Genomic DNA, 57,671 nt, shown 5'->3' on the forward strand with positions numbered 1-57,671 from the left:
GCCTTGGTGTCCGCGCGGACACCAAGGCCGATCCCGTTTGCCGGTTCGAACCGGCTCTCACCCGTTCAAGACAGGTCAGAGCGGGTTCACGTTGTACATCGGGAAGTACGACCCGATCCGGCCGTTCCCGTAGTCGTCGGCCAGGGCGGGCACCTGGTCGAACTCGTAGATCACGTCCGAGCCCTTCGGCGCCATCCAGCCCTCCGCCTCCTGGAAGTCCCGGATGGCGGGGGAGTCCTGGATCCGCCACACGTGCGTGTTCACCAGGATGTGCCGGCTGATGCACTCGGCGCCCCGCAGGTGCGACAGGCGCATGCCCGCCTTCCAGCCGCACGTGGTGACGATCCCCTCGCGGGCCAGGGAGTTCAGGGTGACGTCGTACAGGGGCTCGCCGATGTTGTCGACGAAGACCGCGACGCCGTGGCCGTCGCTGAGCTCGTTGACGAGGTCGGCGAAGGCCGCGACGGACGTCCGGCGCTGCTGGTGTCGCTCCCGGTCCGTCCGCTGCTCACGGGTGGGCAGCGAGAGGGCGGGGAACTCGCGGCGGTCCACCGGAGTGATGCCGTTCTCCCGCAGGAAGGCGACGCGCTCGTCCGAGCCCGCCGTCATCGCGACCCGGAACCCCTGCCGCTTGGCGAGCATCAGCTCGGCGAAGGCCACGCCGCCGCCCCACCCGAAGACCAGGTGGTTCGACGGGTCGTCGTCGGGGACCTGCGTCCGCCAGCACCCGTACGCCTTGTTCCAGTTGTCCCAGGCGGTGAAGTAGCGCCCGTACGTGGCCCACTGGGGCAGCGAGTACGCGGTGCCGTCGGGGATGGGCAGGAGGATCGACGCGTCCATCTTGGAGCGCTTGGCGAGCAGGCCGATGGTGTTCGGGCAGTCGTAGGCGTAGGCGAGCTCGGCGTAGCCGAAGCGGTCGAGCTTGCCGAACGGAAGCAGCAGACACAGGTCGCCCTCGCGGACCTGGATGTCGGTGCGGCTGCCCGTGTTCACCTGGAGCACGCGTACGACACCCAGGTTGCCGAGGACCACCGAGTCCTCGCCGCGGCTGCTGCACACGTCGATCGGCGACCGCGCGAGGGCGTGGTCGATGTTGGCCTCCCAGGAGCCGAGGATCGGCTCCACGAGGGCCTCACCCTCCTCCAGCGGGCCGAAGGTGAACTGGCCGTGCCGCAGCGCACCGCCAAGGCCGCCGTCGTTGGGGCCGGACACCGCACCGGAGTGCAGGACCCAGGCTTCTGGCGAGTAGATGACAACCTCCTGTGATCGAGTACGTTCCCGAGTCCGCGGGCCGCTTCAGCGCGCCGCTTCAGCGGGTCGCTTCCGCGTGCCGCGCGGTCAGCGGGTGGTGGCGGTCGGCATCCGGTAGTCCACCGAGACGCCGCCCCACGCCTCACCGGCGCCGTAGGCCACGGCCCCGAGCCGGCCCGTGGCGGGCAGGTCACCGGCGTCCAGCTCCTCGGCGAAGGCCAGCGGGATCGTGGCGGACGACGTGTTCCCGGAGTTCTCGATCCGGTTCACGAAGGGCACGCCGAGGTGCTGGGTGAAGTTGCCGACCTGGTCGAGGATGCGGCCGTTGGCCTGGTGGCCGATCAGGACGGTCGGCGCGGGGCCGTTGTCGACGAGGTACTGCGCCGACTCCGACATGCGGCGCACGGCGCGGTCGTACACCTGCATCCCGTCGAGGTGGATGCCGCCGTCGTCGGTCTCCCGCATGAGCGCTTCCTGGGAGCCGTCGCAGCCGGCGGTGTGGCTGAAGCCCTCGAAGTCCGGGCGGTCCTGGAGGAGGACGGCCGCGGAGCCGTCGGCGAAGATGGGCGCCGTCTGCCGGTCCTCGCGGTCCACCAGGCGGGACATGGCCTCCACCGAGACCACGAGCACCGACTCGGCCCGGCCCGCCTCGCAGAGCGAGAGCCCGGTGACGAGCCCGTAGACGAAGCCGCAGCAGGCCGCGTTCATGTCGAAGGCGAGCACCGAAGGGCCGAGGCCGATGAGCTCGGCGACCTTCTGCGCGATGCCCGGGACGCGCTGCTGCACCGAGGTGCTGACGACGACCAGGGCGCCGACCGTTGAGGGGTCGTCCATCCTGGTCACGATCGGCGCGCAGGCCTCCGCCGCCACCTCCGCGAGCGGGGTTTCGTCCGGCAGCCAGGAGCGGGACGCGATGCCGCTGCGGCGCCGGATCCACTCGTCGGTGAGGCCGATCGACTCGAAGTGGTCGTTGTCGATCGTCCGGCCCGGCTTCGCGGTGGCGATGTCGACTATGCCGGCGCTCATCCCTGGCTCGCCAATTTCACGAAATAGGTGCTGAAGTCGTCCAGGAAGGCGAAGGCCGCGGTCTCCCGCAGATCGCCCTTGACCTGGAGCTCGCGCTCGATCTGCTGGTGCAGCTCGACCAGGTCGAGGGAGTCGAGGTCGAGGTCGGCGACCGGCCGGGCGAGGTCATCGGGGCCCAGCGACGGGTCGCGCTCGCGCAGTTTGGCCAGCATGGTGTCCGCGATACGGCTTTCGATGTCGCTCATGTTCCTTCTCCGCTCAAGTGACTGGATCCGTCCACGTGACGGGATCTGTGAAGCCCGGTGCGTGGCGGGCTATTCGGCCGCCAACTGGTACAGCACTTCACCGGACTTGAGGATCGTGCCGGTCGTCGCGGAGTGGGCCGTGACCCGTCCGGCGCGCTCCGCCACGATCTCCGTGCTGGCCTTGTCGGTCTCGACGACCGCGATGACGTCGCCCCGCTCGATCCGGTCGCCGATCCCGGCGACCCACTCGACTAGCAGGGCCTCGCCGAGGCCGTGCCCGAAGCTGGGAACGTGCATGTCCACGGGGGAGTCGCTCACTTCGTCATCACCAGCACCTCGTCCTTGATCTCCTGCACATTGATCAGGTAGTCCTTCTCGAAGTCCGCCGGGGGGTAGGGCCGGCGGTCGGGCGCGAGCCTGCGGACCGGGCCGCGGAGCGCGTCGAAGCCGTGCTCGGCCACCGACGCGGCGATCTCCGCGCCGATGCCGACGTCCTTCGTCCCCTCGTGCACGATCAGCAGCCGCCCGGTGCGGCCGACGGACTCCAGGACCGTGGCCATGTCCAGCGGCGCCACCCAGCGCAGGTCCACCACCTCGACGTCGACGTCGGGGCTGAGCTCCCGCGCCGCTTCGAGCACCTCGTTGGTGATCGCCCCGTACGTGGCGATCGTCAGGTCCGTGCCGCGCCGCACGATCCGGGCCGCGGTCGGCGACCTCGCCGGCTCGGGGGCCCGCTCGGGCGTGCGCCGCTTCCAGTAGAGGCGGATCGGCTCGTACATCACGACGGGCGAGCCGAGCGTCACCGCGTACCGCAGGATCTGGTCGGCGTCCTCGCCCGTGGACGGGCAGGCCACCGAGATCCCCGGGACGCGGGCGAACAGCGCCTCGTTGGACTCGCTGTGGTGCTCGACGCCGCGGACCCCGCCCGCGGTCGGGATGCGCACCACCAGGCTCGGGCTGACCTGCCCGTTCCACCGGTCGCCGATCCGCGCCGCCTGGGTCACCAGCTGGTTCACCGCGGGGTAGGTGAAGCCGTCGAACTGGATCTCGCAGATGGGTACGAGGCCGCTCATCGTCATGCCGACGGCCTGCCCGACGATGGTGGACTCGGCGAGGAGCGAGTCGCGCACCCGGTCCGCGCCGAAGCGCTCCCGCAGGCCGCGGGTGACCCGGAACACGCCGCCCAGGCGGCCGATGTCCTCGCCGAGCAGCAGGACTCGCGGATCCTGCTCCAGCAGGTCGGCGAGCGTCGTGTTGATCGACTCCGCCAGGCGGGCGGACTGCACGGTGCTCATCACGCGTACTCCTTCATCAACCGCTCGCGCAGCTCCCGCACTTCGGCGTCGACGGCCCCGAACCACGCGTCGTCCACCAGGCCGAGCTCGCGCAGCCGGTCCGCGTAGGCGGTCACCGGGTCCGAGGCCTTGGCCCGGTCGAGGTTCTCGCGGGTGCGGTACACCTCGTGGGCGTCGGAGGTCGAGTGGCCGTGGATGCGCTCCACCTGGATCTCGACGAGGTAGGGACCCTGCCCGGCGCGGATGTGGGCGGCGGCACGGGAACAGGCGGAGAAGACGGCCTCCGGGTCCTGGCCGGGGATCCGGACGGACTCGATCCCGAAGCCGCGGGCGCGCTCGGCCAGCGAGGTGCGCATCTGCTCCTCGGACGGCTTGGAGATGGCCCAGCCGTTGTTCTGGCAGACGAACAGCACGGACGCCGACTCGACGGCGGCGAGGTTCATCGCCTCCGACATGTCGCCCTCGCTGCTGGCGCCGTCCCCTATATACACGACGACGAAGTCCTCAAGCCCCTGAAGGCGCTGCCCGAGCGAGTAGCCGACGCCGTGCAGCGTCTGCGCGGCGAGGACCAACGTGTACGGGAAGAAGCGCAGTTGGCGCGGGTCCCAGCCGCAGAACGTGCGGCCCGCCCACTGCGCGACCAGCTCGTCGGGAGCCACGCCGCGCAGCAGGGCGACCGCGTGCTCGCGGTAGCTGGGGAAGACGGTCGGGGCCGGGCCCACGGCGAGCGCGGAGCCCACCTGGGCGGCCTCCTGCCCCTGGCAGGACAGCCAGAGGTCGAGCACGCCCTGCTTCTGGAGCTGCTGGGCCTCCTCGTCGACGCCCCTGACCACCAGCATGTGGCGCAGCAGCGACCGTCGTGTGTCGTCGTCGGGATCTATCGCTGTTTCGTACTCGGATTCTGACCGCAAGACCATGGATCACCAGTCGCAGGTTCGTCGATGAGCTTTCTGTCGTCGTGCCACCCGGAACACCCCAAGGGCCCTCCCGTGATTCGGCTGGGGTGGGGCTCGTCCGACGCATCTCCACTCGGGAGCCCAGGCCCTGACGGGCCACCCGCGCAGGTCCGTCATCGACCGCGCGCGCTCTCGATCGCCTGGGCGGAAGGAGAGTGACTGAACCCGAATTCGAGCAGGCCCCCTGTACGGGCTACTGATCGGCCTACGGGCCGCTGATCGGCCATGTTGGCACACGAACCGAGTGCGGTACAGATTCGGCCGGGCCGCCGCGACGCGGCTGGTCGGGCCGCCCACAACGGCGCTTGTGGCGCCGCCGATTCGTCTCCTACGGTGGCGTCTCAGTCATTCCGGGGTCGCTGTGGATGCCGGGTGTCCTGTCGACAGGACGACGCCGCCCCGCTTTCCGGGAAGCTGCGGATGCCGGTGTCCCGTCGACGGGACGACGCCGGTCAAACAACCCTCGCCCGGTGCGTTTCCGTACCCGGCGCGGCGATTTCCCTCTCGAATCACCCCGTGACAATCAAGGACGGTGGGCAAGTTGAGCACGAACCCTTTCGATGACGCGGACGGCCGTTTCTCCGTCGTGGTCAACGACGAGGAGCAGCACTCCCTGTGGCCGGCGTTCGCCGAGGTGCCCGCGGGCTGGCGCGTCGTCTTCGGCGAGGCGGGCCGGGCCGAGTGCCTGGAGTACGTCGAGAAGAACTGGACCGACCTGCGCCCCAAGAGCCTGCGCGAGGCCATGGCGGCGAGCTGAACGCCGGTCGGGGACGACAGTGATCGCCGCCCGGGTGCTCGGTCGAACGATCGGTGCCGCCCAGGCACCACGCTGATGGGGAGATGAAGGTTGTGACGGGGCGTCCTGTGAGGATCGCGAGGAACGACAAGGCGGCGGCGACGGTCGCCGGCCGTGCGCCGGCGCAGCGCGACGCGGTGCTGTCCTTCGTGGGGAATCAAGCAACGGTTCAGAAGTCGGGGATGATCCTGTCGCAGGACCTGTCGGAGCGCTCCTGGGAGCGCATCGGGTCCAGCCTGCGTGAGCTCACGAACTCCTCGGCATGGTGGCTGGGCGACTGGCTGATCTTCGGGGAGACCACCTACGGGTGGCGGCGGTACCGCGAGGCGGTCGACCGGACCGGCCTCGACTACCAGACCCTGCGCAACTACGCCTGGGTGGCCCGGCGGTTCGAGCACCACCGCAGGCGGGACACCCTCAGCTTCGCGCACCACGCCGAAGTGACCCGGCTCTCGCCGCCGGAGCAGGACTACTGGCTGCGCAAGGCCGAACAGCAGAAGTGGTCGCGCAACGAGCTCCGCAAGGCGGTGCGCGCCAGCCTGGCCGAGCAGAACGGCACCCCCGACACCACCGCCGTCGCCCCGAGCGGCGGCGATGAGAAGCAGGACGTGCCCCAGCTGGCCGAGGCGGTGGCCGCCGACAAGCGCAAGCGGCAGGTCACCACCCTCACCATCGAGCTGTCCGCGGGACAGCTCGCCTCCTACGCGCAGGTGGCCGCCGCGCACGGGCTGCCCGTCGACAAGTGGGTGACCCAGGTGCTCGACGCCGCCGACGACCGGCGCACCGCCGAGAAGCGCACCGCCTAGCGGCGAAGGACCCACCCCGTTCCCCGTGAATGCGTCGGCGGCTCGCCCGACGGACACCTGTCACATCGGAGTCAGTTGATGATCCTTCAGGGAAAGCGGGTCGCTCTGCCCGCGGTACCCGTCGTCCACCAGCAGTTCGAGTCGCATGTGCAGGCGACTCCCGACGCCGTCGCCGTCGTCTGCGCCGGCGAGCGGGTGACGTACGCGGAACTGGACGCGCAGGCCAACCAGTTCGCGCACCTGCTCATCGAGCGCGGCCACGGCCGGGGCGCGAAGGTCGGCGTCTGTCTCGACTACTCGGTCGACCTGCTCGTCGCCATCCTCGGCACGCTGAAGGCGGGCGCGGCCTATGTGCCGCTCGACCCGGCCTACCCGTCGGCGCGCCTGGAGCTGCTCCTCGGCCAGATCCCCGATCTCGCCCTGATCGTGGCCTCCCCGGCGACGGCCGCGATGGTCGAGTCGGCGGACGCCGACGTCATCGACCTGCAGCAGTCGGCCGACCGGCTCGCGGGCCTTCCTGCGACCTCTCCGGACGTCTCCGTCACCGGGGACGACGTGTGCTACGCGGTCTTCACGTCCGGTTCGACCGGCACGCCGAAGCTGACCGCGGTGCGGCACGAGGGCTGGTTCAACCTGATGAACTGGCTGAAGCTCGAGTACGGCATGGACAGCCGGTCGAACAACCTGGTCGTCAGCGCCTTCGGCTTCGACCTCTCCCAGCGCGCCCTGATGACGTCGCTGTTCTGCGGCGCCACCCAACACCTCATGGCCAGCAGGAACTTCGACGCCCTGATGGCCTACCGCATGCTGAAGGAGCACGAGATCCGCGTGGTCCACTGCGCCTCCAGCACGCTGTACCTCCTGGTGGACTGGGAGACCGCGCGCGGCGGTGACGCGCTCACCAAGCTCGACCACATCCTGATCGGCGGCGAGCCGCTGAAGACCGAGCGGATCCTGGACTGGTCGCGGCGCGAGGGCAACACGTGCACCGTCCTGCACCAGTACGGCGTCGCCGAGTGCACGGACGTCGCGACGTCGTTCGACTTCTCCGGCTACCGGCCCGGCGAGCACGAGATCGCCCCGGTCGGCAGGCCGGCCTACAACACCGAGATCCACCTCCTCGACGAGCAGATGCAAGGCGTCGGGGCGGGCGAGTACGGCCAGGTCTGCATCTCCGGCGCCAGTGTCGGCGCGGGCTACCTCAACGGCAGCGGCCCCGAGTCCGAGAAGTTCTCGACGGTCGAGATCGACGGCGAGACGCGCCGCCTGTACCGCACGGGCGACCGCGGCTTCGTCACCGAGGCCGGTGACCTCGTCGTCGTCGGCCGGATGGACTCGCAGGTGAAGGTGCGCGGCATGCGCATCGACCCCGCCGACATCGAGCGCGCGCTCGGCCGCCTCGACGCGGTCCGCGAGGCCGCCGTGGTCATCACGTACACGGACGCCGGCGAGGGCGAACTGGTCGCGTTCGTCGTCCCGGCCGGGGACGGCCTCGACGAGAACGACGTGCGTGCCCGACTGCTCACGACACTGCCGCGCAACATGGTTCCGGCAAAGTTCATCAGCATCCCGCGGATTCCGTTGAGTCCGCACGGAAAGGTGGACCGCGCGGCACTCGTCGACACCTACAAGAACGAGTACGCCGACAGCTCTGCGACGGCATAGTCGACGGACCTTGATGACAACCGAGAGGACTGTGATGATTGCCGACAAGGTGCGCGCCATTTGGTGCCGGGAACTCCAGCGCGATGACATAGCGGTCGACGACGACTTCTTCGCCCTGGGCGGCCAGTCCGTGATCATGGCCAGGATTCAGGGCGCCTTTATCGAGGAGTTGGACGTCGAGGTCCCGGTGGACCAGATGTTCCTCAACCCGACGGTGGCGTCGATTTCCGCCTACATCGAATCCCTGGATTCGGTCACTTCATAGCGCCACGCATGGTGGGGTTCCGTGGTCCGTCCCGCCGGCGGGACAGACCGCGGAGCCGGGCCCGGTGCAGTGCAGTTCGTATTTATTCCGCCAGTTCGGGCGGCTAGCATCATTTGCGTGCTCGGCAGCGAGATGTGCATCCGCTGCTTTCGGCGGCGCGCTCCATCACGAAGCTCGAAGTCTTTCCGGCTGCGGCCGCATTGGGATTCAAAAAACCACCTAGTTAGAGAGGCGCCATGTACGACGTCATTGTCATAGGTGCCCGTTGTGCGGGATCGCCGGCGGCCATGTTGTTCGCTCAGCAGGGATATCGGGTCCTGCTCCTGGAGAAGGCGAAGTTCCCCCAGGACACCCTGTCCTCGCACTACATCCACCAGCCGGGTGTGGCGCTGCTCGGCAAGTGGGGGCTGCTCGACAAGCTCCGCGACACGGGTGTCACGCCGATCAACAAGGAGAGCTACCAGGGCCCCGAGGTCCGGCTCGAAGGCTTCTCCGTCCCGGTCGACGGCTACCGGACGACCTACGCGCCGCGCCGGTTCGTGCTCGACCCGATCCTCGCGTCCGGCGCCGTGGCGGCCGGCGTGGAGTTCCGTGAGGGCTGCGCGGTCAACGACCTGCTGTTCGAGGGCGACCGGGTCGTCGGCGTGCAGTACACGACGCCCGACGGCACCAAGGCGAGCGACCGCGCCCGCCTGGTCGTCGGCGCGGACGGCATGCGCTCGCTCGTGGCCCGCAAGGTCAAGGCGGAGAACGTCGTCGAGCACCCGCGCGCCACCTGCGTCTACTACAGCTACTGGTCCGGCGTGAACGCGGGCTTCGAGCTGTACGAGCGTCCGGGTCGCTGGGTCGCCGCGCTGCCGACCAACGACAACCTCACGCTCGTCATGACGTACTTCCCGCAGGACATGTACAACGAGGTCCGCAAGGCCGTGGAGCCCGCGTACCTCGAAGCCGCCCGCACGACGGCCCCCGATCTGTTCGAGCGGATGCAGGGCGGCGAGCGCGTCGAGCAGATGTACGGCACCGGGCACCAGGAGAACTACTTCCGCAAGGCCTACGGCCCCGGCTGGGTGCTGCTCGGCGACGCGGTGCACCACAAGGACTCCATCACCGCCCGCGGCATCACCGACGCGTTCATCCAGGCGCAGTCGCTCACCGACTACATCGGCGAGGGCCTGCACGACGACGCGAAGCTCAACTCGGCGCTGCGGCGCTACGAGAACGACCTGAGCAACAAGTTCCTCAACCTCTACCAGGGCGTGCTCAACGTGGCCGAGCTCAAGCCCGAGGGGCGTACGGAGATGCTGCAGAAGCTGGTCGGTCACCAGGACCTCATCGACCGGTACTTCTCGACGACGTCGGGCGCACTGTCCCTCGACGACTTCTACAACGCCGAACTCTTGACGGTACTCGATCAGGACTGAGTGGCGGCTCCGCGCGCCCCGGTAGTCCTGCCGATATTGGAGAAACAATGATCCCGTTGTCGTTCGCGCAGCGTCGGCTGTGGTTTGTGGACCAGTTCGAAGGCCCTTCGCCGACCTACAACGGCGCTTTCGCCCTGCGGCTCACCGGTGAACTGAACGTGGGCGCCCTGGAGTCGGCGCTCCGCGATGTCATCGACCGGCACGAGGCCCTCCGCACGGTGATCGTCGAGGACGACGGCGGCGTCCCGTATCAGCAGGTGCTGCCCTCCGGCCAGAAGCCGTTCGAGCTCCCGGTCGCCGAGGTCGCGGAGGAGGCGCTGGCGGCGGCGGTCGACGAGGTCGCAACGCAGACCTTCGACCTGGCCGCCGACGTGCCGGTCCGCGCCAGGCTGCTGCGGTGCGCGCCGCAGGACCACACGCTGGTCATCGTCGCGCACCACATAGCCGTGGACGGCGAGTCCTTCGGACCGCTGTTCCGCGACCTCACCGACGCCTACGCGGTCCGCAGCAAGGGCGAGGCCCCCCAGTGGGAGCCGCTGCCGGTCCAGTACGCGGACTACACGCTGTGGCAGCGGGACGTGCTCGGCGACGAGTCCGACCCCGAGAGCGTGGCGGCCCGGCAGCTGGAGTACTGGCGCGAGGCCCTGGCCGACCTGCCGCAGCCGCTCGCCATCCCGACGGACCGCCCCCGCCCCAAGGCGATGAGCCCCGCGGGCGACCGGGTGCGGTTCTCCATCGACGCCGAACTGCTCCGGTCCGTGGAGAAGCTGGCCACGGAGCAGGACACCACGGTGTCGATGGTCATGCACTCGGCCCTCGCCGTGCTCCTGCACCACCTCGGCTGCGGTGACGACATCCCCATCGGCGCGCCCATCGCGGGCCGCACCGACGAGGAACTGCGCGACCTCATCGGGTTCTTCGTGAACACCTGGGTGCTGCGCGTCGACCTCTCCGGCAACCCCACCTTCCGCGAGCTCCTGGAGCGGGTGCGGGACCGGTCCCTGGCCGCGTACGACAACCAGGACATGCCGTTCGAGCGGCTCGTGGAGCTGCTCAACCCGGACCGGTCCACGGCCTACAACCCGTTCTTCCAGGTGATGCTCTCCTGGCAGCCGCCCGTGCCGGACCTGGAGATCCCCGGGCTCGTCGTCAAGGCGGAGCGCCTGGAGACCAGGACGGCCAAGTTCGACCTGTTCTTCGACCTCATCCCGCAGAGCTCGGGCGGCGCCGAGTGCCGTCTGGAGTACGCCACCAGCCTGTTCGACCACGCCACGGTCGAGGGCATCGCGCAGCGGTTCGTGCGCGTGCTCGGCCGGCTCGCGGGCGAGGCGGGCAGCCCGGTCGGCGGCCTCGACGTGCTCGACGCGGGCGAGCGGGACCTGCTGCTCACCCGGTTCAACGACACCGCGACCGAGGCGCCCGAGCTGACGGTCCCGGAGATCTTCGAGGCCCAGGTCGCCAGGACGCCGGACGCCACGGCGCTCGTGTGCGACGGCCGGACGCTGACCTACCGGGAGCTCGACGACCGGGCGAACGCCGTCGCGTGGGAGCTGCTCCGGCGCGGCGCCGGGCCCGAGGACCTGGTGGTCCTCGCCCTGCCGCGCACCGAGGACCTGGTGGGGGGCCTGCTCGGCATCCTCAAGTCCGGTGCCGGGTACGTGCCGATGGACCCGCAGTACCTCGCCGGGCGCGCCGAGACCGTCCTGTCCGAGGCCCGCCCCCGCTTCGTGGTCACCGACACCGCGACGGCGCGGGACCTGCCGCAGAACGACATGGTGAGCGTCAACCTCGACGAGCGCGCCGCGTGGGACGTGCCCGCGGGAGCGCCGGACAACGCGGCCCGCACCGCGCCGCTTGCCCCGGACAACCTGGCGTACGTGATGTACACCTCCGGCTCCACGGGCAAGCCGAAGGGCGCGGCGATCACCCACCGCAACCTCGTCAACGGCGTGCGGGAGCTGGTGCGCGTCCTCGACGCGCCGACCGGCTGGAAGATGCTGGCCGGCACCTCCGTCAACTTCGACGTCTCCGTCTTCGAGCTCCTCACCACCCTGTCCACCGGCGGCACCGCCGAGGTCGTGCAGAACGCCCTCGCCCTCGCCGAGCGGGACAGCTGGGACGGCCACGTCATCAGCGCGGTCCCCTCGGTGCTCGGTGAGCTGGTGGGCCACCTGGAGAAGACGCCGGACGTGCGCACGGTCGTGCTCGCGGGCGACGTGCTCCCGGCCCAGCTGGTGCGCCAGGTGCGCGAAGCGCTGCCCGGCGCGCAGATCGTGAACTCGTACGGGCAGAGCGAGAGCTTCTACGCCACCACGTACTCCCTCGCGGCGTCCGAGGAGTGGACGGAGAGCGAGGTCGCGCCCATCGGCACCCCGCTGGGCAACATGCGCACCTACGTCCTCGGCCCCGGCCTCGCCCCCGTTCCGCAGGGCGTGATCGGGGAGCTGTACGTGGTCGGGACCTGCCTCGGCCGCGGCTACCACGACCGGCCCGTCCTGACCGCCGAGCGCTATGTGGCGAACCCGTTCGGCCCCGCGGGCGAGCGGATGTACCGCACGGGCGACCTGGCCCGCTGGAACGCGCGCGGCCAGCTCGAAGTGCTCGGCCGGGCCGACGGCCAGGTCAAGGTCCGCGGCTTCCGCATCGAGACCGCCGAGGTCGAGGCGGCCTGCCTGCAGCACCCCGGCATCAGCCAGGCCGTGGTCATCAGCCGTGAGGTGCCGTCGGGCGGGCGCAGGCTCGTCGCGTACGTGGTGCACACCGGTGAGGGCGCGGTCGGCGACGACGGCGCCGGCGGCATCGGCGACGTGGACGTCCTCGCCGGTGCGTCCTCCGCCGAACTGCGCAAGTTCGTCGCGGCCCGCCTGCCCGACTACATGGTGCCGTCGGCCTTCGTGGCCCTCGGCAAGATGCCGCTCGGGCCGACCGGCAAGCTGGACCGCTCGGCGCTGCCCGAGCCGGAGTTCCTCGGCGAGGCCTACCGGGAGCCGCGCACCGAGGCCGAGAAGATCATCACCGCCGCCTACGCCGACGTGCTCGGCGTGGACCGGGTCGGCATCGACGACGACTTCTTCGCGGTGGGCGGCGACAGCCTCCGCTCGATCCAGGTGGTCGCCCGCGCCCGTGCCCTCGGCCTGGACCTCACCACGCGCGAGATCTTCGAGTGCCGCACGGCGGCCCGCCTCGCCGAGGTGGCGTCCGCCCGCAAGGACCGCGTCCCCGCGCTCGCCGAGGACGAGACCGGCGGCGTCGGCCCGATGCCGCTCCAGCCGGTCGCGCGGCACGTGTTCGAGCACGGCGGCGGGACCGACCGCTTCGCCATGTCGATGGTGTTCGAGCTGCCCGCGGGCATCGACGAGAGCGGCCTCGCCGCGACCCTCGACGCGGTGCTCGACCGGCACGACCTCCTGCGCGCCCGCCTCGTGCGCGGCGACGAGCTCTCCCTCGACGTGCGCCCGGCCGGCGCCGTGCAGGCGGCGGACCTGATCCGCCGCGTCGCCTGCGACGACCGGTGGGACGAGCCGTCCGCCCTCGAAGCGGCGAAGGCCGAGCTCGACGACGCGGTCGGGCGGCTCGACCCGGAGGCCGGGATCCTGGCGGACTTCGTCTGGTTCGCCGCGGACTCGGGCGCGGGCAGGCTGCTCGTGGTCCTGCACCACCTGGTGGTGGACGGCGTCTCCTGGCGCATCCTCATGTCGGACCTCGCCGAGGCCTGGCAGCAGGTCAGCTCCGGCAAGCAGCCCGAGCTGCCCGCGGTCGGCACGTCGGCGCGCCGCTGGGCCGCGGCCCTGGAGGACGAGGCGTTCTCCGAGAAGCGCGAAGCGGAGCTCCCGTACTGGCAGAACGTGCTCGAAGGGCCGAACTCCCCGCTGGGCACGCGGGCGTTCGACCCGGCGGTGGACGTTTGGTCCACGGTCGACACCGTGCGCGTCGAGCTGCCCGCCGACGTCACCGACGCGGTCCTGACGAAGCTCCCCGCGGCGTTCAGGGGCACCGGCACCGACGTGCTGCTCGCCGCGCTCGCCCTCGCCGTGAACCGGTGGAGCGGCGCGGACCGCTCGACCCTGGTCCGCCTGGAGGGCCACGGCCGCGAGGAGGACGTCGTCCCCGGCGCCGACCTCTCCCGGACCGTCGGCTGGTTCACCAGCATGTACCCGGCCCGGGTCGACGTGGACGGGGTCGACCTGGCCGACGTCCTCGCGGGCGGCCCCGCCGCCGGCAAGGCGATCAAGCTGGTCAAGGAGCAGCTGCGCGGAGTCCCGGACAAGGGCGTGGGCTACGGCCTGCTGCGCTACCTGAACCCGGAGATCGGCGAGCAGCTCGCCGAGTACGCGGCGCCGCAGATCGGGTTCAACTACCTCGGCCGGATCTCCGACTCCGACGTGCCCGAGCACCTGCGCGCGCAGGGCTGGGGACCGGCGTCCTGGTCCGCCGAGCTGATCCCGGCGCCCGACCCCGACCTGCCCGCGCTCTCCGCCCTGGAGGTCAACTCGGTCGCCACGGACACCGCCGACGGCACCCGGCTGCAGGCCGCGTTCATGTTCCCGACCGGGGCGCTGTCCCGCGAGCGGGCCGCCGAACTGGCCGAGCTGTGGGTCGAGGTCCTGCACGGCATGGCCGCGCACGCCGCGCGCCCCGAGGCCGGCGGGCTCACGCCGTCCGACACCCCGCTGGTGCCGGTGCGGCAGGACGAGATCGAGAACTGGGAGAAGCGCTACGGCCGCCTCGTCGAGGTGTGGCCGCAGGCCCCGGGCCAGTCCGGCATCCAGTTCCAGGCCGCGCTCGCCGACGGCACTTTCGACGTCTACCACATGCAGTTCGTGCTGCACCTGTCCGGGCACGTGGACCCGGAGCGCGTGCGGGCGGCCGGGCAGAAGCTGCTCGACCGGTACCCGAACCTGCGCTCCGCGTTCCTCTCCGGCGACGGCGGCGACCCGGTGCAGGTCGTGCCGGGCCACGTCGACCTGCCCTGGAAGCACGTCGACCTGAGCGGTCGGGGCGCGGCCGAACAGGACGCGGCGCTCGATGAGTTCCTCGCCGCGGACCGGGCCGACCAGCTCGACCCGACCCGGCCGCCGCTGCTCCGCCTCGCCCTGCTCACCTGCGGGCCGCAGGCGGCGAAGCTCATCATCACGGCGCACCACACCCTGTTCGACGGCTGGTCGTCGCCGCTGGTGATCACGGACCTGATCCGCCTGTACGCAGGGACCGAGGAGCTTCCCCCGGTCCGCAGCTACGGCGACTACCTGGCCTGGCTGTCGAAGCAGGACCGGGAGGTGTCGGCCGCCCGCTGGGCCGCCGAGCTCGAAGGGTTCGACCAGCCGACCCTGGTGGCCCCGAACGCCCCCGTCCAGGAGGCGGCGTCCGCCCTCGGACGCGTCGAGGTGCCCCTGTCGATCGACAAGGGGCGTGAACTCGCCCGCCGCGCCGCGGAGCTCGGGGTCACCCTGAACACGCTCCTCCAGGGCGCGTGGGGCATCCTCGTCTCGAAGCTGACCGGACAGCAGGACGTGGTGTTCGGCGCCGCCGTCAACGGCCGCCCGGCGGACGTGCTCGGTTCGGACGAGATGGTCGGCCTGTTCATCAACACGCTGCCGACCCGGGTGTTCAGCCGCCCCGACCGCAGCGTCGGCGAGGTCATCACCGAGCTGCAGAACCGGCAGACCGCCCTGCTCGACCACCACTACTACGGCCTCGCCGACATCCAGCGCGGCGTCGGCCTGCCCGCCCTGTTCGACACGATCGTGGTGTTCGAGAACTACCCGGTCGACCGCGAGGGCATGGTCGACGCGAACCTCGCCGCGGGCTTCCAGATCGACGCCATCCGGCCGTTCGCGGGCTCGCACTACCCGCTCACCCTCAACGCCTCGGACCCCTATCTGCGGCTCTCGCTCGACTACCAGAACAACCTCTACGACCGCGAGGCGGCCGAGGAGATCGCCGCTCGGCTCGTCCGCGTCCTGGAGCAGCTGCTCGTCGACCCGACCGTCCCGGTCAGCGCCGTCGAGGTGCTCGGCGAGGACGAGCGGGACTGGCTGGTCCGCCGGGTCAACGACACGGCGCGGCCGGTGGCCCCGGACACCCTGCCGGGCGCGTTCGAGGCCCAGGTGGCGCGCGACCCGGACCGCGTCGCGCTGATCGGCGAGCAGGAGCGCCTGACGTACGGCGAGTTCAACCGCCGTGCCAACCAGCTGGCGCACTGGCTGATCGAGCAGGGCGCGGGCCCCGAGCAGCTGGTCGCGGTGCGCGTCCCGCGCTCCGTGGACCTGATGGTGGCGCTCTACGCGGTGGTCAAGGCCGGCGCGGCCTACGTGCCGATCGACACCGAGCTGCCCGAGGACCGGGTGCGGCACGTCCTGGAGGGCGCGAAGCCGCTGCTCGTCCTCGACGAGAAGCTGCCGGACGTGTCCGGGTACTCGCAGGAGAACCCGCAGCGGGCGCTCTCGCCGGACCACGCCGCGTACGTGATCTTCACGTCCGGCTCCACCGGCGGCCCCAAGGGCGTGCAGGTGGCGCACCGTTCGATCATGAACCGGCTGAAGTGGGGCCTCGCGCACTTCGAGGTCGGCGTCGAGGACCGGGTCCTGCTCAGCACGTCGGCGAGCTTCGACGTGTCGGTGCCGGAGATCTTCGCGCCCCTGCAGGTCGGCGCGGCCGTGGTGATCGCGCGTCCGGACGGGCGCAGGGACCCGGCGTACCTGGCCGAGCTGATCCGGCGGGAGCGGGTGACCGGCGCGGACTTCGTGCCGTCCCTCCTCGAGGCGTTCGTCTCCGAGCCGTCGGCGAAGGAGTGCGACAGCCTGCGCTGGATCGAGGTCGCGGGCGAGGCGTTCCCCGCGAACCTCGCCAACAAGGTCACCGATCTGCTGCCCCACTGCGGTGTGCACAACCTGTACGGCCCCACCGAGGCGTCCGTGGAGGTCACGGCGTGGCAGCACGTGCCGGGCGCGGACCGGGTGCCGATCGGCGCGCCGGTCTGGAACACCCAGGTGTACGTGCTCGACCCGGCACTGCGTCCGGTCGCGCCGGGCGTCGCCGGTGAGCTGTACCTGGCAGGCACCGGGCTCGCCCGGGGCTACCTGGGCCAGCTCGGCCTGACCGCGAACCGCTTCGTCGCCTGCCCCTTCGGGGAGCCGGGGACCCGGATGTACCGCACCGGCGACCTGGTGCGGTGGAACCGGGACGGCCAGGTCGAGTACATCGGCCGGACCGACTTCCAGGTCAAGATCCGCGGGTTCCGCATCGAGCTCGCCGAGATCGAGTCGGCGCTGACCTCGCACCCGGACGTCGACAGCGCGGTGGTCGTGGTGCGCGAGGACCGCGCCGACGACCAGCGTCTGGTCGCGTACGTGGTGCCGGGCGGCGGCACGGCGGACACGGCGCTCGACCTCACGGCCCTGACGGACCTGGTCCGGGAGAACCTGCCCGAGTACATGGTCCCGTCGGCGATCGTGCCGCTCGCCAAGTTCCCGACGACACCGAGCGGCAAGCTCGACCGCAACGCGCTGCCCGCGCCGGACCACACGGAGGCCGCGACCGGACGAGGTCCGCGCAACCCCACCGAGGAAGTCCTCTGCCGGCTGTTCGCCGAGCTGCTCGGCGTGGCGGAGGTCGGCATCGACGTCGACTTCTTCGACCACGGCGGGCACTCGCTGCTCGCCACCCGCCTCACCGGCCGCATACGCAGCGAGCTCAACGTCGACGTGAAGGTCACGACGGTGTTCCGCAGTCCGACCGTCGCCCAGCTGGCGGAGCGGATCGAGAAGCTGTCCACGTCGAAGCGCCCCCAGCTGCGACAGATGAACGTGCAGGAGTAGCTCCGATGATTCCGTTGTCCTTTGCTCAGCGTCGGATGTGGTTCCTCCACCGTCTGGAGGGCCCGTCCGCGACCTACAACATCCCGTTCGTGCTGCGGCTCGAAGGGGCGCTGGACACGGCGGCCCTGGCCGCCGCCGTGACGGATGTCGTCACCCGGCACGAGAGCCTGCGCACCCTGATCGTCGAGGACGCGGAGGGCACGCCCGAACAGCGGGTCCTCTCCCCCGACGAGGCGGATCTCCAGGTCCCGGTGGTCGACGTGGCCGCGGACGCGGTGGAGGCCGCGACGCACGACCTCGCGTCCCGCGGGTTCGAGCTGGACACGGACCTCCCCCTGCGGACGACCGTCCTCCGGGTCGCTCCGCAGGAGCACGTGCTCGTGTTCGTGTTCCACCACATCGCCGCGGACGGGTCGTCGATGGCGCCCTTCCTGCGGGACCTGATGTCGGCGTACGCCGCTCGCCACCAGGGGAGCGCACCGGAGTGGACGCCGCTCGCGGTGCAGTACAAGGACTACACGCTCTGGCAGCAGCAGCTCCTCGGCGACGAGGACGACCCGGAGAGCGTCGTCGCCGAGCAGATGGAGTACTGGAAGCACGAGTTGGCCGGCGTGCCGCAGCCGGTCCAGCTTCCGCTGGACCGGCCGCGGCCGACCGTGGCGGGACACCACGGCGGCCACGTCGACTTCGAGCTGGAGCCCGATCTCGTCGGCCGCCTCGGCAAGCTGGCCGCGGACCGCGGCGCCACCGCGCCGATGGTCGCCCAGGCCGCGCTCGCGGTGCTGCTGCAGAAGCTGGGCGGCGGCGAGGACGTGACGGTCGGCAGCCCCATCGAGGGCCGCACCGACGAGGCCCTCGCCGACCTCATCGGGTTCTTCATCAACACCTGGGTGCTGCGCGCCGACCTGTCGCGCAACCCGTCGTTCGGCGACCTCCTTGAGCAGGTGCGGGACAAGTCCCTGGCCGCGTACGACAACCAGGACGTGCCGTTCGAGCGCCTGGTGGAGCTGCTCAACCTGGAGCGCTCCACCGCGTACACGCCGCTGTTCCAGGTGATGCTGGCCTGGCAGTTCGTGTGGCCCGAGATCGAGATGCCGGGCCTGCGGGTCACGCCGGTGCCCGCGGGCACCGAGACGGCGATGTACGACCTGTACTTCAACATCGTCCCGGACGCGACCGGGCGCGCCCACGGGCGGCTCGCGTACGCGACGGAGCTGTTCGACCACACCACGGCCGTCGACATCGTCGACCGCTTCGTGCGGATCCTGGAGCAGGCGGTCGCCGACCCGGGCGTACGCACCACGGACGTCGACGTGCTCGGTGACGACGAGCAGACGTGGCTGCTGCGCACGGCGAACGACACGGTCGAGCCGACCCTCGAGCAGGACCTGGTGGAGACCGTGCGCCGCCGGGCCGATGCGGCACCGGACGCGCTCGCCGTCATCGGCGAGGAGAAGTCCCTGACCTACGGGGAGTTGGAGGCGCGGGCCAACCGCCTCGCGCACTGGCTGATCGACCGCGGCGTGCGGTCGGAGTCGCTGGTGGCGGTCTCCCTGCCCCGGTCCGCGGACCTCGTGGTCGCGCTGCTCGCCGTCCTCAAGGCGGGCGCCGCCTACATCCCGATCGACCCCGACCACCCGAGCTCCCGGATCGACTACATCCTGGAGGACTCCCGCCCGGCGCTCGTCCTCGACGCCGACGCGCTGGTCGGCGCGGACCTCACCCCGTACGCGGACTCGGCGCCCGCCGTGCGCGTCGCGCCGGGGAACACCGCGTACGTCATCTACACCTCGGGCTCGACCGGCAAGCCGAAGGGCGTCGCGATCCCGCGCAGCGCCCTCGCCAACTTCCTCGCCACGATGAGCCGCCGGGTCCCGCTGTCGCCCGCCGACCGGTGGCTCGCGGTGACCACGGTGTCGTTCGACATCGCGGCACTGGAGCTGTACCTGCCGCTGATCTCCGGCGCGGCCGTCGTGCTCGCGGGCAAGGAGACCATCTCCGACCCGTCGGCCGTCGCGGCCGTGAAGCGCCGCCACGACGTCACCGTCGCGCAGGCCACACCGGCGTTCTGGCAGATGGTCCTCGCCCACGAGCCGGGCGTCGCGCGGGGCCTGCGCGTCCTGGTCGGCGGCGAGGCCCTGCCGACCCGCCTCGCCGAGACGCTGGCCGGCACGGCCGACGACGTGCTCAACGTGTACGGCCCGACCGAGACGACGATCTGGTCGACCATGGCGCCCGTCGAGGCGGGCGCCGGCGTGGCGATCGGCGCGCCGATCGGCAACACCCAGGTGTACGTCCTCGACTCGGGCCTGCGCCCGGTGCCGCGGGGCGTGCAGGGCGACCTGTACATCGCCGGTGACGGCCTGGCGCGGGGCTACTTCGGCCGGTCCGCGCTGACCTCCGAGCGGTTCGTTGCCTGCCCGTTCGGTCCCGCGGGGGCGCGGATGTACCGCACCGGTGACCTGGTGCGCTGGGGCAGGGACGGGCGTCTCGAATACGTCGGGCGCAGCGACTTCCAGGTGAAGGTCCGCGGCTTCCGGATCGAGCTGGGCGAGATCGAGCACGTCCTCGCCGGGCACCCCGATGTGGCGCAGGCCGTCGTCGTGGTCCGCGAGGACAAGCAGGACGACAAGCGCCTCGTCGGCTACGTGGTGCCCGAGCGGAACGCCGCGGCGGCCGGGACCGACGCCGAGGCGGACGCGTTCGCCCCGCTGCTCGCCGAACTGCCCGAGTACGTGCGCGGGCTCCTGCCCGAGTACATGGTGCCGTCCGCGCTCGTACCGCTGGCGGAGATCCCGCTGACGCCGAACGGCAAGGTGAACCGGCTCGCGCTGCCGGTGCCCGACTACGCGCAGGTGTCGACGGGACGGGCGCCGCGGGGCCAGCGCGAGGAGACCCTCTGCGCGCTGTTCGCCGAGGTGCTCGGCCTGGAGACGGTCGGCATCGACGACGACTTCTTCGCCAGCGGCGGCGACAGCATCCGCTCCATCCAGGTCGTCGCGCGCGCCAAGACCCGCGGCACCGTGGTCACCGTGCGGGAGATCTTCGAGCACCGCACGGTCGCCCGGCTCGCGGAGCTGGTGGACGCGCGCGACGGCGGGCAGGACGCGCGGGGCCCGGTCCTGGCCGAGCTGCCGGGCGGCGGCGTCGGCTGGGCGCCGCTGACCCCGATGGCCGCGCACGTGCTCGCGCTCGGCGGCGGCATCGGACGGTTCTCCATGTCCGGGCTGCTCACGCTGCCCGAGACCATCGACCGCGCCGGTCTCGTCGCCACCGTGCAGGCCGTCATCGACCGGCACGACGTGCTGCGCTCCCGGCTCGACCGGAAGCGGCCGGGCCTGGCGATCGAGCCGGTCGGCAGCGTCGACGCCGCCGCGCTGCTGCGCGAAGTCCCCGGTGACGACGCCGACGTGGCCGCCGAGCTGGACGCGGCCGCGGGCCGCCTCGACCCCGACGCGGGCGTCATGGCGCAGTTCGTGTGGCTCACCTCCGCCACGGGCGCGGGCCGGCTCCTGATCGTGCTCCACCACCTGGTCGTCGACGGGGTGTCGTGGCGCATCCTCGTACCGGACCTGATCGCCGCCTGGCAGCGGATCAGGGACGGCCGCGCCCCGGAAGGGGCCGTGGCGGGCACCTCGCTGCGCCGCTGGGCGCACGCCCTGGTCGACGAGGCGGCCCGGCCCGAGCGCGCGGCGGAACTGCCCGCGTGGCAGGAGATCCTGCGCGGCGACGAACCCGTCCTCGGAGCACGGGAGTTGGACCGGACCCGCGATGTCGCGGCCACCGTCGACACGGTGCGGGTCCAGGTCCCGGCGGAGGTCACGCGGACCCTTCTGGACACGGTGCCCTCGGTGTTCCGCGCCGGTGTCGACGACGGGCTCCTCGCCGGTCTCGCCCTGGCGCTCGCCCGCTGGCGCGCGACGCGGGGTGCGGCCGGGACCTCGACGTCCTCGACGCTGGTGCGCCTCGAAGGGCACGGCCGTGCGGAGCAGGTGGCGCCGGGCGCCGACCTGTCGGGCACGGTCGGCTGGTTCACCTCGCTGTTCCCGGTGCGCCTCGACCTGGCGGGCATCGACGTGGCGGACGCGTTCGCCGGCGGTCCGGCCGCGGGCAAGGCGCTCAAGGCCGTCAAGGAGCAGGCGCGTGCGGTGCCGGGCGACGGCATCGGCTACGGCCTCCTGCGCCACCTCAACCCGGAGACCGCCGCCGCGCTCGCCGGGGAGCGGGAGCCGCAGATCGGGTTCAACTACCTGGGGCGGACCTCCGGCGCGGACATCCCCGAGGACCTGCGGGGCCTTGGCTGGGCGCCCGACACCACGCACCAGGACCTGATCGCCGCGCCGGACCAGGACATGCCGGTCCTCTCGGCCCTGGAGATCAACGCCCTGGCCACGCCCGCCCGCACCGGTGACGAGCTCACCGGCGGAGACCTTGCCGCCGAAGAGCTCACCGCCTACTTCGGCTTCCCCACCGGCGTGCTCTCCCGCGAGGACGTGACCGAGCTCGCCGACCTGTGGGTCCAGGCGCTCACCGCCCTGGCCCGGCACGCCGCGACCCCCGAGGCCGGTGGCCTCACCCCGAGCGACGCGCCCCTGGTCGCCGTGAGCCAGCCGGAGATCGACACCTGGGAGGCCGGGTTCGGCAGGCTCGCCGAGATCTGGCCGACGACCCCGGCGCAGTCCGGAATGCTGTTCCACACGGCACTCGCCGACGCGTCGTTCGACCCGTACCACATGCAGATGGTCTTCCACCTGACCGGCGAGGTCGACCCGGAGCGGATGCGCCGGGCCGGGCAGGCGCTCCTCGAGCGCTACCCCAGCCTCCGCGGGGCGTTCGTCAACCGGACCGACGGCGAGGTCGTGCAGGTGGTGCCGGCGGCGGGGACGACCCTGCCCTGGCGGCACCTCGACCTGACCGCGGCCGGTGAGGCGGAGCGGACCGAGAAGTTCGAGCGGTTCCTCGCCGACGACCGGGCCGCCCACTTCGACACGGGCACCCCGCCGCTGATCCGCCTCGCGCTCGTCGTCCTCGAGTCCGGCCGCGCCGAATTCGTGATGACCTGCCACCACACGCTGCTCGACGGCTGGTCCATGCCGCTGCTCATGCGGGACCTGCTGCTGCTCTACGCGTCCCACGGCGACCCGGCGGGTCTGCCCGGCACGCGCAGCTACGGCGAGTTCCTGGCCTGGCGTGCCCAGCAGGACCAGGCGGAGTCCGCCCGCGTGTGGGCCGCCGAGCTCGACGGGGTCGAGGAGCCGACGCTGCTCGCCCAGGGCGCCGAGGCCGCGGGCGAGGGCGGCGTCGACGAGGTCGAGATCGCGCTGCCGGTCGACGAGGCGCGCGAACTGGCGCGCCGGGCCGCCGAGTTGGGCGTCACCGTCAACACCCTCGTCCAGGGTGCCTGGGGGCTGCTGCTCGGCCAGCTCACCGGCCGCCAGGACGTGGTGTTCGGCGCCACCGTCTCCGGGCGCCCGCCCGAGGTGGCGGACGTCGACTCGATGGTCGGCATCTTCATCAACACCCTTCCCGTACGCGTCGAGTACGGGCCCGGCGACACCCTCGCCGCGGTCCTCGACCGGCTGCAGAGCCGGCAGGCCGGTCTCATGGAGCACCACTACTACGGGCTCACCGAGATCCAGCAGTCCGTGGGCCTGCAGTCCCTCTTCGACACGCTGGTCGTCTTCGAGTCGTACCCGATCGACCGGGAGGGCCTGAGCGAGGCCACCGACGCCGCGGACGGCATCGCCTTCACCGGCCTCACCCCGTCCACGGCCACCAACTACCCGCTGGCCCTGATGGCGGCGGCCGAGCCGCACCTCCAGCTGATGTTCCAGTACGCGCCGGACGTCTTCGACCGGGCCACGGTCGAGGTGTTCGCGGACCGCCTCGTGCGCGTCCTGCGGCAGCTGGCGGCCGGTCCCGAGCTGAAGGTCGCCGACGTCGACGTCCTGACCCCGGCCGAACGCGACCGGCTGCTCGGCGAGTTCAACGACACGGCCGCCCCGACCCCGGACATCACGATCCACGGCCTCGTCGAGGCGCAGGTGGCCCGGACCCCGGACGAGGTCGCCGTGGTCACCGAGGGCGAGTCGCTCACGTACCGCGAGGTCAACGAGCGGGCCGACCGCCTGGCGCGCGACCTCGCCGGGCGCGGCGTGGGCCCGGAGTCGGTGGTCGCGGTGTCGCTGCCGCGCTCCGCGGACCTGGTCGTCGGGCTGCTCGCGGTCCTGAAGGCGGGCGCCGCGTATCTGCCGGTCGACCCCAAGTACCCCAGCCACCGCCTGGAGGCGATCTTCGGGGAGGCCCGGCCGCGCCTGGTCCTGACGGACTCCGCGACGGTCGACGTGCTGCCCCGGCACGACGCCCCGGACGTCCTGCTCGACAAGCTCGACCTGTCCGGGGACGTCCCCGGCCCCGAACCGACCGTGCACGCCGGGCAGTTGGCGTACGTGATGTACACCTCCGGCTCCACGGGCAAGCCCAAGGGCGTCGCCATCACCCACGCGAACGTGGTCAACGGCGTGCTGCGGCTCGCCTCCCACGTGGGCATGGAGCAGGGCAAGCGACTCCTCGCGGGCACGTCGATCAACTTCGACGTGTCGGTGTTCGAGATCTTCACGACCCTCGGGCACGGCGGCGTCGTCGAACTGGTCAGGGACGTCCTGGTCCTGGGCGAGCGGAAGGGCTGGAGCGGCGCCGTCATCTCCACCGTGCCGTCGGCCTTCGCCGAGCTCGTCGACGACATCGCCGCCCGCACCAGCGTGGAGACGGTCGTCCTCGCGGGCGAGGCCCTGCCCTCGTCGCTCATCGAGAAGGTGCAGGGCGCCTTCCCGGGAGTGCGGGTCGTCAACGCCTACGGCCAGAGCGAGTCGTTCTACGCCACCGCCTTCACCGTCTTGGACGGGGCGCGGGTCCAGGCGGGCAGCGCGCCCGTCGGCACCCCGCTCGGCAACATGCGGACCTACGTCCTCGGCGCGGGACTGACGCCGGTGCCGCCGGGCGCGGTCGGCGAGCTGTACGTCGGCGGGAACGTGGGCCGCGGCTACCAGGGCCGCGCCGAGCTGACCGCCGACCGCTTCGTCGCCGACCCGTACGGCCCCGCGGGGTCGCGCATGTACCGCACCGGTGACCTGGCCCGCCTCAACGCCGACGGCCAGCTGGAGTACGTGGGCCGCGGGGACGCGCAGATCAAGGTGCGCGGCTTCCGCGTCGAGCCGGGCGAGGTCGAGGCCGCGGTCACCGCGCACCCCGACGTCGCCCAGGCCGCCGTCGTCGCACGGCAGGGAGCGGGCAGCAGCAAGCAACTCGTCGCGTACGTGGTGCCGTCGGGGCAGGCGGAGTCCGAGGGGATCCGCCGGTTCGTCGCCGAACGGCTGCCCGAGTTCATGGTGCCGTCGGCCTTCGTGCTGATGGACCGGCTGCCGCTGATGCCCAACGGCAAGCTGGACCGGGCCGCGCTGCCCGAGCCGGAGTTCACCGGGGCGCCCTACCGCGCGCCCCGCAACGCCCGTGAGGAGACCCTGACCGGGCTGTTCGCCGAGGTGCTCGGCCTGGAGCGGGTCGGCATCGACGACAGCTTCTTCGAGCTCGGCGGTCACTCGCTGCTCGCCACGCGGCTGATCAGCCGCGTCCGTGCCGAGATGGGGATCGAGATACCCATCCGCAAGATCTTCGATTTGCCGACGGTGGCCGCGCTCGCGCCGTGGTCGGAACAACCGGCTGCTCCCCGTCGCCCCCGTTTGCGCAAGATGATCGTAGAGGAGTAAGACAATGATTCCGCTGTCATTCTCACAGCGCCGTTACTGGTTCCTGCACCAGCTCGAGGGTGGGGAGACCTGGAACATGTCGGCGGCGTTCCGGCTGACCGGGGCGCTGGACCAGGACGCCCTCGGCGCGGCGCTCCGCGACGTGGTCGAGCGGCACGAGATTCTGCGCACCACCTACGTCGCGAACGAGGACGGGGAGCCCCACCAGCGGATCCTGCCGTTGGCGGAGGCGTTCGAGCAGGCGCGGCTGCCGGTGGTCGAGGTGGCGTCGGACAAGGTGGACAGCGCGGTCGACGAGGCCGTCGCGCACGGATTCGACCTGGCGACCGAGATCCCGTTCCGGGCGAGCCTGCTGCGCTGCTCCGCCGATGAGCACGTCCTCGTCATGATCATCCACCACATCGCCACGGACGGCAGCTCGGGCGCGCCCCTGGCCCGGGACCTGGCGACGGCCTACACCGCCCGCCGCGCGGGCGGGGCCCCGGAGTGGGAGCCGCTGCCCGTCCAGTACAAGGACTTCACGCTGTGGCAGCGCGAGGTGCTCGGCGACGTGAACGACCCGGGCAGCCTCGCCGCGGCGCAGCTCGACTACTGGCGCAAGGAGCTCGCCGGGATCCCGCAGCCGCTGACCCTGCCGCTCGACCGCCCGCGGACCGACGAGGTGAACACCGAGGGCGACGCCGTCGCCTTCACGGTGAAGCCGGAGACCGCGGCCGGCCTGGAGAAGCTGTCCGCCGAGCGCGGCACGTCCATGTCGATGATCCTCCAGGCGGCCATCGCGGTGCTGCTGAGCAAGCTCGGCAGCGGTGACGACGTGCCGATCGCCACGCCGATCGCCGGGCGCACCGACGAGGCGATGGCCGATCTGATCGGCTGCTTCGTCAACAACCTCGTGATGCGCGTGGACCTCTCCGGCGACCCGTCGTTCACCGACCTGCTCGCGCAGGTGCGGGACAAGTCGCTCGCGGCGTACGAGAACCAGGACCTGCCGTTCGACCTGCTCGTCGAGTCGATCAACCCCGACCGCTCGATCGCGCACAAGCCGCTGTTCCAGGTGATGTCCGGCTGGCAGAACTACGAGCGGCCGACGCTCGAACTGCCGGGGCTCAAGGTGGAGTTCCAGCAGGCCCTGAACGCCAAGACCATGGTCGACATGTACTTCAGCATGGGCCTGGACGAGTCGGGGACCGTGCACGGCGACATCCAGTACGGCACCGACCTGTTCGACCGGGACACGGTCGAGGCCATCGCGGCGCGGTTCGAGAGCGTCCTTGAGCAGGTCGTCGCGAACCCGGACATGAGCGTCGGCGACGTCGACGTGTTGCGTGCGGGGGAGCGCGAGCGGCTGCTCGTGGAGGTGAACGACACCGCGGAGCCGACCCTGGAGCACGGCCTCGTGGAAGCGGTGCGCCGCCAGGTCGAGGCGACCCCCGACGCGACCGCCCTCATCGGCGTCGAGGAGACCCTCACCTACCGGGAGCTGGAGGCGCGCTCGAACCGCCTCGCGCACTGGCTGGTCGATCGCGGCGTGCGGCCCGAGTCGCTGGTCGCTGTGTGCCTGCCCCGGACCGTCAACCTGATGGTGGCGCTCCTCGCGGTCCTGAAGTCCGGCGGCGCCTACGTCCCGGTCGACCCCGACCACCCGCAGTCCCGCATCGACTACGTCCTCAAGCAGGCGGACCCGGTCCTGGTCCTCGACGCCGACACGCTGGCCGGCGCGGACTACGCGAGCTACCCGGAGACGGCACCCGAGGTGACGGTCCGGCCGGACAACACCCAGTACGTGATCTACACGTCGGGTTCGACGGGCGCCCCGAAGGGCGTGGCGATCCCGCGCGGCGCGGTGGCGAACTTCATCGCCTCGGTGCGGCGGCGGTTCCCGCTGACGGCCGCGGACCGGATGCTGTTCAGCACGACCGTGTCGTTCGACATGGCCAACACCGAGCTGTGGCTGCCGTTCGTCTCCGGCGCGACCATGGTGATGGCCCGCAAGGGCACCGTCACCGACCCGAAGTCCGTGGTCGAGCTGATCCGCCGCCACGACGTCACCGTGGTGCAGGCCACGCCCGCGTTCTGGCAGATGGTCCTGACGCGTGAGCCGGAGGCCGCGAAGGGCCTGCGGATCATCACCGGCGCCGAGGCCGTGCCGCAGCGCCTCGCCGAGGCCCTGGCGGACCAGGCCGTCGAGGTGGGCAACTGGTACGGCCCGACCGAGACGACGACGTGGTCGACCATGGCGCCCGTCAAGGCGGGCGCGGGCGTGGCGATCGGCACGCCGATCGGGAACACCCAGGTGTACGTGCTCGACGCGCGGCTGCACCCGGTCGCGCCCGGCGTGCAGGGCGAGCTGTACATCGGCGGCGACGGCATGGCCCGCGGCTACCAGGGCCGGCCCGACATGACCGCGGAGCGGTTCGTGCCGTCCCCGTTCGGCCCCGCGGGCGCGCGGATGTACCGCACCGGTGACCTGGTGCGCTGGAACAAGAACGGCCAGCTGGAGTACGTCGCGCGCACCGACTTCCAGGTGAAGATCCGCGGCTTCCGCATCGAGCTGGGCGAGATCGAGCACGTCCTCGCCGGGCACGCCGACGTGGCGCAGGCCGTCGTCATCGTGCGCGAGGACACCCCGGACGACAAGCGCATCGTCGGCTACGTGGTGCCCAAGTCCCGGGTCGGCGCGGCCGACGACGCCCCGGCGGAGGACTTCGGCCCGCTGCTCGCCGAGCTCACCGAGTCCGTGCGCGACCGGCTCCCGGACTACATGATGCCGTCCGCGCTCATCCCGCTGTCGGAGATCCCGCTGACGCCGAACGGCAAGCTCGACCTGCGGGCGCTGCCGTCGGAGCACGTCACGGAGACCGTGGTCAGCGAGGGGCCGCGCGACATCCACGAGGAGAAGCTGTGCGGCTTCTTCGCCGAGCTGCTCGGCAAGGAGCAGGTCGGCATCCACGACGACTTCTTCCAGCTCGGCGGGCACTCGCTCATGGCCACCCGGCTCAGCGTGCGCATCCGCAAGGAGTTCGGCGTCGACATGCCGCTGCGCACGATCATCAAGTACCCGACGGTGGCCGAGCTGGCCTCGCTGGTGCTCATCGGCGGCATCCCGACGGACGACCAGGACCCGTTCGCGGTCGTGCTTCCGCTGAACACCGACCCCGGTACGGGCAAGGAGCCCCTGTGGTTCTTCCACGGCGGCGGCGGCCTCGGCTGGGCGTACTTCAGCTTCGTGACGCACGTGCAGGACCGGGCGGCGTACGCCCTGCAGTCCCGCGGCTCCAACGGCGTGGACCAGCTGGCAGGCTCCGTGGAGGAGATGGTCGAGGACTACGTCGACGAGATGCTGAAGATCCAGCCGGAGGGCCCCTTCCACCTCGTCGGCTGGTCCTACGGCGGCACCGTCGTGCAGGCCGTCGCGGAGCTCCTCGACCGGCGCGGGCACGAGGTCGCCCTCACGGCGATCCTGGACTCCATGCCCGGCGGGCACGGGTTCACGGAGTTCCACGCAGGCAAGACCCTGGACGACTACCGGTCGGAGCTGGAGGAGTTCTTCGGCCAGTACATCGGCACCGACAACCAGCAGGACTTCCTGGACCGGATGTCGAAGGTGCTCGCCAACAACACGAACCACATCATGAAGTTCGAGTCGCCGGTCTACCGCGGTGACGTGCTGTTCTTCAGCGCGACGAACAAGGACGAGCTGTACGCGCACCTGTGGGAGCCGCACGTCCTCGGCGACATCGAGGTGCACGACGTGTTCGCCATGCACCACGACATGAACATGCCCGCGCCCGTGGCGGAGGTCATGGAGGTCATCAACCGCAAGCTGGCGGCGGAGTGACCGGCGACCGGTCGCGCGGAGCAGGTTCTACGAAGTGACGAAGCATCGAATGGATGATTGGGGTTGGTCGGGGTGAGTGCACCCGGCATGTCCGCGGACGACGGGAACGGGACCGCGCTGCTGTGCGTCCCGTTCGCGGGAGCGGGTCCGTCGTTCTTCCACCCGTGGCGCGAGCTGGCCGGCGACCGGTGGCGGGTGACCTCCGTCGAACTGCCCGGCAGGGAGCGGCGGATCATGGAGACGCCGTACCGGAACGTGGTCGAGGCGGCCAAGAACGAGATCGACGGCATCGTCGCCGACCTCGGTGAGGGCACGCGGACCGTGCTGTTCGGGCACAGCCTGGGCGCGGTGCTCGCGTACGAGTTCGCGCACCTGCTGAGCGCGCGCGGCGTGCAGGTGGAGCGCCTGGTCGTCAGTGGCTCGCCGGGTCCGTGGACCCAGCGCGAGCGGCGGGCGACGGGGCTGCAGGACGATGAATTCCTCGCCCGCGTCGAGGAGTTCGCGGGCTTCAGGCACGAGGCCCTCGACCACCCGGAGATGCGGGAGCTGATCCTCCCCATGCTCCAGGCCGACTGCGAGATGCACGAGAACTACGTCCCGAGCACCGACGAACGGGTGTCGGTGCCGATCACCTCGCTGCGCGGCGACGACGACGGCCTGGTCACCGCCGAAGAGGCGCAGCAGTGGCGGGACGCGACCACGGGCGAATTCAACTACGTGGAGTTCCCCGGCGGTCACATGTACCTGGTCGACCAGGGCCGGGAGGTCCTTGACGTGATCGAGGCGGAGTCCGCCCGCGGTCGCTAGCTCGGCACGGAGCCGTCGCCCGCGGGTCACGCCCCGGGCCGGCCGGCGGTGAGATGGCACAGCGCCATGTCATCGGTGGCCGTGTCAGGGGCGTGACAGGCCGGTGTCAGGCACGCGCGGAAAGTGGAGGCATGAGTAGTTCAGCCATCGCAGTTTCAGGGCTGCGCAAGACATTCGGCGACAAGGTCGTGCTCGACGGCATCGACTTCGAGGTCGCCGCGGGATCGGTCTTCTCCATGCTCGGCCCGAACGGGGCGGGCAAGACGACGACGGTGAACGTCCTGGCGACCTTGCTGAAGGCCGACGCGGGGACGGTGCGCGTCGCCGGGCACGACGTGGCGACCGCGACCAAGCAGGTGCGCTCGGCCATCGGCGTGACCGGGCAGTTCGCCGCGGTGGACGAGCTGCTCTCGGGCCGCGAGAACCTGCAGCTGATGGCGGACCTCAAGCGCGTGGGATCCGGCGGTCAGCTGGTCGACCGCCTCCTCGAGCGGTTCGACCTCCAGGAGGCGGCGGACAAGCTGTCGTCGACCTACTCCGGCGGCATGCGCCGGAAGCTGGACCTGGCGATGACGCTGGTCGGCAACCCGCAGATCATCTTCCTCGACGAGCCGACGACGGGCCTCGACCCGCGCAGCCGGCGCACGATGTGGGGGATCGTCCGCGAGCTGGTGGCCGACGGCACCACCATCTTCCTCACCACCCAGTACCTGGAGGAGGCCGACCAGCTCGCCGACCAGATCGTCGTGCTCGACCAGGGCCGGCTCGTCGCCCAGGGCACCGCCGAGGAGCTCAAGCGCCAGGTGCCGGGCACCCACGTCCGGCTCCGGTTCGCCGACCTCGACGAGGTCGACGCGGCGGCGCGGATCCTGGACGGGGCCACGAGGGACGACGAGGAGCTGACCCTGCGGGTGCCCAGCGACGGTCAGTCGAAGTCGCTGCGGGCCCTGCTCGACCGGCTCGACGAGCACACGATCAACGCCCAGGAGTTCTCCGTGCACACACCGGACCTCGACGACGTCTTCCTCGCCCTGACCGGGCGCACGAGCACGGAGGCGAGCGCACAGTGAGCAGTGTCTCCACGGCGTTGACCGACTCGACGATCATGCTGCGCCGCAATCTGAAGCACACCGTGCGGAACCCGCTCGTGCTCTTCAACGCGGTCCTGTTCCCGATCGTGATCATGCTCCTGTTCGTCAAGGTGTTCGGCGGCGCCTTCAGCGTCGGTGGCGACTACGTCGACTACGCGACGCCGGGCATGCTCGTGATGGCCGTCAGCTACGGCCTCGGGTCCACCGCGGCGGCCGTGAACGACGACATGTCGAAGGGCATCATCAACCGCTTCAAGGCCATGGACGTGTCCCGCGGTGCCGTCCTCACCGGGCAGGTCGTCGTCACCACGGTGCGCTGCCTGGTGGCCAACACGGCCATCATCGGGGTGGCCTTCGCGATGGGGTTCGACCCGGAGGCGAGCGCCCTCGACTGGCTCGGCGTCCTCGGCCTCGTCATCCTCGTCACCTTCGGGGCCAGCTGGCTCACCGTCGCCCTCGGCCTCGCCGCCAAGACCGCGGAGTCGGCGGGCCTCGCCACCGTGCCGCTGATCATGCTGCCGTTCCTGAGCAGCGCGTTCGTGCCCGCGGACACGATGGGGGCCGGTGTGCGGCAGTTCGCGGAGTACCAGCCCTTCACACCGATCATCGAGACGCTGCGCGGGCTGCTCGAGGGCGACCCGTCGAGCGGCGACGCGATCGCGGCCGTCGCCTGGTCCGTCGGGCTCGCCGTCGTCGGCTATGTGTGGGCGGTCTCCACGTTCAAGAAGCGGGCGTGACCTCGTTGTCCAAGAGCGAGCGTGATCACGTTCAAGAAGCCAGCGTGGCCTCGACCAGCTGAGACCAGCTGATCCGTGCCCCCTCCCGAGCCGCCTCGGCGAAACCCCGGTCGCCGAGGCGGCGCCGCGCTGTCCGCTCGATCCGGGCCGCGTCCGGATGGGAGCGGTCCCGCAGCCCCCGTACGCCCGTGCTCGCCGCGAGCAGCCGTGCGGCCTGCGCGTGCTCGTCGCGGCGCAGCGCCAGGTCCGCGACCCCGAGGAGCACCTGCGCGAGCATCGGCGCGTGTCCCGCCTCGGACGCCGCCGCGCAGGCCGCCGCGCGGTGCGCTCGGGCCTCGCCGATGTCGTCGGCGAGGTAGCCGAGCAGGTCGTGGGTGACGGCACGGATGTGCGGCCGCCGCGCTTCGTCGCCCAGGGCGGCCCGCGCGACGCCGAGTTGCCGGTGCGCCTCGTCCACGTCGCCGTCCCACCGGGCGAGCTCCGCCTGCGCGAGGGCCAGCTCGGCGAGGGCGTCCGGCCAGGTGACCCGCTCCGCGTACCGCCGCGCCTCGGCCAGGGCGGCCGCGCCCGCTTCCGCGTCGCCGAGGAGCCGGTACAGCTGCGCCTGCCGCGACCGCATGCGGATGATGTCCTCGGTGGCACCGACCTCGGTGACCACGGCTATCGCCTGTTCGTAGTGCGCGCACGCTGCGGCGAACTCACCGCGTACGGCGATCCGGTCCGCCAGCTCGCTCAGGGCGAACGAGATCCCGAACCGCTCGCCGAGCGCCCGGAACTCGGCGAGCGCCCGCTCCAGGTACGCGTCCGCTTCCCGCCCGTGCCGGCCGAGCATGATCCGCATCTTGCCCAGGTGCAGCCGGGCGAGGGCACGCGCCCAGGGGTCCTCGTCGTCGAGGAGCGGCTCGAACGCGGGCAGGAACGCGTCCGGCTCCTGCAGCATGCGCTCCAGCGGGGCGACGAACCCGATCAGGGGGTGGCGGCACCGGCTGCGCCGGCTGAACGCGTACGCCTGGTGGATCCACTCCGCGGCCCGGTGCTCGTCGCCGGGACCCGACGTCACGAACAGCACGCCGAGCGCGTACACCGTGGCCCGGACGTCGTCGGTCACCTCGCCGGGCGTCCCGGTGGCCGCGGTGATCAGCTCCATGCCCTCGGTCTTGTGCCCGCTGAGCCACCAGTACCAGCCCGCGCCCGCCGCGAGCCGCATCGCCGCCTGCGCCTCACCGGCCGCGAGCGCGCCGCGCATCGCCGCGCCGATGTTGTCGTGCTCGGCCTCCAGCGTGGCCAGCCAGTCCAGTTGCTCGGCGCGGCGCAGGTGCGGCTCCGCGGTCTCGGCGAGCTCGGTGAAGCAGGCCAGGTGCGCGCGGCGCGCCCGGTCGGACTCGCCCGCCTCCGCGAGCCGGTGCCGCGCGTACTCCTCGATCGTGCCGGTCATGCGGTAGCGCGGGGCGCCCGTGCCCTCGGCGAGCAGCAGCGACTTCTCGGTCAGCGCGGTGAGCAGTTCGAGCACCTGGTCCTGCTCGACGGCGGCGCCCGCGGGGCCCGCGGGTCCCGCGCAGACCCGTTCGGCCGCCTCCAGGCCCGCCCCGCCGGAGAACACCGAGAGCCTGCGCAGGACCACGCGCTCGGCGTGGGTGAGCAGCTCCCAGCTCCAGTCGACGGCGGCGCGCAGCGTCCGGTGCCGGGGGAGTGCGGTGCGGCTGCCGCCGGTCAGGAGGCGGAACCGGTCGTCGAGCCGGGCCGCGAGCTGGTCGATGGACAGGGTGCGCAGGCGGGCCGCGGCCAGCTCGATCGCCAGCGGGATCCCGTCGAGGGCCCGGCACACGCGTGCCGTCGTCGCCAGGGTGCGGGCGTCGGCCGCGAGGTCCCTGTGCACGGCCCCGGCCCGGTCCCGCAGCAGCTGGACGGCGGGCGACGACGCGATCTCGGCGGGGCTCGCGTCCTGCGACGGCAGGGCGAGCGGTTCGACGGGCCACAGGGCTTCGCCGGTGATGCCGAGCGGTTCGCGGCTCGTCGCCAGGATCCGCAGCCCCCGGCACTCCCCGAGCACCCGGTGGGCGAACACCGCCGCGGACTCGATCACGTGCTCGCAGTTGTCCAGGACGAGCAGCGCGTCGCGCTCGCGGACCGCGGCGACGAGCCGGTCCGTCAGGTCCGCGTTCGAGGCCCCGCCGAGCAGCGCGTCACGCAGGCCGAGCCCGGCGAGCGTCGACCGCGCCACGTCGGCCACGTCGCCGTTCGCACGGATCGAGGCGAGCTCCACCAGCCAGGCCCCGTCGGGCAGTTCGCCGAGCAGCGCCCGCGCGGTCTCCGCAGCGAGGCGGGACTTGCCCGCGCCGGCGGGTCCGATGACGGTGGTGAGCCGGTGTTCGCCGAGGAGCCCGCGGACGGCGGCGATGTCGGCGGCCTTGCCTACGTACGTGGTCAGTTCGGCGCGGAGGTTGGTCCTGCGGGGCGCCTCCTGGGGCTGCGGCTGGGGCTGCGACTGCGGCTCACCGCGCGCCGGGTCGACGCGGCCTGGCGCGCCGCGTCCGAGGCCGCCCTGCCCTGACCGACCACCCCCCAAGCCTTCTGGTCCCGGCCCCGGCGGATCGCCCGCCGAACCGCCCCGCCCCAAGTCCCCCCGTAACAAGGCGACATGGAGCGCGTCCAGCTCCGGCGAAGGGCCGACGCCGAGCGCGTCCGCCAGGGCCCTCCGGGTGCGCTGGTACGCGAGGAGCGCCTCGCTGTCGCGTCCTGCCGCGACCAGGGCGCGCATCAGGGCGGCGACGAGCCGTTCCCGGAGCGGGTGCGCGGCCACCGCGTCGGTCAGCTCCGTGACCATCTCCGCGCCGCGTCCGAGGCCCGCCTCCGCGTCGAACCGCTCCTCCATGGCGGTCAGGCGCAGCTCGTCGAGCCGGACGACCGCGGCCTTGAACACGGCGCTGTCCAGGCCGACGTCCTGCATGGCCGTACCGCGCCACAGCCCGAGGGCCTCGCGCAGCAGCCGCACCCGCCGGGACGCGTCCTCGGTGCGCAACCGCCCCGCCACGACGAGGCGTTCGAACCGCACGGCGTCGACGGCGTCGGGCGCCACCGTGAGCCGGTAGCCGTCCGCCTGGCCCTCGACCACCCCGTCCGGCAGGGCCTTGCGCAGCCGGGAGGCCAGACGCTGCAGGGCGTTCGTCGCGTCGGCGGGCGGGTGCTCGCCCCAGATCCAGTCGACGAGCGACGCCTTCGGGACCGCGCGCCCCGGCCGGAGCGCGAGGGCGATGAGGAGGCCGCGCAGCCGCACGCCCGGTACGTCGACCGCGCCGCCGTCGTCGGTGTGAACCTCGAACGGACCCAGCATCCCGATCTGCACCCGCTGATTTTGTCACGGCCGCCCCCGCGTGCCGATGCCGCGTGAAACGGGATGACTCGCCCGTAAGCGCAAGGAATCACCAAAAATCAAGGAAAGCACGGTGAAAATCCAATGAACAGGGTGTCCCGCTGACGGGACACACCACATCGCCGCGCACCGCAAGGGGTGGGCCGGGAAATCGAAGCCCCGGCAGGAACCCGACAGGAATAAATAAGAAGGCAAGAAGGCGAGAAGGCGCCGATTATGGCCGGGCATTACAGTCCTGACTGTCCTGTCGGCGGGACATGCGCCGCCCGGCAGGATGTCCGCCCTGTCCTCTCTTGCTCTGGGTTTCCCCGGCCACTTACGTTGGCGTCGCGGCACGGATGTCGGCCGCGTTCTCAACCTCGCCCGGCCGGCGGGCACCGGACACCACCAGCACGGTGTGAGCCGATGGGAATCACGAGACACTCGTCCGGCCATTCAGGGATCGTCCCGCCGGCGGGACAGCGCAAACGGGCCCGTGCAAACAGGCCCGTGTAAATGAGACCGTGAAAAAGGGTCCCTGCGGGCGGGAATTCCCATTCAGCGGAGAAAGGAAAGGCTGGCAATGGCGTCTGAATCACAAGCCGCGCCCACGGGTGCCCCGGAGGCGCTCGTGAAGGAGATCTCCGCGCTGTGGGGGGAACACCTCAACGGCCGCGCGGTCGGGGCGGACGACGACTTCTTCGAGCTCGGCGGCAATTCGCTGATCGGCATCAAGATCATCGACAGGGTGACCGAGGAGTACGGCGTCGAGCTGTCCGTACGCGACTTCTACCTGGCGCAGACCCCGGCCCGCGTCGCCGAGCTGATCGAGCAGGGGAGGGCGAAGGCGTGAGGCTGACGCCGGGTCCCGCGCGTGACATCGACCTCGACCGCGTCGACCTGTTCGACCTGGACCTCTACTCCTACGGCGATCCGCACCCGATCTGGGACGTGATGCGGGAGCAGGCTCCCGTGCACCACCAAGTGCTCCCGGACGGCCGGGAGTTCTGGTCGGTGACCCGGTACGAGGACGTGTGCCGGGTGCTCGGCGATCACCGGGAGTTCACCTCGGAGCGCGGCACCACGCCCACCCACGTCGGCATCGACGACCCCGCGGCGGGCGTGCTGCTCACCTCCACCGACCCGCCCCGGCACACCGAGGTCCGCAGGCCGATCGGCACCAAGCTCACCGCGCGGGCCGTGAAGACCTGGGAGGACTCGATCCGCCGGACGATCGTGCGCTTCCTGGAGCCGGCGCTCGACGGCGAGACCTTCGACCTGGCCGAGAAGGCGCTGCTGCTCCCGGCGATGGTCACGGGCCCGCTCCTCGGCATCCCGGAGAAGGACTGGGCGGAACTCGTCCAGCTGACCGCGATGGTGACGGCGCCCTCGGACCGGCACTTCAAGACGGGCAGCGAGGCGGCGACGCTCGCCATCTCCCACCACGAGCTGCTCAGCTACGTCAAGGAGTGGGTCAGGACGCGGCGGGCCGACGGCCACGAGGACGGCAGCCTGCTCCACCACCTCATGAGCGTCCGTCCGGGCGGCGAGCCGCTGAGCGACGAGGAGATCGCGCTCGACGGCTACAGCATCCTCCTGGGCGCCAACGTGACGACGCCGCACACCGTTTCGGGCACGGTGCAGGCCCTCATCGAGCGGCCCGAGCAGTTCGAGAAGGCGCAGGCCGACCCGTCGCTGATCCCGAACCTGGTGGAGGAGGGGCTGCGGTGGACCTCCGCCGCCTGTAACTTCATGCGGTACGCGGTGGACGACGTCGAGATCGGCGGGGGCACGATCCCGGCCCGCGCGGCGGTCGTCGCGTGGATCGGCTCGGCCAACCGGGACGCGTCCCAGTTCCCCGACCCGCACCAGTTCGACATCAGGCGGGACGGCGCGAAGCGCCACGTCGCGTTCGGGTTCGGACCGCACTTCTGCATCGGCGGACCGCTGGCCCGGATGACCCTGCGCGTCTTCTTCGAAGAGCTGCTCCAGCGCTTCGGCTCGATCGAGCTCGACGGCGAACCGGAGCACCTGCGCTCGTACTTCATCTCCGGGATGACCCACCTCCCCATCGTCGCCAAGAAACGAATGACGCCATGACTTCCGGCTCCACCACCGCCACGTCGCCGTGGTTCGTCCGGCCGCCGTCCACCGACCAGGCCGCCCGGATGTTCTGCTTCCCCTTCTCCGGATCCGGTGCCTCGGCGTTCAGCGCCTGGCCGGCCGCGATCGACGGTGCCGAGGTCAGCCCGGTGCAGTTCCCCGGCCGCGAGAACCGCCTCGCCCACCCCCACTACGGCACGTACGAGGACCTCGCCACCGCCCTGGTCGAGCCGCTGACGCCGCTCCTGGACCGGCCGTACGCGTTCTTCGGGCACTGCGCGGGCGTGCTGCCCGCGTACGAGACCGTGGTGCGGCTCGCCGAGCGCGGCCTGCGCCAGCCGGACGTGTTCTTCGTGTCCGGCCAGCCGGCGCCGCACGACGCCGCGCGCGACCGGATGCTCACCATGACCGAGGCCGAGATGCGCGCCGAGCTGGAGTCGTTCATCCGCGGCCGGGGCATCGAGCCGCGCCCGGACATGATCGACATGGGCATGGCCGTACTCCTGCGCGACCTCGCCGCGGCGCGGGCCTACGAGCGCGTCGAGCCGACCGTCCTGTCCTGCCCCATCGTCGTCCTGCACTGGCGGGACGACCCCGAGGTGAGCCTCGACCAGCTCGAAGGCTGGCGTCGTTACGCGGACAACGTCGACATCCGGGTCGTCGACGGCGGCCACTACGACTTCATGAACGCGCCGGACGACCTGCTGAAGCTCTTGACCTCCTGGCGATGAGCGCCGCGCGGCCCGAAAGAAGCCCGGCCCGCACCCGCCGTACGCCGAGGGAACCGGAAGGAATTCGAATGAGTGGCGCAGCCACCGATATTGCCGTCATCGGGATGTCGTGCCGCTTCCCCGGCGTGCGCGACCTGGGGGAGTTCTGGCGCCTGCTGCTCGACGGGAAGTCGACCGTCGGGACGTTTCCCGAGCGGCGGGCGGTCGGTGCGAAGTACCCGTCGCACCCGGACGCCGCCACCGTGAACGCGGGCTCGTTCTTCGACTCCGTCGACGGGTTCGACGCGGAGTTCTTCGGTACGGGTCCGGCGGAGGCCGCCGCCATGGACCCCGTGCAGCGGCTCGGCCTCGAACTCGCCTGGGAGGCCGTCGAGGACGCCCGCGTCCCGGCGGCCGCGCTCGCGGGCCGTGCCGTCGACGTCGTGGTCGGCGCCGCGCCCTCCGGGTACGACCAACTGCGCAAGCAGGCAGGCAGCGACGAGGACGACCACTACGCCGCGCTCGGTTCGAGCGGCGCACTGATCGCCAACCGGATCTCGACCCTGTTCGACGTCCGCGGCATGAGCTTCTGCGCGGACTCGGGCCAGTCCTCCTCCCTCGTGTCGCTGGCGCTCGCCTGCGACCGGATCCGCGCCGGCGCCGTCGACCTGGCGCTCGCGGGCGGCGTCCAGCTGATCGTCGACCCGGAAGCGGGCCTCGGCCTCGCCAACCTGGGCGCCCTGTCGCCCGACGGCCACTGCTTCCCCTTCGACGAACGCGCCAACGGCTTCGTCCGCGGAGAGGGCGGCGCGTTCGTCGTCCTGAAGCGGCTCGACCTCGCGGTCGCCGACGGCGATCACGTCTACGCGGTCGTACGCGGCTGGGGCGTCGGCAGCGGCGGCGCGTCCTCCCGGATGCCGGACCCGAGCCCCGCCGCGCAGGCGGCGACGGTGCTCACCGCCCTGGAGCGCTCGGGCGTCCCGTTCGACGGCGTCGACTACGTCGAGGCCCACGGCACCGGCACCCGCGTCGGCGATCCGGCGGAGGCGTCCGGCCTGCGCGAGGTGTTCCGGGCCACCGGACGCAGCCGCCCCCTGGTGATCGGCTCCGCGAAGCAGAACGTCGGGCACCTGGAGGCGGGCGCGGGCATCGTCGGCTTCGTGAAGGCGGCGCTGTGCGTGGACCGCGCCCAGCTGGTGCCGAACGCGGACTTCCGGGCCCCGAACCCCGCCATCCCCGACTTCAAGGAGGACTTCGAGGTCCTTCAGTCCGCGCGGGCCTGGCCGGGCGGGCCCGACCGGCCGCGCCGGGCGGGCGTGTCGTCGTTCGGCCTGGGCGGCACCAACGCCCACGTGATCCTCGAACAGGCCCCCGCGGAGCCCGCCGCCACGACTGACGACGGGTCAGGCGCGGCCGTTTCCGGCGTGGTGCCGTGGGTCCTCTCGGCCCGCACGGAGCCGGCCCTGCGGGAGCAGGCGGCACGGCTGCGGGAGCTCGTGGCCGCGGACGCCTCGCTCTCGGCGGCCGACGTGGGCCATTCGCTGGCGTCGACGCGGACGGTGTTCGCGCACCGGGCGGTGGTCCTCAGCGGCGGCCGCGACGAGGCCCTCGCCGGGCTCGACCTGGTGGCCGCGGGCGAGAACGCGGCACGCGTGATCCGCGGGGCGGCCGCCGGCGCGGCGGGCCCGGTCGTCTTCGTGTTCCCCGGCCAGGGGTCGCAGTGGCTGGGCATGGGCAAGCAGCTGTACGCGCAGTCGGAGGTCTTCGCGCGCTCGATCGACGAGTGCGCCCGCGCTCTGGAGCCGTGGCAGGACTGGTCGCTCCTCGACCTGGTGACCGGCGCGGAGTCGGCGCCGTCGCTGGAGCGCGGGGACGCCGTGGTCCAGCCCGCGCTGTTCGCGATGATGGTGTCCCTGGCGCGGGTGTGGCAGTCCCTCGGCGTGGTCCCCGACGCGGTCGTGGGGCACTCGCAGGGCGAGCTCGCCGCGGCGTGCGCGTCGGGTGCGCTCTCGCTTGAGGACGCGGCGCGCGTGATCGCCCTGCGCAGCCAGGCCCTGACCGCGCTGGCCGGGCACGGCGGGCTCAACGCGGTGGCCGCGCCCCTGAAGTGGGTCGAGGACCGCCTCGCCCAGTGGCCCGGACGGCTGTCCGTGGCCGCGGTCAACGGCCCCGCCTCCGTGGTGATCGCCGGAGACCTCGAAGCCCTGGCGGAGTTCGCCGCGCAGGCGGCCGCCGACGAGGTCCGGGTGCGCCGCGTCAGGATCGAGTACGCGTCCCACTCCCACCACGTCGAACGCATCCGCGACCAGGTCCTCGAAGCCGCCGCGGGCGTCGAGCCGCGGGAGACGGCGGTGGAGTTCCACTCCACGGTCACCGGCGGACCGCTCGACACCCGCGCGCTCGACACCTCGTACTGGTACGACAACCTGCGCTCGACGGTCCGCTTCGGCGAGGTCGTCGAGAACCTGATGCGGGACCGCGGCGGCGTGTACGTCGAGGTCAGCCCGCACCCGGTGCTCGCCGTCGCGATGGAGGAGACCGCCGACGCGCTGCCGAACCCGCCGGTGGTCGTCGGCACCCTGCACAAGGACGACGGCAGCGCGGGCAAGGTCCTGGCGTCCCTGGCCGAACTGCACGTACGCGGTGTGCCGGTGGACTGGGACGCGGTGTTCACCGCGGACCGGCCGCGCCGGATCGCCCTGCCGACCTACGCGTTCCAGCGGCAGCCGTACTGGCTGACGGCGCCCGACGAGACCGCCGCCACGGCGACGGTCCTCGCGGGCGGAGTGGACGCGAACTCCCGGGCGGCGGGCCTGGATTCGGAGTCGGCGGTCCTCGACCTCGTGTGCGCCGAAGCGGCCGTGGTGCTGAACGCGAAGGAGCCGGGCCTGACGGGCGCCGACCTCGCGGCGAGGCCGACCGACACCTTCAAGGACCTCGGGTTCGACTCCTCGCTGGCCGTGCTGCTCCGCAACCGGCTCACCTCGGCGGCCGGAGTGCGGCTCTCGGCCACCGTCGCGTTCACCTACCCCACGCCGGAGAAGCTCGGCCGCCACATCTTCTCCCGCCTTGAACCGGAGGCACCCGCTCCGGCCCCCGCGCCGAGGGCGCCCGAGGCCCCGGCGAAGACGGCGGAAACGGCAGCGGAAACGGCAGCGGAAACGGCGGCGGACGCGCCCGCGGAGAGCGGCAGCGACGACGACCTCTACGCATTGATCGACCGCGGCTACGTGTAGCCGCACCCGCACGGATCCGCGTGCACCACCCGCACGGATCCGCGTGCACCACCGGCGCGGACCCGTGTGCACCACCTGTACGTCAAGCACCACCTGTTCGTCTAAGTGAGTAACCGTTGGGGGAGGCCCTGGTGGAGGATGTCGACAAGCTCCGTTCCTACTTGCGACGCGCCGTCGGCGACGCGCAGTCGCTGCGCGAGCGGGTGCGTGAGCTGGAGGAGTCCGCTCACGAACCCATCGCGGTCGTGGGTGCGGGGTGCCGCTTCCCGGGAGGGGTGACGTCCCCCGAAGCGCTGTGGGACGTGGTGTCCGGCGGTGTGGACGCGATGGGCGACTTCCCCCAGGACCGCGGATGGGACGTGGAGTCGCTCTACGACCCCGACCCCGAGGCGCGCGGGAAGACCTACACGCGCTCCGGCGGATTCCTGCCGGACCTCGCGGAGTTCGACGCGCCGTTCTTCGGCATCAGCCCGCGCGAGGCCCTGTCGATGGACCCGCAGCAGCGGCTGATGCTGGAGACGACCTGGGAGGCGCTGGAGCGCGCGGGCATCGACCCGGCCGCGCTGCGGGGCTCGCAGACCGGCGTGTTCACCGGCATCTACGCGATGGACTACGGCCCCCGGATGGGCCTCGGCGCGGCCGGACCCGTGGAGGGCTTCGGGATCACGGGGACGTACACCAGCGTGGCCTCGGGCCGCGTCGCGTACGTCCTGGGTCTCGAGGGCCCCGCGGTGTCGGTGGACACCGCCTGTTCGGCGTCCCTCGTCGCCGTCCACCAGGCCGCGCGGTCCCTGCGTGCCGGGGAGTGCACCCTGGCGCTGGCCGGCGGGGTGTCGGCGATGCCGTCCCCCGGGATGTTCGTCGAGGTCGCACGGCAGCGGGGTCTCGCGGCCGACGGGCGGTGCAAGTCGTTCTCCGAGGCGGCCGACGGCACCGGCTGGGGCGAGGGCGCGGGCGTCCTGGTCCTGGAGCGGCTCTCGGACGCGCGGCGCAACGGACGCCGCATCCTCGCGGTCATCCGCGGCTCCGCCATCAACCAGGACGGGGCCTCCAACGGCCTGACCGCGCCGAGCGAACTGGCGCAGCAGCGGGTCATCCGGGCCGCCGTCGCCGACGCCGGGCTCCAGCTCGACGAGGTGGACGCCGTGGAGGCGCACGGCACCGGCACCAAGCTGGGCGACCCCATCGAGGCGGAGGCGCTCCTCGCCACGTACGGGCAGGAGCGGGCCCCCGAGAACCCGCTGTGGCTGGGCTCGCTGAAGTCGAACATCGGCCACACGCAGGCGGCCGCGGGCGTCGGCGGCATGATCAAGATGATCATGGCCCTGCGCAACGAGGTGCTGCCCAAGACCCTGCACGTGGAGCGCCCGACCCCGCACGTCGACTGGTCGGCGGGAGCGGTGGAGCTCCTCACCGAGGCCCGGGACTGGATACGGACGCCGGGGCGCCCCCGGCGCGCGGGCATCTCGTCCTTCGGCGTCAGCGGCACGAACGCGCACCTCATCCTCGAAGAGGCACCCGAGCCGGCGGAGGCCACGCAGGACGCCGAGGCGCGTCCGGCCGCGGACGCCACCACCGGTCACCTGACCACCGGCGTCCCCGGCACGGTCCCGTGGGTCCTTTCGGCGCGGTCCGCGGAGGCGCTGCGGGAGCAGGTCCTGCGGCTGCGGGACAGCGTGGCCGCGGACGCGCAGGCGTCGGCCGCCGGGGTGGGCCACTCGCTGGTGACGACGCGCTCGCTGTTCGAGCACCGCCAGGTGGTGATCGGCGCGGACCGCGACGAGCTGCTCGCGGGCCTCACCGCCATCGCCGACGGCGAGCGGCACCCCGTCGGCGTGGTCTCCGGCGTCGCGAAGCCCCTGGGCAAGACGGTGTTCGTGTTCCCGGGCCAGGGCTGCCAGTGGGTCGGCATGGGCCGGGAGCTGATGGAGTCGTCCCCGGTCTTCGCCGAGCGGATGCGCGCGTGCGCCGAGGCCCTGGAACCGCACGTGGACTGGTCGTTGATCGACACCGTCTGCGGCGGCCCCGAAGCGGCCGACCTGGACCGGATCGACGTCGTCCAGCCCGTCCTGTTCGCGGTGATGGTCTCCCTCGCGCAGGTGTGGCGCGCGCTCGGCGTGACGCCCGACGCCGTGATCGGCCACTCCCAGGGCGAGATCGCCGCGGCCTGCGCCGCCGGTGCCCTGACGCTCCAGGACGCCGCCAAGATCGTGGCCCTGCGGTCCCGCCTCCTCGCCACGGCCACCCAGGACGGCGGCATGGCCGGGATCGTCGCGCCCGCGGACCGCGTGCGCGAACTCCTCGGCCCGTGGGCGGCCAAGGTCGCGGTCGCCGCGGTCAACGGCCCGTACTCGACGACCGTCTCGGGCGAGGCCGTGGCCGTCAAGGAACTGGTCGCGCACTGCGAGGACCAGGGCGTCCGCGCGCGCTGGATCCCGGCGAGCGTCCCCGGACACTCGCCGCTGATGGACCAGTTCAAGGACCAGCTCCTGGCCGGCCTCGGCCGGATCACGCCCACGCCCTCGTCGGTGGCGTTCTACTCGACGGTGACCGGCGGCCGGCTCGACACCGCGGAGCTCGACGAGGCCTACTGGTTCCGCAACATGCGGGAGCCGGTCCAGTTCGAGGCCACCATGAAGAGCCTCCTGGAGCACCGGCACGGCGCGTTCATCGAGGCGAGCCCGCACCCGCTGCTCACGGTCAACATCCAGGAGATGCTCGACAGCACCCCCGGCGCCGCAAGCGTCGTCGTGGGCTCGCTGCGCCGCGGCAACGGCGGGCTCGCGCGCCTCTACCGGTCGGCGGCCGAGGCCTTCACGGCGGGCGTCGCGGTCAAGTGGGACGCGGCGTTCCCGGGCGAGGAGGGCCGCTGGGTCGAGCTGCCCACGTACGCCTTCCAGCGGCAGCGCTACTGGCTGGACACCCCCAACGAGACCACCACCGTCAGCACGTCCGACCACCCGCTGCTCGACGCCGTGATCGACCTGCCCGACGACGGGGAGCGCGGCGGCGTCGTGGGCAGCGGACGCCTGTCGCCGCGGCGCCACCCGTGGCTCGCCGACCACGTGGTCCACGGCGCCGCCGTGGTGCCCGGCACGGTCCTGATGGAGCTCGCGGTGTGGGCGGCGCGCAAGGCCGGGTGCGACGTCGTCGACGAACTCACCCTGGAGACGCCGCTGGTGCTCTCCCGCACGGCCGACCGCGAGGTCCGCGTCGTCGTCGACGGCAAGCGCGTGCTCAGCGTGCACTCGCGGGGCGAGGGCGACACCGAGTGGACGCGCAACGCCGTCGGCGTCGTCGGGTCCGGCACCGGCGCCGTCCAGGCCGAGGACGACCTCGCCGCCTGGCCCCCCGCGGGCGCGGTCGAGGTGCCCTTCGCGGACGAGTACGCCCGCCTCTCCGCCCTCGGCATCAGCCACGGCCCGCTGTTCCGCGGCCTGAAGAACGTGTGGCGCCGCGACGACACCCTGTTCGCGGAGGTGGAGCTGCCCGCGCCCGACGGCACGGACCAGGGCCGCTTCCGCGTCCACCCGGCGCTGCTCCACACCGCGCTGCTCCCGGTGGGCCTCGGCGCGATCGTCGACAACTCCCGGCCCGAGGGCTGGCTGCCGTACCGCTTCACCGGCATCCGGGTGCACTCCGCCGAGCCGACCGCGCTGCGCGTCCGGCTCACGCCCGCGGGCGAGAACACGCTGTCCGTGGCCCTCGCGGACCACAGCGGCGCACCCGTCGGCGGCGTCGCGTCGCTGAGCCTGCGCCCCGCGGACATCGAGAAGCTGACCGACCTGAGCTTCGACCACCAGGACTCGCTGTTCCAGGTGGACTGGGTGCCCCTCGCGGTGTCGCCCGGTGACGTCACCGGGCAGCACGCGGTCCTCGGGGCGCCCGACGCGGTCACCGCGTCCCTGGGACAGGGCGAGGCGGTCTTCTTCGGACTTGAGGAACTCGCCGCCGCCGGTGGGGTGATACCCCCCGTCGTCATCGCCGGCATCGACCGCGCGGGCGCGGACGGCGACGACACGCCCACCGCCGTCGAGCGCAACCTCCACCGCGTGCTGCGGTGGACGCAGGACTGGCTCTCCAACGACCGGTTCGCCGACTCCCGCCTGGTCATCGTGACCCGCGAGGCGATCCAGGACGACCAGGTGACCCACACCGACCCGGCGGCGGCCGCGATCTGGGGCTTCATCCGCACCGCGCAGACCGAGAACCCGGGCCGGTTCACGCTCGTCGACACGGACGACCACCCCGACTCGTGGGCGTGCGTCCCGGCGGTCGCCGAGACCGGAGAGGCCCAGCTCAAGATCCGCGCGGGCGCCGTGACCACCCCCCAGCTCGCCCGCGCGCACGGCACGTCCGCCGCGCGGGACGACTCCGCCCTGGGGTCCGGCACCGTGCTGATCACGGGCGGCACCAGCGGTCTGGGCGCGATGCTCGCCCGGCACCTCGTGGAGCGGCACGGCGTCCGCCACCTGCTCCTGACCAGCAGGCGCGGCCCCGCGGCACCGGCCGCGGCCGGACTGCGCGAGGAGCTGGCCGCGGCCGGGGCGCGGGTCGAGGTCGTGGCGAGCGACGTCACGGACCGCGAGTCCGTCGCCGCACTGATCGCCGCGGTCCCGGCCGAGCACCCGCTGACCGCGGTGATCCACTGCGCGGCCGCGCTGGACGACGGTGTCGTGGAGGCGCTGACCGAGGAGCGCGTGAACGCGGTGCTCGCGCCCAAGACGCACGGCGCCTGGCACCTGCACGAGCTCACCAAGCACCTGAACCTGTCCGCGTTCGTCCTGTACTCCTCGGTCACGAGCGTGCTCGGGACGCCGGGACAGGCCAACTACGCGGCGGCCAACGCGTTCCTCAACGGCCTCGCGGAGGCCCGCCACGCCGAGGGTCTCGCCGCCAGCGCGCTGGCCTGGGGCTACTGGGCCGAGCGCAGCGAACTGGGCGCCGACCTCGGTGAGATGGACATCGTGCGCCTGCAGCGGCAGGGCGTGCAGCCGATGGCGTCGCACGAGGGGCTGGCGCTCTTCGACGCGGCGATCGCGCGGGACGAGCCGGTCCTGGTGCCGGTGCGCCTGAACCTCGCGGCGCTCGCCGCGAAGGGCGCGGGCAGCCAGGCGGGCTCGCCGCTCCTGCGCGGCCTGGTCGCGGCGCCCGCCGGACCCGGCGGCCCGGAGAGCCCGGCGGCCGCCGAGGTCGGCCTCGCCCAGCGCGTCAGGTCGCTGCCGAAGGCCGACGCGGAGGCGGCGCTGCTCGACGCCGTGCGGGCGCAGACCGCGCTCGTCCTCGGCCACGCCGACGCCAGCCGCGTCGGCCCCGCCACGGCGTTCAAGGACCTGGGGATCGACTCGCTCACGGCACTGGAGCTGCGGAACAAGCTGGCGGAGGTGACGGGCCTGAAGCTGCCCGCCACGCTCGCGTTCGACTACCCGAACCCGGGCACCATCGCGCAGTTCCTGAACGAGAGCATCAACCCCGGCTCCGGCGCTGAACCGGAGTCCGCGGCCGACCTCCTGGCCAAGGAGATCGAAGGGCTCGGCGCCCGCCTCGAGGACGCGTTCCTCGAACTCGCCGACCAGGAGAAGGCCACCATCTCCACGCTGCTCGGCGAGTTGCAGGGCCGCGTCCGTTCGATGGTGGGCGATGGATCACCGGCCGGCATCGCCGACCGGATCAGTTCGGCATCAGCTGGAGAGCTTCTCTCGCTGCTGGACAAAGAGCTCGGCTAGGGGAGAGCGATGACAAACGACAACAACGCCGAGGTTCTCGACTACCTCAAGCGGACGTCGATCGAGCTGATCGAGACACGCAAGCGCCTGAACGAAGTGACCGAGGCCGCCGCCGAACCCATCGCGATCGTGGGTGTCGCCTGCCGCTACCCGGGTGGCGTGGCCACCCCGGAGGAGCTGTGGGACCTGGTGCGGACGGGCGGGGACGCCGTGTCGGAGTTCCCGGACGACCGCCACTGGAACCTGGACACCCTCTTCGACCCGGACCCGGACCGGCCGAACAGCAGCTACTCGCGCTACGGCGGATTCCTGCACGACGCCGGTGACTTCGACGCCGAGTTCTTCGGCATCAACCCGCGCGAGGCGCTCGCCGCCGACCCGCAGCACCGGCTGCTCCTGGAGACCTCCTGGGAGTCCCTGGAGCGCGCCGGCATCGACCCGCACACCCTGCGCGGCAGCGACACCGGCGTCTTCGCGGGCCTCGCGTACTTCGGGTACGGCAACTTCCACTACACCCCCGAGGCCATCTCGGGCTACGGGCAGACCGGCGCCCTGCTGAGCATCGCGTCCGGCCGCGTCTCGTACGCCCTCGGCCTGGAGGGCCCGGCGCTGTCGACCGACACCGCGTGCTCCTCGTCGCTGGTGGCGATCCACCAGGCGGTGCAGTCGCTGCGTACGGGCGAGAGCTCCCTCGCCCTGGCAGGCGGCGTCACCGTCATGGGCACCACGCAGGTGATCCGCGAGATGTCGCGGAACCGGGGCCTGGCGGAGGACGGCCGGTGCAAGGCGTTCGCCGACGCGGCGGACGGCACCGGCTTCTCCGAGGGCGTCGGCGTCCTGGTCCTTGAGCGGCTCTCGGACGCGCGCCGCAACGGCCGCCGCATCTGGGGCGTGATCCGCGGCTCGGCGATCAACCAGGACGGTGCGTCCAACGGCCTGACCGCGCCCAACGGCCCCTCGCAGCAGCGGGTGATCCGGGCGGCGCTCGCGAACTCCCGCGTCCAGGCGAGCGACGTGGACGTGATGGAGGCCCACGGCACCGGCACGACCCTGGGCGACCCGATCGAGGCCCAGGCGGTGCTCGCCACGTACGGGCAGGACCGCGAGGCCGACAAGCCCCTGTGGCTCGGCTCGTTCAAGTCGAACGTCGGCCACGCGCAGGCCGCCGCGGGCGTCGGCGGCATCATCAAGATGCTCATGGCGATGCGGCACGGCACGATGCCCAAGACGCTGCACGTCGACCGCCCGTCGACGCACGTGGACTGGACGGCCGGGGCCGTGGAGCTGCTGACCGAGGCGCGGGACTGGCCGAGCACACCGGGCCGGCCCCGGCGTGCGGGCGTGTCCGCCTTCGGGGCCAGCGGCACCAACGCGCACGTGATCCTGGAGGAGGCGCCCGAGCCGGAGGCGGACGACACCGCCGAGCAGGCGCAGGGCGTCGTCGGCGGCCTCGTCCCGTGGGTCGTGTCGGCCCGGTCCGAGAGCGCGCTGCGGGCGCAGGCGGAGAAGCTCCGCCTCTTCGCCACCGCCGACGCGGACCTGGACATCGCCGACGTGGCCGGGTCGCTGGTGTCGGACCGGGCGCTCCTCGAACACCGCGCGGTGGTCCTCGGCCGCAGCCGCGACGAGCTCCTGAGCGGCCTCGCGACGCTGAGCGACGGCGCGGAGACCGCCCACGTGGTGCGCGGCGTCGCCGGGAACCTTGGCGGCACGGTCTTCATGTTCCCGGGGCAGGGCACGCAGTGGGCCGGTGCGGCACGGGAGTTGTACGACACCTTCCCCGTCTTCGCGCGGAGCCTGGACGAGATCTGTGAGCGCTTCGACGCGCACCTGCCCTTCTCGCTGAAGTCCCTGCTGCTCTCCGACGAGCCCGGGGACCCCGAGCGCACGGACATCGCCCAGCCGGCGCTGTTCACCCTCCAGGTCAGCCGCTACCGGCTCCTGGAGCAGTACTGCCCGCAGCCGAACCACCTGGTCGGCCACTCCGTCGGCGAGATCGCCGCCGCGCACGTGTCCGGCGTCCTCGACCTGGACGCCGCGACCCGGCTGGTGGCCGCCCGCGGCCGTCTCATGCAGACGGTCAAGGAGCAGGGCGCGATGCTGGCCGTCCGCGCGTCGGAAGCCGAGCTGAGCGATCTCCTCGCCGAGTACGACCGCGTCGGCGTCGCCGCCGTCAACGGCCCCGAGTCCGTGACGCTCTCGGGCCTGCGCGAGCAGGTCCACGCGCTCCGCGACCGGCTCGTCGATGCCGGCACGTCGGCGAAGCTGCTCGAGGTCGGCCACGCGTTCCACTCCCCGCTCATGGAGCCGATCCTGGCGGAGTTCGCGGCGGCGATCGGCGAGCTCCCCCAGGGCGAGCTCGCGATCCCGATCGTCTCGACCCGGCTCGGCCGCGAAGCAACCCTCGCCGAACTGACGTCCGTCGCGCACTGGGTGGACCACGTCCGCGAGCCCGTGCGCTTCTACGACGCGGTGGAGTCCGCCCGCGCGGCCGGCGCGCACGTCTTCCTCGAAGTGGGTCCCGGCGGGACGCTCACGAGCATCACCAAGGAGGCCTTCGCCGCCGTGGGCGTGGACGACGCGGTCGTCCTGTCGTCGTCGCGGCGCAACCGCGGTGCCGTGGACACGCTGCTCGGCGCGCTCGCCCAGCTCCACGTCCGGGGCGGGGCCGTGGACTTCGGCGCCCTGATCGGGGCGCGGCGGTCCGTGGACCTGCCGACGTACGCGTTCCAGCGGCAGCGGTACTGGCTGGACTTCCTGGCCGGGATGGGCACGGCGGACGTGGCGTCGGCCGGTCTCGCGGCCCCGGAGCACCCGCTCCTCGGCGCCGTCCTCGACCACCCCGGCACCGACGAGGTGGTCTTCACCGACCTGTGGTCCCTGCGGACCCACGACTGGCTGGCCGACCACGCCGTGTTCGGCGCGGTCGTCGTACCGGCGACCGCCTACATGGACCTGGCGCTCTCGGTGGGCGACCACGTCGGGTGCGCGGCGATCGAGGAACTCTCCCTGGAAGTCCCCCTGATCCTGCCCGAGTCGGGCGACGTGCAGGTGCGCGTCGTCGTCGGCGCGGCGGACGAGGCGGGGCGCCGCTCCCTGGACGTGTACTCGCGTCCCGGCGGCGGCGACGACGAGCGGGCGGTCGGCGGCTGGACGCGGCACGCGGCGGGCACCCTGACGCCCGGCACGGCGCCGACGGCCACCTGGGCCGATGACGCGCGCTCCCTCGCCGCCTGGCCGCCGGCCGGGGCGAGCAGGGTCGACATCGACGCCCTGTACGACACCTTCGCGGACGCGGGCTTCGACTACGGCCCGACGTTCCGCGGGCTGCGCGAGGTGTGGAAGCGCGGCGACGACCTCTTCGCCACGTCCACGCTGCCCGCGGAGGCCGACGGCCCGGCCGACGGCGCGTTCGCCCTGCACCCGGCGCTGATGGACTCCGTGCTGCACGCGATGGTGGCGGGCGGCGTCATCGAGGTCACCGGCGACCGGGGCTGGATGCCGTTCTCGTGGTCCGGCGTCGAGCGGACCGGCGCCTGCGGCCGGACCGTGAAGATCCGGATCATCCCGGCCGGTGAGGGCGTCGTGTCCGTGGTGGTCGCCGACGAGCACGGCCGGAAGATCGCTCACGTCGGCGCGCTGACGATGCGGCCCGCCACCGCCGAGCAGGTGCGCTCGGTGCGCGGCGGACAGGAGCGGTCGCTGTACGAGCTGGAGTGGAAGCCGCTCCAGGACGGCGAGCGGGAGAGCCACCGCGGGCCGTGGGGCGTGCTCGGCGCGAAGGACGGCCTGGCCGCCCGCCTCGCCGGGGCGGGCGCCGGGAGTGCCGTGCTCCACACGTCCCTCGACGACGTCCTCGCGGGTGACGTGCCCCAGCACGTCGTCCTCTGCCTGGACGATCTCGTCACCGGCGGCACCGACACCGGCCGCACGGACACCGGCGGCACCGACACCGATCTGCTTGCCGCTGTCCGCGGTACGGACACGCAGGTGCTCGGCCTGGTCCAGCGGTTCCTCGCCGAGGAGCGGCTCGCCGGGTCCACGCTGGTGGTGCTCACCCGCCTGGCCTTCGACACCGGTGGCGGGGAGCGGGTCGAGAGCCTCCCCGGCGCGTCCGTGTGGGGCCTGGTCCGGTCCGCCCAGACCGAGCACCCCGGCCGGTTCCGCCTGGTGGACATCGACGACGAGGACGAGTCCTGGGCCCGCGTCCCGGACGCCCTCGCCCTCGACGAGGACCAGCTGGCCCTGCGCGGCGGCGCGTACGTCGTACCGCGCATGACGGCGGCCTCGTCCGCGCACCAGCAGATCGAGCCGCCCGCGGCCGGCGCCCACCGGCTCGGCATCCCGAGCAAGGGCACGCTGGAGAACCTGACGTGGGTGCCCTGCCCCGAGGTGGAGGAGCCCCTCGCGAGCGGACAGGTGCGCATCGCCGTGCACGCCGCGGGACTCAACTTCCGTGACGTCACGATGGCCCTGGGCCTGGTGGACCGCACGGCCATCGACGACGGGATCGGCAGCGAGGGCGCGGGCACCGTCATCGAGGTGGCGGACGACGTCACAGGACTCGCCCCGGGCGACCGCGTGATGGGCATCTTCACCGGCGCCTTCGGCCGCGTGGCCGTGGCGGACCACCGCCTCCTCATGCCCGTCCCCGAGGGCTGGACCTACACCGAGGCGGCGTCCGTGCCGGGCGCCTTCCTCACCGCGTACTACGGCCTGTTCCGGGTGGCGAACCTGAAGAAGGGCCAGCGGGTCCTCATCCACGCCGCCGCGGGCGGCGTGGGCATGGCGGCTGTCCAGCTGGCCAAGCACGTCGGCGCCGAGATCTACGCGACCGCGAGCCCCGCCAAGTGGCCCACGCTGCGCGCCCTCGGCATCGACGACGCGCACCTCGCGTCGTCGCGCGACCTGGAGTTCGCGGACGCGTTCCTGGCCGCTACGGGCGGCCGCGGCGTGGACGTCGTACTGAACTCGCTCGCGCACAAGTTCGTCGACGCCTCACTGACGCTGCTCCCCGAGGGCGGCGACTTCGTCGAGATGGGCAAGACGGACATCCGCGACCCCCAGCAGGTGGCGGCCGACCACCCCGGAGTCGTGTACGAGGCCTTCGACCTCTACGAGGCGGGCCCGGACGCGTTCCGCGAGATGTTCCAGGCCGTCATGGAGCTGTTCGTCGACGGGCGGGTGCAGTTCAGCCCGATCGCCGTCTGGAACATCCGCGACGCGCGCAAGGCGTTCCGCGAGATGAGCCAGGGCCGCCACGTCGGAAAGATCATCTTCGACATGGGCAGCGGCTTCGGCGGCGGCACCGTGCTCGTCACCGGCGGCACCGGCGGCGTGGGCGCCCTGGTGGCGCGGCACCTCGTCGCCGAGCACGGAGTGCGGAGCCTGGTCCTCGCCAGCCGCCGGGGCCTCGCGGCCGACGGGGCCGGCGAGCTGGTCGCCGACCTGGAGGAGGCGGGCGCGCTCGTCAGCGTCGCCGAGTGCGATGTCGCCGACCGCGACGCCGTGGCGAAGCTGCTCGCCGGCATGCCGCCCGCGTACCCGCTGACGGCGGTCGTGCACGCGGCGGGCGTCCTCGCGGACGGCACCGTCGAGGCGCTGACCGCGGACAGCTTCGACCGCGTCCTCGGCGCCAAGGCCGGCGGCGCGCTCAACCTGCACGAGCTGACCCGGGACCACAACCTGTCGGCGTTCGTCCTGTTCTCCGCCTTCGCGGGCACGCTGGGCACCGGAGGCCAGGCCAACTACGCCGCGGCGAACACGTTCCTCGACGGGCTCGCGGCGCAGCGCCGGGCGTCCGGCCTGGTCGGCACCTCGCTGTGCTGGGGCTGGTGGGGCGAGAGCAGCGGCATGACCGGTGACCTGGACGAGGCCGACCTCGCCCGGGTCCGGCGCCAGGGCATCGCCCCGATGGCGACGCCCGAGGCCCTCGCCCTGTTCGACGCGGCGCAGGCGATGGACAAGCCGGTCCTGATCCCGGCCCGGCTCGACGTCCCGGCGCTGCGGAAGAAGAGCGCCGACGAACTGCCGCTGCTCCTGCGCGGCCTCGTCGACAGCGGCCGTGCGCGCCAGAACCGGCCGAGCGCGGCCAAGGACAGCGGCTCCCTCGGCCTGACCGCGCGCCTCGCCACCCTCTCGCAGGGCGAGGGCGAGACGGCCGTCGTCGACTGGGTCCGCGAACAGGCCGCCGTCGTCCTCGGACACGCGTCCAGCGCGGCCGTCGAAGGGGACCAGGCGTTCACGCACCTCGGGTTCGACTCGCTGACGTCGGTCGAACTCTGCAACCGCCTGGCGTCCGGCACCGGCCTGCGCCTGCCGTCCACGCTCGTCTTCAGCTACCCGACACCGCGGGAGCTCGGCGCCCACATCTACGGCCAGCTCCGCCCGGAACCGCGGACGAGCCCGGACGAGGACGCGCGGATCCGCGAGGCGCTGGCGACCGTATCGATCGAGAAGCTGCGCAGCGCGGGCGTCCTCGACCTGGTCCTGGAGTGCGCCGAACCGGCCGCGGCGAACGCCGACGGGCAGGCGGCGGACGCGGACACCGGCGCGGACGAACTGGCGGACCTGGACCTGGACGCACTGGTCGACCTGGTTCTTGATGAGAAGGGTAAGTGACATGAACAACTCCGCGGATCGCACAGCGGACGGCGCGGACCGGGTCCAACGGGCGCTCCGCACACTCCTGGAGGAGCGTGACCGCCTCCGGCAGGAGAACGACGCCCTCAAGGCCGGCCGGGTCGAGCCGATCGCCGTGGTCTCCATGGCGTGCCGCTACCCGGGCGGCGTGGCCTCGCCCGAGGACCTGTGGACCATGGTCCGCGACGGCGTGGACGCCGTGGACGAGTTCCCGGCGGACCGCGGGTGGCGGGACGTGTACGACCCGGACCCCGACACCCGCGGCAGCTCGTACGTGCGCCACGGCGGCTTCCTGAAGGACGTCGCCGAGTTCGACGCCGAGTTCTTCGGGATCAGCCCGCGCGAGGCCCTGGCGATCGACCCGCAGCAGCGGCTGCTGCTGCAGACGTCGTGGGAGGCCTTCGAGCGGGCGGGCATCGTGCCTGCGAGCGTGCGCGGGACCGACGTCGGCGTCTTCACCGGGGTCAGCTCGACCGAGTACGGCTGGCGCTTCCTCGAAGGCAGCAACAACGACCTCGAGGGCTACCTGATGCACGGGAGCGCGCTGAGCGTCGCCTCCGGCCGGGTGGCGTACGAGCTCGGGCTCACCGGTCCGACCCTGTCGGTGGACACGGCCTGCTCCTCGTCGCTCGTGGCGCTGCACCTGGCCGTGCAGTCGCTGCGCGCGGGGGAGTGCTCGCTCGCCCTGGCGGGCGGCGCCCTGGTGATGTCGACGCCCGCGATCTTCGTGGAGTTCTCCCGGCAGGCGGGCCTGTCGGCCGACGGCCGGTGCAAGTCCTTCGCGGACGGCGCGGACGGGACCGGCTGGGCCGAGGGCGCGGGCGTGCTGCTCCTGGAGCGGCTCTCCGACGCCCGCCGCAACGGCCACCAGGTGCTCGCCGTCATCCGCGGCACCGCGGTGAACCAGGACGGGGCGAGCAACGGCCTGACCGCGCCCAACGGCCGCGCCCAGGAGAAGGTGATCGAGCAGGCCCTGGCCAACGCGGGCGTCGCCGCGTCCGAGGTGGACGCGGTCGAGGCCCACGGCACCGGCACCGTCCTCGGCGACCCGATCGAGGCGGGCGCGCTCCTCGCCACCTACGGGCGGGACCGGGCCGAGGGCAGGCCGCTCTGGCTGGGGTCGTTCAAGTCGAACATCGGCCACGCGCAGGCGGCCGCCGGCGTCGGCGGCATCATCAAGATGATCATGGCGATGCGCCACGACTACCTGCCGAAGACCCTGCACGTGGACACGCCGTCGCGGCACGTGGACTGGTCGTCCGGCGCGGTCGAACTCCTCGTCGAAGGGCGGGAGTGGACCCGCGCGGACGCGCCGCGGCGGGTCGGCGTCTCGTCGTTCGGCGTCAGCGGCACCAACGCGCACGTGATCCTTGAGGAGGAGCCGCCGCTGGAGCGGGCGGACGAGCCGGGCCCGGCCACGGGCGTCGTCGGCGGCCTCGTGCCGTGGGCGGTGTCGGGCAAGAGCGCGGCGGCCGTGGAACGCCAGGCGGGCAAGCTGCGCGACTTCGTCGCCGCCGACCCGGCCGCGGACGTCGCCGGCATCGGCAGGTCGCTGCTGAACAGCCGGACGCGGTTCGAGCACCGCGCGGTGGTCCTCGGCCGCGACCGGGACGAACTCCTCAGCGGCCTCGCGTCGCTCGCCGACGGCGCGGAGTCCGCCGCGGTGGTGCGCGGCGCCGCGCAGAACCTCGGCGGCACGGTCTTCATGTTCCCGGGCCAGGGCTCGCAGTGGGTCGGCATGGGCCGGGAGCTGTACGACACCTTCCCCGTGTTCGCGCGGAGCCTCGACGCATGCGCGGACGCGCTGTCCGAGTGGGTCGACTGGTCGCTCCTCGACGTGGTGCGCGGGGTGGAGGGGGCGCCGACCCTGGACCGGGTCGACGTGGTCCAGCCGGCGCTGTTCTCGGTGATGGTGTCCCTGGCCGCCCTGTGGCGGTCCTGGGGCGTGGAGCCCGCCGCGGTGGTGGGCCACAGCCAGGGCGAGATCGCCGCCGCCTACGTCTGCGGCGCGCTCTCGCTGCGCGACGCCGCCAAGGTCGTGGCGCTGCGCAGCAAGGCCCTGATCGACCTGATCGGGCACGGCGGCATGGCGTCGGTCGTGGAGTCCGCGGACGTCGTGGCCGAGCGCCTCGCCCCGTGGGAGGACCGGGTGAGCATCGCCGTGGTCAACGGACCCCGCTCCGTCGTGGTGTCCGGAGAGCCGGACGCGCTCGACGAATTCGTCGAGAAGATGAAGGCCGAGGGCGCACAGGCCCGACGTATCAAGGTGGATTACGCGTCCCATTCCCACCAGGTCGCCCGGGTCCGCGACCAGGTCATCGAACCGCTCTCCGACCTCAGCCCGAAATCGTCGGCGCTGCCCTTCTACTCGACCCTGTACGGGAAGACGACGGACACCGCGGAACTGAACGGCGAATACTGGTACAACAATCTGCGCGAGCAGGTCCGCTTTGAATCCTCCGTCAAGCGTTCTGTCGACGACGGATTCCGGGTCTTCATCGAAATGAGCCCGCACCCCGTCCTGACCGTCCCGGTGCAGGAGATCGTCGAGGACGTGGACGACGCGCTCGTCCTGTCGTCGTCCCGCCGGGACCGCGGCGAGGTGGAGGCCGTGGTCGGCTCGCTCTCCCAACTGCACGTCCAGGGCGGGTCCGTGGACTGGGACGCCCTGTTCGGCGTCCGTCCGCGGGTGGACCTGCCGACGTACGCGTTCCACCGGCAGCGGTTCTGGCTGAACTCCGCGCAGACCGCGGTGGGGGCCGAGGCGCCCGCGGCCGAGCAGCCGGCGGAGGACGACACCGCCGTCCCGCTCCCGGAGCGGATCGCCGCGCTCCCCGAGGCCGAGGCGGAGGCGGCCGTCCTCGACCACGTCCTCGCGAAGGCCGCGGTCGTGCTCGGACACACGTCGAGCGAAGCCATCAGCGCCGACCGGGAGTTCAAGGACATCGGCTTCGACTCGCTGCTCTCGGTGGAGCTGAGCAAGCGCCTCGCCGCGTCGACCGGACTCAAGCTGAGGGCGAACCTGGTGCTCAAGCACCCCTCGCCGAAGCTGGTCGCCGCGCACATCCTGTCCTTGCTCCCCAAGGGCGATCCGAAGTGATCGCACGGAGTACGGGGCGCCTTTCCGCCCCGTAGGAACGTCCCGCCGGCGGGACACCGCAAGCTCGACCGCGGCTCGTCCCGCCCGGCGTCTCATTGCCTTGACCGGCTGATCCACGTCCGTGAAGGTGGAGGTGATTTGTGAATTCCTCCGGTTCCTGGGCCTGTTTTTGAGGGGTTGATCTGTGTGCGTTCGTTCGGTGCGTCGGCTGCGCATAAAGGGCTGTGGCTGGCGCAGAAAATGACTCCCGACACGCTGAACCATGCGCTGACCATGTGGGAAGTGGACGGCGAATTGGACGCGGCGGTCATGGAATCCGCGTTTCTGCGTGTGATGGGCGAGGCGGAAGTACTCCGCGTCAACTTCGTCGACGACGGCAGTGGCGGACTGCGGCTCGTACCCCGGGAACTGGGGGACTGGCGGCCGTTCCTCACGGACCTCAGCGCCGAGGCCGATCCCGAGCAGGCGGCCCGGGACTGGCTGTCCGACATGGTCCGCAAGCCGTTCGACCTGGAGCAGGACCTGCTGTTCCGCCTCGGCGTCATCAAGCTCGCCGCGGACCGCTTCTACGTGGTGCTCGGCTACCACCACCTCATATCCGACGGGTTCGGCGCGGGCGGCCTGCTTTCGCGGCGCCTCGCCGAGGTGTACACGGCGCTCGTGCGGGGCACGGAGGTGCCGGAGCTCGCGGACCCGTGGGACGCCGAGTCGTTCGCGAACGAGGCGACGGAGTACCTCGCCTCCGAGAAGTTCACCGAGGACACGGAGTTCTGGCGCGACTACCTGAAGGACGCGCCCGTGCCCGCCCAGGTGCCGAACGTCGCCCTGTCCGACGCGCAGCGCGCCGAGCTCGCCGAGCCGCTGAGCAGCGCCGACCGCTGGTCCGAAGTGGCCGGCGCCATCGGCATGGTGAGCCGCACGCTGACCGTCCCGCGCGCCGAGGCGGACACGTGGACCGAGGCCGCGCAGGGCATGGGCGTGTGGATGTCGTCGATGCTGACCGCGGCCGCGTCGGCGTAC

Annotated in this window: 25 protein-coding genes and 1 pseudogene (1 of these 26 running past the window's edge); 19 read left to right on the plus strand and 7 right to left on the minus strand. The window is 72.3% G+C overall.

Annotation, left to right across the window (positions count from 1 at the left end; all coding sequences use genetic code 11):
- Positions 1-75: 75 nt before the first annotated feature.
- From ACFWZ5_RS17145 to ACFWZ5_RS17170, 6 genes are all read right to left on the minus strand, one after another.
- The gene (locus ACFWZ5_RS17145) at positions 76-1,212 is read right to left on the minus strand and encodes a zinc-binding alcohol dehydrogenase family protein (protein ID WP_384789556.1); all 1,137 of its coding nucleotides are present in this window, start codon (positions 1,210-1,212) and stop codon (positions 76-78) included.
- A gap of 126 nt (positions 1,213-1,338) precedes the next feature.
- Positions 1,339-2,277, minus strand: coding sequence for a 3-oxoacyl-ACP synthase III family protein (locus ACFWZ5_RS17150; RefSeq protein WP_384789554.1), 939 nt, complete (start codon positions 2,275-2,277; stop codon positions 1,339-1,341).
- Positions 2,274-2,522, minus strand: a complete 249-nt coding sequence (locus ACFWZ5_RS17155; RefSeq protein WP_384789551.1) for a phosphopantetheine-binding protein — start codon at positions 2,520-2,522, stop codon at positions 2,274-2,276. The genes ACFWZ5_RS17150 and ACFWZ5_RS17155 overlap by 4 nt, the downstream gene beginning before the upstream one ends.
- A gap of 69 nt (positions 2,523-2,591) precedes the next feature.
- Positions 2,592-2,840, minus strand: coding sequence for a biotin/lipoyl-containing protein (locus tag ACFWZ5_RS17160; RefSeq protein ID WP_384789548.1), 249 nt, complete (start codon positions 2,838-2,840; stop codon positions 2,592-2,594).
- Positions 2,837-3,817 carry an alpha-ketoacid dehydrogenase subunit beta gene (locus ACFWZ5_RS17165; protein WP_384789545.1) on the minus strand — a complete coding sequence of 327 codons (981 nt, stop codon included), beginning with the start codon at positions 3,815-3,817 and terminating at the stop codon, positions 2,837-2,839. The genes ACFWZ5_RS17160 and ACFWZ5_RS17165 overlap by 4 nt, the downstream gene beginning before the upstream one ends.
- A complete protein-coding gene (locus ACFWZ5_RS17170) occupies positions 3,817-4,728 on the minus strand; it encodes a thiamine pyrophosphate-dependent dehydrogenase E1 component subunit alpha (protein ID WP_384789542.1) in 912 nt (303 codons plus the stop codon). The genes ACFWZ5_RS17165 and ACFWZ5_RS17170 overlap by 1 nt, the downstream gene beginning before the upstream one ends.
- Positions 4,729-5,314: 586 nt before the next feature.
- Here ACFWZ5_RS17170 and ACFWZ5_RS17175 point away from each other — a divergent pair.
- The 11 genes from ACFWZ5_RS17175 to ACFWZ5_RS17225 all read left to right on the plus strand — a co-directional run bounded on the left by ACFWZ5_RS17175 (position 5,315) and on the right by ACFWZ5_RS17225 (position 31,785).
- Positions 5,315-5,530, plus strand: a complete 216-nt coding sequence (locus ACFWZ5_RS17175) for an MbtH family protein (RefSeq protein ID WP_384789539.1) — start codon at positions 5,315-5,317, stop codon at positions 5,528-5,530.
- A gap of 107 nt (positions 5,531-5,637) precedes the next feature.
- Entirely contained in the window at positions 5,638-6,375 is a 738-nt protein-coding gene (locus ACFWZ5_RS17180; protein ID WP_384789536.1) for an LmbU family transcriptional regulator, read from the plus strand.
- A 78-nt stretch (positions 6,376-6,453) separates the two neighbouring features.
- Positions 6,454-8,040: an amino acid adenylation domain-containing protein gene (locus tag ACFWZ5_RS17185; protein WP_384789533.1), complete on the plus strand. Its 1,587-nt coding sequence runs from the start codon at positions 6,454-6,456 to the stop codon at positions 8,038-8,040.
- Between the two features lie 34 nt (positions 8,041-8,074).
- Positions 8,075-8,305: a phosphopantetheine-binding protein gene (locus ACFWZ5_RS17190; RefSeq protein WP_384789530.1), complete on the plus strand. Its 231-nt coding sequence runs from the start codon at positions 8,075-8,077 to the stop codon at positions 8,303-8,305.
- Positions 8,306-8,541: 236 nt separating this feature from the next.
- Complete coding sequence (locus ACFWZ5_RS17195; RefSeq protein WP_384789527.1) at positions 8,542-9,729, plus strand: NAD(P)/FAD-dependent oxidoreductase; 1,188 nt, start codon at positions 8,542-8,544, stop codon at positions 9,727-9,729.
- A 47-nt stretch (positions 9,730-9,776) separates the two neighbouring features.
- Positions 9,777-17,546: an amino acid adenylation domain-containing protein gene (locus ACFWZ5_RS17200; protein WP_384789524.1), complete on the plus strand. Its 7,770-nt coding sequence runs from the start codon at positions 9,777-9,779 to the stop codon at positions 17,544-17,546.
- 5 nt (positions 17,547-17,551) lie between these two features.
- The gene (locus ACFWZ5_RS17205) at positions 17,552-25,312 is read left to right on the plus strand and encodes an amino acid adenylation domain-containing protein (protein ID WP_384789521.1); all 7,761 of its coding nucleotides are present in this window, start codon (positions 17,552-17,554) and stop codon (positions 25,310-25,312) included.
- Positions 25,313-25,316: 4 nt separating this feature from the next.
- A complete protein-coding gene (locus ACFWZ5_RS17210) occupies positions 25,317-29,150 on the plus strand; it encodes an amino acid adenylation domain-containing protein (protein ID WP_384789518.1) in 3,834 nt (1,277 codons plus the stop codon).
- Positions 29,151-29,237: 87 nt separating this feature from the next.
- Positions 29,238-29,957 (plus strand): thioesterase II family protein, encoded by a 720-nt coding sequence (locus ACFWZ5_RS17215; protein WP_384789516.1) that lies wholly within the window; start codon positions 29,238-29,240, stop codon positions 29,955-29,957.
- Positions 29,958-30,088: 131 nt separating this feature from the next.
- Positions 30,089-31,027: an ATP-binding cassette domain-containing protein gene (locus tag ACFWZ5_RS17220; RefSeq protein WP_384789513.1), complete on the plus strand. Its 939-nt coding sequence runs from the start codon at positions 30,089-30,091 to the stop codon at positions 31,025-31,027.
- Positions 31,024-31,785, plus strand: coding sequence for an ABC transporter permease (locus ACFWZ5_RS17225; protein WP_384789510.1), 762 nt, complete (start codon positions 31,024-31,026; stop codon positions 31,783-31,785). The genes ACFWZ5_RS17220 and ACFWZ5_RS17225 overlap by 4 nt, the downstream gene beginning before the upstream one ends.
- A 31-nt stretch (positions 31,786-31,816) precedes the next feature.
- On the opposite strand, the gene ACFWZ5_RS17230 is transcribed toward ACFWZ5_RS17225, so the two are convergent.
- On the minus strand, positions 31,817-35,128 hold the full coding sequence (locus ACFWZ5_RS17230; RefSeq protein ID WP_384789507.1) for a BTAD domain-containing putative transcriptional regulator: 3,312 nt from the start codon (positions 35,126-35,128) through the stop codon (positions 31,817-31,819).
- 589 nt (positions 35,129-35,717) lie between these two features.
- Between ACFWZ5_RS17230 and ACFWZ5_RS17235 the strand changes: the two genes are divergently transcribed.
- The 8 genes and pseudogenes from ACFWZ5_RS17235 to ACFWZ5_RS17270 all read left to right on the plus strand — a co-directional run.
- On the plus strand, positions 35,718-35,987 hold the full coding sequence (locus ACFWZ5_RS17235) for a phosphopantetheine-binding protein (RefSeq protein WP_384789505.1): 270 nt from the start codon (positions 35,718-35,720) through the stop codon (positions 35,985-35,987).
- Complete coding sequence (locus tag ACFWZ5_RS17240) at positions 35,984-37,234, plus strand: cytochrome P450 (RefSeq protein WP_384789502.1); 1,251 nt, start codon at positions 35,984-35,986, stop codon at positions 37,232-37,234. The genes ACFWZ5_RS17235 and ACFWZ5_RS17240 overlap by 4 nt, the downstream gene beginning before the upstream one ends.
- On the plus strand, positions 37,231-37,968 hold the full coding sequence (locus ACFWZ5_RS17245; RefSeq protein WP_384789499.1) for a thioesterase II family protein: 738 nt from the start codon (positions 37,231-37,233) through the stop codon (positions 37,966-37,968). Before ACFWZ5_RS17240 ends, ACFWZ5_RS17245 begins: the two co-directional genes overlap by 4 nt.
- 68 nt (positions 37,969-38,036) lie before the next feature.
- Positions 38,037-41,183 (plus strand): type I polyketide synthase, encoded by a 3,147-nt coding sequence (locus ACFWZ5_RS17250; protein WP_384789496.1) that lies wholly within the window; start codon positions 38,037-38,039, stop codon positions 41,181-41,183.
- Between the two features lie 173 nt (positions 41,184-41,356).
- Positions 41,357-46,909: pseudogene (locus tag ACFWZ5_RS17255) on the plus strand (SDR family NAD(P)-dependent oxidoreductase); the annotation flags it as partial.
- Between the two features lie 9 nt (positions 46,910-46,918).
- Positions 46,919-53,530, plus strand: a complete 6,612-nt coding sequence (locus ACFWZ5_RS17260; protein ID WP_384890815.1) for a type I polyketide synthase — start codon at positions 46,919-46,921, stop codon at positions 53,528-53,530.
- Position 53,531: 1 nt separating this feature from the next.
- The gene (locus ACFWZ5_RS17265) at positions 53,532-56,651 is read left to right on the plus strand and encodes a type I polyketide synthase (RefSeq protein ID WP_384789491.1); all 3,120 of its coding nucleotides are present in this window, start codon (positions 53,532-53,534) and stop codon (positions 56,649-56,651) included.
- 186 nt (positions 56,652-56,837) lie between these two features.
- Positions 56,838-57,671 carry the 5' portion of an amino acid adenylation domain-containing protein gene (locus ACFWZ5_RS17270; protein ID WP_384789488.1) on the plus strand. Its footprint extends 2,391 nt past the window's final position, so only the first 834 of its 3,225 coding nucleotides appear in the window; it begins with the start codon at positions 56,838-56,840; its stop codon lies beyond the right edge, outside the window.

Origin of the sequence: Streptomyces sp. NPDC059003, from assembly GCF_042740445.1 — a bacterium.
In the GTDB taxonomy this organism is placed as follows: domain Bacteria; phylum Actinomycetota; class Actinomycetes; order Streptomycetales; family Streptomycetaceae; genus Streptomyces.

Bases quoted from the DNA above. Each gene is read 5' to 3' on its own strand.
- ACFWZ5_RS17215 (WP_384789516.1), top strand. From the start codon at position 29,238: ATGTCCGCGGACGACGGGAACGGGACCGCGCTGCTGTGCGTCCCGTTC.
- ACFWZ5_RS17260 (WP_384890815.1), top strand. From the start codon at position 46,919: ATGACAAACGACAACAACGCCGAGGTTCTCGACTACCTCAAGCGGACG.
- ACFWZ5_RS17195 (WP_384789527.1), top strand. From the start codon at position 8,542: ATGTACGACGTCATTGTCATAGGTGCCCGTTGTGCGGGATCGCCGGCG.
- ACFWZ5_RS17190 (WP_384789530.1), top strand. From the start codon at position 8,075: ATGATTGCCGACAAGGTGCGCGCCATTTGGTGCCGGGAACTCCAGCGC.
- ACFWZ5_RS17265 (WP_384789491.1), top strand. From the start codon at position 53,532: ATGAACAACTCCGCGGATCGCACAGCGGACGGCGCGGACCGGGTCCAA.
- ACFWZ5_RS17155 (WP_384789551.1), bottom strand. From the start codon at position 2,522: ATGAGCGACATCGAAAGCCGTATCGCGGACACCATGCTGGCCAAACTG.
- ACFWZ5_RS17245 (WP_384789499.1), top strand. From the start codon at position 37,231: ATGACTTCCGGCTCCACCACCGCCACGTCGCCGTGGTTCGTCCGGCCG.
- ACFWZ5_RS17150 (WP_384789554.1), bottom strand. From the start codon at position 2,277: ATGAGCGCCGGCATAGTCGACATCGCCACCGCGAAGCCGGGCCGGACG.
- ACFWZ5_RS17200 (WP_384789524.1), top strand. From the start codon at position 9,777: ATGATCCCGTTGTCGTTCGCGCAGCGTCGGCTGTGGTTTGTGGACCAG.
- ACFWZ5_RS17165 (WP_384789545.1), bottom strand. From the start codon at position 3,817: ATGAGCACCGTGCAGTCCGCCCGCCTGGCGGAGTCGATCAACACGACG.
- ACFWZ5_RS17205 (WP_384789521.1), top strand. From the start codon at position 17,552: ATGATTCCGTTGTCCTTTGCTCAGCGTCGGATGTGGTTCCTCCACCGT.
- ACFWZ5_RS17250 (WP_384789496.1), top strand. From the start codon at position 38,037: ATGAGTGGCGCAGCCACCGATATTGCCGTCATCGGGATGTCGTGCCGC.
- ACFWZ5_RS17210 (WP_384789518.1), top strand. From the start codon at position 25,317: ATGATTCCGCTGTCATTCTCACAGCGCCGTTACTGGTTCCTGCACCAG.
- ACFWZ5_RS17185 (WP_384789533.1), top strand. From the start codon at position 6,454: ATGATCCTTCAGGGAAAGCGGGTCGCTCTGCCCGCGGTACCCGTCGTC.
- ACFWZ5_RS17220 (WP_384789513.1), top strand. From the start codon at position 30,089: ATGAGTAGTTCAGCCATCGCAGTTTCAGGGCTGCGCAAGACATTCGGC.
- ACFWZ5_RS17235 (WP_384789505.1), top strand. From the start codon at position 35,718: ATGGCGTCTGAATCACAAGCCGCGCCCACGGGTGCCCCGGAGGCGCTC.